Origin of the sequence: uncultured Campylobacter sp. (assembly GCF_938015785.1) — a bacterium.
GTDB lineage: Bacteria > Campylobacterota > Campylobacteria > Campylobacterales > Campylobacteraceae > Campylobacter_B.
The window spans coordinates 1-56655 of the sequence record NZ_CALLWC010000037.1; the positions used below are offsets into that span (position 1 = coordinate 1).

59 protein-coding genes (1 of these 59 only partly in view) are annotated in these 56655 nt (G+C 46.6%); 39 read left to right on the forward strand and 20 right to left on the reverse strand.

The window, feature by feature from the left end; all coding sequences use genetic code 11:
- Positions 1–585: 585 nt before the first annotated feature.
- Positions 586–1008, reverse strand: coding sequence for an EamA family transporter (locus Q0393_RS05290; RefSeq protein WP_298978457.1), 423 nt, complete (start codon positions 1006–1008; stop codon positions 586–588).
- Between the two features lie 468 nt (positions 1009–1476).
- Between Q0393_RS05290 and Q0393_RS05295 the strand changes: the two genes are divergently transcribed.
- Both Q0393_RS05295 and Q0393_RS05300 read left to right on the forward strand, forming a co-directional pair.
- Entirely contained in the window at positions 1477–1860 is a 384-nt protein-coding gene (locus tag Q0393_RS05295; protein ID WP_298978459.1) for a DUF4878 domain-containing protein, read from the forward strand.
- Positions 1842–2453 carry a YiiX/YebB-like N1pC/P60 family cysteine hydrolase gene (locus Q0393_RS05300; RefSeq protein ID WP_298978461.1) on the forward strand — a complete coding sequence of 204 codons (612 nt, stop codon included), beginning with the start codon at positions 1842–1844 and terminating at the stop codon, positions 2451–2453. Before Q0393_RS05295 ends, Q0393_RS05300 begins: the two co-directional genes overlap by 19 nt.
- 455 nt (positions 2454–2908) lie before the next feature.
- Here Q0393_RS05300 and nusA read toward each other — a convergent pair whose 3' ends face one another.
- Complete coding sequence (gene nusA, locus Q0393_RS05305; protein ID WP_298978463.1) at positions 2909–4036, reverse strand: transcription termination factor NusA; 1128 nt, start codon at positions 4034–4036, stop codon at positions 2909–2911.
- Positions 4037–4193: 157 nt separating this feature from the next.
- On the opposite strand from nusA, the gene Q0393_RS05310 reads away from it, so the two are divergent.
- From Q0393_RS05310 to Q0393_RS05325, 4 genes are read left to right on the forward strand one after another with little or no spacing between them, the layout of a single operon-like run.
- Positions 4194–4436, forward strand: a complete 243-nt coding sequence (locus Q0393_RS05310; RefSeq protein WP_298978465.1) for an HP0268 family nuclease — start codon at positions 4194–4196, stop codon at positions 4434–4436.
- Complete coding sequence (gene miaB, locus Q0393_RS05315) at positions 4433–5728, forward strand: tRNA (N6-isopentenyl adenosine(37)-C2)-methylthiotransferase MiaB (RefSeq protein WP_298978467.1); 1296 nt, start codon at positions 4433–4435, stop codon at positions 5726–5728. The genes Q0393_RS05310 and miaB overlap by 4 nt, the downstream gene beginning before the upstream one ends.
- Positions 5709–6362: a lysophospholipid acyltransferase family protein gene (locus Q0393_RS05320; RefSeq protein ID WP_298978469.1), complete on the forward strand. Its 654-nt coding sequence runs from the start codon at positions 5709–5711 to the stop codon at positions 6360–6362. Before miaB ends, Q0393_RS05320 begins: the two co-directional genes overlap by 20 nt.
- 46 nt (positions 6363–6408) lie before the next feature.
- A complete protein-coding gene (locus Q0393_RS05325) occupies positions 6409–7164 on the forward strand; it encodes a hypothetical protein (RefSeq protein ID WP_298978470.1) in 756 nt (251 codons plus the stop codon).
- Positions 7165–7394: 230 nt separating this feature from the next.
- On the opposite strand, the gene Q0393_RS05330 is transcribed toward Q0393_RS05325, so the two are convergent.
- Genes Q0393_RS05330 through panC form a run of 4 tightly spaced genes read right to left on the reverse strand, consistent with a single transcriptional unit; the run spans position 7395 to position 11380 of the window.
- On the reverse strand, positions 7395–8051 hold the full coding sequence (locus Q0393_RS05330) for a metallophosphoesterase (protein ID WP_298978472.1): 657 nt from the start codon (positions 8049–8051) through the stop codon (positions 7395–7397).
- Positions 8048–9049, reverse strand: a complete 1002-nt coding sequence (gene tilS, locus Q0393_RS05335) for a tRNA lysidine(34) synthetase TilS (protein ID WP_298978474.1) — start codon at positions 9047–9049, stop codon at positions 8048–8050. The genes Q0393_RS05330 and tilS overlap by 4 nt, the downstream gene beginning before the upstream one ends.
- Entirely contained in the window at positions 9046–10557 is a 1512-nt protein-coding gene (locus tag Q0393_RS05340; RefSeq protein WP_298978476.1) for a MiaB/RimO family radical SAM methylthiotransferase, read from the reverse strand. Before Q0393_RS05340 ends, tilS begins: the two co-directional genes overlap by 4 nt.
- Before the next feature lies 1 nt (position 10558).
- A complete protein-coding gene (panC, locus tag Q0393_RS05345; RefSeq protein WP_298978478.1) occupies positions 10559–11380 on the reverse strand; it encodes a pantoate--beta-alanine ligase in 822 nt (273 codons plus the stop codon).
- A 164-nt stretch (positions 11381–11544) separates the two neighbouring features.
- Between panC and Q0393_RS05350 the strand changes: the two genes are divergently transcribed.
- From Q0393_RS05350 to Q0393_RS05370, 5 genes are all read left to right on the forward strand, one after another.
- Positions 11545–11844, forward strand: a complete 300-nt coding sequence (locus Q0393_RS05350; RefSeq protein WP_297944964.1) for a DUF883 domain-containing protein — start codon at positions 11545–11547, stop codon at positions 11842–11844.
- Between the two features lie 259 nt (positions 11845–12103).
- Positions 12104–12340: a hypothetical protein gene (locus Q0393_RS05355; protein WP_291935601.1), complete on the forward strand. Its 237-nt coding sequence runs from the start codon at positions 12104–12106 to the stop codon at positions 12338–12340.
- A gap of 59 nt (positions 12341–12399) precedes the next feature.
- Positions 12400–13497 (forward strand): peptide chain release factor 2, encoded by a 1098-nt coding sequence (prfB, locus tag Q0393_RS05360; protein WP_298978480.1) that lies wholly within the window; start codon positions 12400–12402, stop codon positions 13495–13497.
- A 20-nt stretch (positions 13498–13517) separates the two neighbouring features.
- The gene (locus Q0393_RS05365; protein ID WP_005870061.1) at positions 13518–13853 is read left to right on the forward strand and encodes a hypothetical protein; all 336 of its coding nucleotides are present in this window, start codon (positions 13518–13520) and stop codon (positions 13851–13853) included.
- 10 nt (positions 13854–13863) lie between these two features.
- Positions 13864–14301: a hypothetical protein gene (locus tag Q0393_RS05370; RefSeq protein WP_297881919.1), complete on the forward strand. Its 438-nt coding sequence runs from the start codon at positions 13864–13866 to the stop codon at positions 14299–14301.
- A 134-nt stretch (positions 14302–14435) separates the two neighbouring features.
- Here the strand turns inward: Q0393_RS05370 and Q0393_RS05375 are convergent, their stop codons facing one another.
- On the reverse strand, positions 14436–15542 hold the full coding sequence (locus Q0393_RS05375) for a hypothetical protein (RefSeq protein ID WP_298978481.1): 1107 nt from the start codon (positions 15540–15542) through the stop codon (positions 14436–14438).
- A gap of 21 nt (positions 15543–15563) precedes the next feature.
- Complete coding sequence (gene uvrA, locus Q0393_RS05380; RefSeq protein WP_298978483.1) at positions 15564–18410, reverse strand: excinuclease ABC subunit UvrA; 2847 nt, start codon at positions 18408–18410, stop codon at positions 15564–15566.
- Positions 18411–18484: 74 nt separating this feature from the next.
- Between uvrA and Q0393_RS05385 the strand changes: the two genes are divergently transcribed.
- From Q0393_RS05385 to Q0393_RS05425, 9 genes are all read left to right on the forward strand, one after another.
- Positions 18485–19549 (forward strand): hypothetical protein, encoded by a 1065-nt coding sequence (locus tag Q0393_RS05385; protein ID WP_298978485.1) that lies wholly within the window; start codon positions 18485–18487, stop codon positions 19547–19549.
- Between the two features lie 103 nt (positions 19550–19652).
- Positions 19653–20132 (forward strand): hypothetical protein, encoded by a 480-nt coding sequence (locus tag Q0393_RS05390; RefSeq protein ID WP_298978486.1) that lies wholly within the window; start codon positions 19653–19655, stop codon positions 20130–20132.
- 73 nt (positions 20133–20205) lie between these two features.
- Entirely contained in the window at positions 20206–21480 is a 1275-nt protein-coding gene (locus Q0393_RS05395) for a spore photoproduct lyase family protein (RefSeq protein ID WP_298978488.1), read from the forward strand.
- 363 nt (positions 21481–21843) lie between these two features.
- A complete protein-coding gene (locus Q0393_RS05400; protein WP_298978490.1) occupies positions 21844–22512 on the forward strand; it encodes an SDR family oxidoreductase in 669 nt (222 codons plus the stop codon).
- On the forward strand, positions 22499–23020 hold the full coding sequence (locus Q0393_RS05405) for a hypothetical protein (RefSeq protein ID WP_298978492.1): 522 nt from the start codon (positions 22499–22501) through the stop codon (positions 23018–23020). Before Q0393_RS05400 ends, Q0393_RS05405 begins: the two co-directional genes overlap by 14 nt.
- 88 nt (positions 23021–23108) lie before the next feature.
- Entirely contained in the window at positions 23109–23609 is a 501-nt protein-coding gene (locus tag Q0393_RS05410; RefSeq protein WP_298978494.1) for a hypothetical protein, read from the forward strand.
- Position 23610: 1 nt separating this feature from the next.
- Positions 23611–24618: a hypothetical protein gene (locus Q0393_RS05415; RefSeq protein ID WP_298978496.1), complete on the forward strand. Its 1008-nt coding sequence runs from the start codon at positions 23611–23613 to the stop codon at positions 24616–24618.
- A gap of 100 nt (positions 24619–24718) precedes the next feature.
- A complete protein-coding gene (locus Q0393_RS05420; protein ID WP_298978498.1) occupies positions 24719–25816 on the forward strand; it encodes a hypothetical protein in 1098 nt (365 codons plus the stop codon).
- An 11-nt stretch (positions 25817–25827) separates the two neighbouring features.
- Positions 25828–26541 carry a hypothetical protein gene (locus tag Q0393_RS05425; RefSeq protein WP_298978500.1) on the forward strand — a complete coding sequence of 238 codons (714 nt, stop codon included), beginning with the start codon at positions 25828–25830 and terminating at the stop codon, positions 26539–26541.
- Between the two features lie 36 nt (positions 26542–26577).
- On the opposite strand, the gene Q0393_RS05430 is transcribed toward Q0393_RS05425, so the two are convergent.
- The 3 genes from Q0393_RS05430 to galU form a co-directional block, all read right to left on the reverse strand.
- Positions 26578–26970 carry a VOC family protein gene (locus Q0393_RS05430; RefSeq protein ID WP_298978501.1) on the reverse strand — a complete coding sequence of 131 codons (393 nt, stop codon included), beginning with the start codon at positions 26968–26970 and terminating at the stop codon, positions 26578–26580.
- Between the two features lie 234 nt (positions 26971–27204).
- Complete coding sequence (locus Q0393_RS05435; RefSeq protein WP_298978503.1) at positions 27205–28467, reverse strand: glucose-6-phosphate isomerase; 1263 nt, start codon at positions 28465–28467, stop codon at positions 27205–27207.
- The gene (gene galU, locus Q0393_RS05440; RefSeq protein WP_298978505.1) at positions 28454–29290 is read right to left on the reverse strand and encodes a UTP--glucose-1-phosphate uridylyltransferase GalU; all 837 of its coding nucleotides are present in this window, start codon (positions 29288–29290) and stop codon (positions 28454–28456) included. Before galU ends, Q0393_RS05435 begins: the two co-directional genes overlap by 14 nt.
- Positions 29291–29360: 70 nt before the next feature.
- On the opposite strand from galU, the gene Q0393_RS05445 reads away from it, so the two are divergent.
- Entirely contained in the window at positions 29361–29969 is a 609-nt protein-coding gene (locus Q0393_RS05445) for a YigZ family protein (RefSeq protein ID WP_298978507.1), read from the forward strand.
- Positions 29970–30190: 221 nt separating this feature from the next.
- Here the strand turns inward: Q0393_RS05445 and Q0393_RS05450 are convergent, their stop codons facing one another.
- Entirely contained in the window at positions 30191–31399 is a 1209-nt protein-coding gene (locus tag Q0393_RS05450) for an MFS transporter (protein WP_298978510.1), read from the reverse strand.
- A 163-nt stretch (positions 31400–31562) separates the two neighbouring features.
- Between Q0393_RS05450 and Q0393_RS05455 the strand changes: the two genes are divergently transcribed.
- From Q0393_RS05455 to Q0393_RS05465, 3 genes are all read left to right on the forward strand, one after another.
- Positions 31563–31934: an HIT family protein gene (locus Q0393_RS05455; protein WP_298978512.1), complete on the forward strand. Its 372-nt coding sequence runs from the start codon at positions 31563–31565 to the stop codon at positions 31932–31934.
- Positions 31931–32749, forward strand: coding sequence for a cache domain-containing protein (locus tag Q0393_RS05460; protein ID WP_298978514.1), 819 nt, complete (start codon positions 31931–31933; stop codon positions 32747–32749). The genes Q0393_RS05455 and Q0393_RS05460 overlap by 4 nt, the downstream gene beginning before the upstream one ends.
- 139 nt (positions 32750–32888) lie before the next feature.
- On the forward strand, positions 32889–33608 hold the full coding sequence (locus tag Q0393_RS05465; RefSeq protein ID WP_298978515.1) for a hypothetical protein: 720 nt from the start codon (positions 32889–32891) through the stop codon (positions 33606–33608).
- Positions 33609–33700: 92 nt separating this feature from the next.
- Here the strand turns inward: Q0393_RS05465 and Q0393_RS05470 are convergent, their stop codons facing one another.
- The 6 genes from Q0393_RS05470 to Q0393_RS05495 form a co-directional block, all read right to left on the reverse strand.
- A complete protein-coding gene (locus tag Q0393_RS05470) occupies positions 33701–34819 on the reverse strand; it encodes an ATP-binding protein (RefSeq protein ID WP_298978516.1) in 1119 nt (372 codons plus the stop codon).
- A complete protein-coding gene (locus Q0393_RS05475; protein ID WP_298978517.1) occupies positions 34812–35465 on the reverse strand; it encodes a response regulator transcription factor in 654 nt (217 codons plus the stop codon). The genes Q0393_RS05470 and Q0393_RS05475 overlap by 8 nt, the downstream gene beginning before the upstream one ends.
- 26 nt (positions 35466–35491) lie before the next feature.
- On the reverse strand, positions 35492–36463 hold the full coding sequence (gene nrfD, locus Q0393_RS05480; RefSeq protein ID WP_298978519.1) for an NrfD/PsrC family molybdoenzyme membrane anchor subunit: 972 nt from the start codon (positions 36461–36463) through the stop codon (positions 35492–35494).
- Positions 36456–37022: a 4Fe-4S dicluster domain-containing protein gene (locus Q0393_RS05485; RefSeq protein WP_298978520.1), complete on the reverse strand. Its 567-nt coding sequence runs from the start codon at positions 37020–37022 to the stop codon at positions 36456–36458. The genes nrfD and Q0393_RS05485 overlap by 8 nt, the downstream gene beginning before the upstream one ends.
- Before the next feature lie 11 nt (positions 37023–37033).
- Positions 37034–39298, reverse strand: coding sequence for a thiosulfate reductase PhsA (gene phsA / locus Q0393_RS05490; RefSeq protein ID WP_298978522.1), 2265 nt, complete (start codon positions 39296–39298; stop codon positions 37034–37036).
- 85 nt (positions 39299–39383) lie between these two features.
- A complete protein-coding gene (locus Q0393_RS05495; RefSeq protein ID WP_298978523.1) occupies positions 39384–40616 on the reverse strand; it encodes an MFS transporter in 1233 nt (410 codons plus the stop codon).
- A gap of 156 nt (positions 40617–40772) precedes the next feature.
- Here Q0393_RS05495 and Q0393_RS05500 point away from each other — a divergent pair, with 156 nt between their 5' ends.
- A complete protein-coding gene (locus Q0393_RS05500; RefSeq protein WP_005870765.1) occupies positions 40773–41339 on the forward strand; it encodes a PAS domain-containing protein in 567 nt (188 codons plus the stop codon).
- Positions 41340–41507: 168 nt separating this feature from the next.
- Here the strand turns inward: Q0393_RS05500 and recO are convergent, their stop codons facing one another.
- Positions 41508–42122, reverse strand: a complete 615-nt coding sequence (gene recO / locus Q0393_RS05505) for a recombination protein RecO (protein WP_298978525.1) — start codon at positions 42120–42122, stop codon at positions 41508–41510.
- A gap of 93 nt (positions 42123–42215) precedes the next feature.
- Between recO and accD the strand changes: the two genes are divergently transcribed.
- From accD to Q0393_RS05540, 7 genes are all read left to right on the forward strand, one after another.
- Entirely contained in the window at positions 42216–43115 is a 900-nt protein-coding gene (gene accD / locus Q0393_RS05510) for an acetyl-CoA carboxylase, carboxyltransferase subunit beta (RefSeq protein ID WP_298978527.1), read from the forward strand.
- Positions 43115–43567: a 23S rRNA (pseudouridine(1915)-N(3))-methyltransferase RlmH gene (locus tag Q0393_RS05515; RefSeq protein ID WP_298978530.1), complete on the forward strand. Its 453-nt coding sequence runs from the start codon at positions 43115–43117 to the stop codon at positions 43565–43567. Before accD ends, Q0393_RS05515 begins: the two co-directional genes overlap by 1 nt.
- A 9-nt stretch (positions 43568–43576) precedes the next feature.
- Complete coding sequence (gene dksA, locus Q0393_RS05520; RefSeq protein ID WP_005872423.1) at positions 43577–43933, forward strand: RNA polymerase-binding protein DksA; 357 nt, start codon at positions 43577–43579, stop codon at positions 43931–43933.
- A 2-nt stretch (positions 43934–43935) separates the two neighbouring features.
- Entirely contained in the window at positions 43936–44937 is a 1002-nt protein-coding gene (locus tag Q0393_RS05525; RefSeq protein ID WP_298978531.1) for a LapA family protein, read from the forward strand.
- Positions 44938–45475: 538 nt separating this feature from the next.
- Positions 45476–46402 carry a tRNA-dihydrouridine synthase gene (locus Q0393_RS05530; RefSeq protein ID WP_298978534.1) on the forward strand — a complete coding sequence of 309 codons (927 nt, stop codon included), beginning with the start codon at positions 45476–45478 and terminating at the stop codon, positions 46400–46402.
- Between the two features lie 22 nt (positions 46403–46424).
- Positions 46425–46862 (forward strand): hypothetical protein, encoded by a 438-nt coding sequence (locus Q0393_RS05535; RefSeq protein ID WP_298978536.1) that lies wholly within the window; start codon positions 46425–46427, stop codon positions 46860–46862.
- A 112-nt stretch (positions 46863–46974) separates the two neighbouring features.
- A complete protein-coding gene (locus tag Q0393_RS05540; RefSeq protein WP_298978538.1) occupies positions 46975–47706 on the forward strand; it encodes a metallophosphoesterase in 732 nt (243 codons plus the stop codon).
- Between the two features lie 123 nt (positions 47707–47829).
- On the opposite strand, the gene Q0393_RS05545 is transcribed toward Q0393_RS05540, so the two are convergent.
- Complete coding sequence (locus Q0393_RS05545) at positions 47830–48660, reverse strand: prephenate dehydrogenase (RefSeq protein ID WP_298061050.1); 831 nt, start codon at positions 48658–48660, stop codon at positions 47830–47832.
- An 81-nt stretch (positions 48661–48741) separates the two neighbouring features.
- Between Q0393_RS05545 and bamA the strand changes: the two genes are divergently transcribed.
- From bamA to infB, 7 genes are all read left to right on the forward strand, one after another.
- Positions 48742–50997, forward strand: a complete 2256-nt coding sequence (bamA, locus tag Q0393_RS05550) for an outer membrane protein assembly factor BamA (protein WP_298978540.1) — start codon at positions 48742–48744, stop codon at positions 50995–50997.
- Between the two features lie 564 nt (positions 50998–51561).
- Positions 51562–52941 carry a M23 family metallopeptidase gene (locus tag Q0393_RS05555; protein ID WP_298978543.1) on the forward strand — a complete coding sequence of 460 codons (1380 nt, stop codon included), beginning with the start codon at positions 51562–51564 and terminating at the stop codon, positions 52939–52941.
- A 50-nt stretch (positions 52942–52991) separates the two neighbouring features.
- Positions 52992–53876 (forward strand): UDP-3-O-acyl-N-acetylglucosamine deacetylase, encoded by an 885-nt coding sequence (gene lpxC, locus Q0393_RS05560; protein WP_298978545.1) that lies wholly within the window; start codon positions 52992–52994, stop codon positions 53874–53876.
- A gap of 63 nt (positions 53877–53939) precedes the next feature.
- Positions 53940–54338 (forward strand): glycoprotease, encoded by a 399-nt coding sequence (locus Q0393_RS05565; RefSeq protein ID WP_298978547.1) that lies wholly within the window; start codon positions 53940–53942, stop codon positions 54336–54338.
- 8 nt (positions 54339–54346) lie between these two features.
- Complete coding sequence (gene thrB / locus Q0393_RS05570) at positions 54347–55228, forward strand: homoserine kinase (protein WP_298978548.1); 882 nt, start codon at positions 54347–54349, stop codon at positions 55226–55228.
- Positions 55229–55249: 21 nt separating this feature from the next.
- The gene (locus Q0393_RS05575; protein ID WP_297882510.1) at positions 55250–55477 is read left to right on the forward strand and encodes a hypothetical protein; all 228 of its coding nucleotides are present in this window, start codon (positions 55250–55252) and stop codon (positions 55475–55477) included.
- On the forward strand, positions 55461–56655 hold the beginning of the coding sequence (gene infB / locus Q0393_RS05580) for a translation initiation factor IF-2 (RefSeq protein WP_298978551.1). It continues 1511 nt past the right edge of the window; 1195 of the gene's 2706 nt are visible here — the first part of the coding sequence; its start codon is at positions 55461–55463; the stop codon falls past the right edge of the window. Before Q0393_RS05575 ends, infB begins: the two co-directional genes overlap by 17 nt.

A 56655-nucleotide genomic window follows, 5' to 3' on the forward strand; every position in this document is an offset into this window, starting at 1 on the left:
AGAGGGACCATCTAAAGCTAAAGGTAAGAGGGGCAAAAAGGGTAAGGGAGAGTAAAATTTCTCCCGACCTTACTTATTATTCTACAAGTCTAGCGCTTGCGGCGATTGCAAGGGTTAGATAGCAAGCGTATAAATTTAGGCGGGAGCTATGGAAGTGTGCAAGATTTCAATTCGAATCTTGCGTAATTAGCTTACTCGACTATACTGTAGATTTAGAAGTTTACAATTCGATTTAAACTTGCGGATGCAATTTTATTTTATGGTACGGCGAGCCGATATTTTTTGGAATTTTAAGGTGTGAATCCCTGATTTCTCATAAATTTCAATCTCACTACTTTTAAGCAGAACTAAAATTACCTTAAAGACCGCCTAACTACAGCAAGGTATCGGCAAATCGATTACCGGCGCGTTTCAAATAATGCCTAGAAAGTGTAGGCTAAAGTCAAGCCATAATAAATCATAATGGTTTAGGGCGGCAATTTTGCAGAAACCGGCAGTGTGTTTATCTGATGACAAAGCGTATAGTATAGCGCGAGCGTGGCGGTTAAAAAGACCACAAGAGATAGATTTAAAGCAAATTTCACCCTATTTAAATGCTAGTATTATCACGCCTGCGCCGATTAGTGCTAGCGCGAGCCATTCGCGAAGACTCGGGCGCTCGCCTAAAAAGATCACTGCAATTATTACAACGAGCACTACGCTTAGTTTATCGATCGGTGCTACTTGATAGGCTTTGCCGATTTGCAGAGCTTTGAAATATGCTAGCCATGATGCGCCCGTAGCTAATCCGCTTAGTATCAAAAATACCCAGTTGCGAGGGCTCAGACTAGATAGCGGCTGCCAGGCTTTAGCGTAGCGTAGGAACACGGCGAGGCAAAAGGCTATGATGATCGTGCGGATAAAAGTCGCAAAGTGAGAGTTGATCCCTTCAAGCCCGATTTTTGCAAATATCGCAGTCAGCGCCGCAAAGAGTGCTGATGCAAGCGCCCAAGCCACCCATGTCTCCATGATATTCCTTTATGAAATGAATTATTGGATTATAGCCCTATTTGGGTAAAATTTGTTTATAATTTCGCGAGCGTCGCAGCAAAAAGCTAAATCGCGAGCGAGCAATCCCACGAAGGCGACATTTAAATTTTAAAATTTTAGCCGCAAAATACGGCTAAATTTCAGTTCCGACAAGCAAAGCTTGCCTCACGCGCTACCGAATGAGTTTGGGCGCCGTTTGAGTGGTGTGTCGCAAGACACGGTTCGCAGAAACTGTTATAAAATTTTGCTTTGGCAAGATAAAATTTTACCAAGGCAAGACGAGCTTTCCTTCGAATGCAAAATTCTATTTTAATTCAGCAAAAGCACGACCGAATACCCTTTTTGCAAATCCAAACGCGATATAAATTCCCCCGAGCAGAAAGGTTAAAATTTAAAAAATATTCACCGCTCGTATATAAAATTTCAAAATTTCTACGAGGAGAGCTTATGAAAAAATTTCTACTTGCACTCATTGCGATATTCGTTTTAGCGGGCTGCGGCAGCGATCCAAAAGGCGTTGCCGAAGACTTCGTAAGAGCCCTATATGAGGGAGATTCCAAGATTTTGGTAGATCTTGTTTATATACCGGACAAGGATAGGTCCGACGACGGTGCGATGCAGATAATAAACGGCAAACTGATGCAAATGGCGGGCGCCGGCAAGGAGGAGGCCTCTAAGCGCGGCGGGCTAAAGAGTATCTCGGGCGAGCTGCAAAATAGCGACGAGAAATCGGCGCTCGTGAAAGTCGCCGTGTCTTTTAAAAACGGCACGAACCGCACCGAGAGCGTTAAACTCGTCAAAAAAGACGGCAAGTGGAAAGTCTCGCTTTAGCGAAAAAGTTTCTTATCTGCTTGATATTTGTCACAGGTGGGCTTGGCGAGCTTTGGACGCTAACGCGCGCGCCTACGGCAAAAGAGCCGCTACGGGTACCGGATGAAATTTTATCAAACCTACGCACGGGCGATCTCGTCTTTCGCCTAGGCGACGTCACCGACAGCCGCATAATCGCGACCGCGACGGATTTTAAATACTCGCACGTAGGCATGATCGTGCGCGAGCACCCGCTTTTGGTGGTGCATGCCGTAACGGGCGAGGGCGAGCGAGACGGCGTCGCGGCCGTTTCGATGCAGGAGTTCTTGGCGCATGCGCGAGACTTCGGCGCGGTGCGGATGAAATTTTTAAGCGAGGAGCAAAAGGCGCGCCTCGCCGCTTCTTTACTTAAGCGCCTCGGCGAGGGTTTTACGCTAAGACCTCGCGGCGAAGCGAACCTATACTGCACGACGCTACTTGAGCAGGAAATCTCTAAAATCACAGAATTCTCGCCGCAGTATTTTAAGCTAAGCTTAGCTGTCCTGGGCGGAGAATACCTCGCGCCGAAGGCATTTTGGCACTACGGCGGCATCGAAATTTTATACGAGCGCTAGGCGCAGCTTATCTTGGGGCGGAATTTTGCGCGCTGTGTAAATTTAAATATAGCATCAATTCAAATCCGCGCATGAATAAAATTTAAGCTTAGAATTCTGCGCCGTAAAATTTCGGTCAAAATTTCGCTTTGACTTTAAATTTTGAAATTCCGTACTCCGTAAAATTTCGTATTAGAATTCTGCAGCAAAAATCCAAACGTGCGTGCGCGCGAAATTTCTTCCGTAAAATTTCGTATTAGAATTCTGCAGAGCATTAAATTTTATAAATTTCGCTAGCTACCGAATTCGCAAAATTACCGCTCGCTTCAAATTTTGCACATTCTACACGCAAAACAAAATTCCGCCTTGCTGCAGAATTTTCAAAACACGAAATTTACAATTCGTAAAATCCCAAAAGAATAAAATTTTATAAAAAGCGTAACTTACAAAATTTCAAAAAGCAAAGCGCGTGAGCTTTACAGCTCGCCGAAAAGCGCTTCGAGATTTTTAAGACCTTCTTCCTTGGAGACCTTTTTCTCGCTCGCTGAGCCGGTTTCGATAAGCTCAATCTCGCAGCCGCACAGCATCGAGGCGAGGCGGATGTTTAGACCGTTTTTACCGATCGCTTTGCTTTTTTGATCGGGGTTTACGTAGACGATCGCCTTGCCGTCCTCGGCTATTTTGACTGAATTTACGATCGCGGGCGCCATCGCGCGAGTGATTAAAATTTCGGGGCTTGCGGAGTATTCAAACGCGTCGATGCTCTCGCCGCCGCTTCCGTCTTGCAAATTTTTGCTTAAAAATCTACTCACCGCGTCGATGCGAGCGCCTCCTTTGCCGACGGTAGCGCCTACCGGATCGACATTTGGCGAGACGGCGCTAAGTGCGATCTTGGCTCGCCTGCCGGGGATTCTGGCGCAGGCTTGGATGATGACGCTGCCGTCTTTGATCTCTGGGACTTCGGCAGCGAGTAGGGCTTCTAGGAATTTCGGGCTGGTGCGCGAAAGTTCCAGCCTGATGCCGTGAGATTTGTCGATGGCTACGTTTTTGATGACGGCTTGCAGCACGTCGCCGATTTTGAAATTCTCGCCCTTGATGCGGTTTTTAAGCGGCATAAAGGCTTTCGTATCCTCGATCTCTACGTAGGTCGTGCCGTCGTGATCGATCTTGGTGACCGTGCCGTGGGTGAGGGTGCCCACTTTGCTTTTATAGTTTTCAAAAATTTTCTCTTCAAGCAGCCTTTGGATGTGAAAATTTAGCTCTCTGGCCAGTATACCGGAAGCCGTGCGGCCGAGGCTTTCGATATTTATTTCGTAGCTTAGCTCATCACCGATCTCCGCGTTTTCGCCTATTTTTTTGGCTTCGCTTAGCGCGATGAAGTTGTGATCGCCGAGCCGCTCATCATCATCCGCGACGACGTGGACCTTTTGGTAGAGCTTAACGCGTTTAGTCTGCGGATCGACTTCGCTGTCGTAGAGATACTCCTCGCCGAAAAGTCTTTTTGCGGTCTGGATGAACGCCGTTTTGACGCGCTCTTTAACGTCCGCGGGCTCAAGCCCCTTTTCGTTTGCAATCGACTCGATGATGTCGGTGATTTTTTCCATAAATTTTCCTTAAGATTTGATTTCGTGCTACTAAATTTGGATTTTAAATTTTGAAGTGCGGTATTATATGGAATTTTGACTTTATTTTTATTTAAACGAATTATTATCTAAATTTCGCTAAACTCGCGGGTTTAAAACATAAATGAAAGGATAGATCATGCAGCTAAAACTTGCCAGAACGGAGCTCGCCTCTAAGCCAAAAAGCGTTAAGATCGAGGATTTGCAAGCCCAAGTAGAAAAGAGCGGACAGAAAATATTTTATCTGGATAGAGAAAATTCTCAAAAAGATTTAGTCGCTTTGGTGGATTTTTTCGATACTAAGGGTTTTAGCGTGTATCAGCGCATAGTGCGATACGGGCTGAACGAAAACGAGTATATGTACGAGGTGCATATCCTTTGAGTAAACTCCTCTTCATCCAGACCCTAGGTTGCGCGATGAACGTGCGCGATAGCGAGCATATTATCGCGCAGCTAAAAGAGCAAGATTACGAGATTACCGACGACGTAAATATTGCGGATCTGATCTTAATAAACACCTGCTCCGTGCGCGAAAAGCCCGTGCATAAGCTCTTTAGCGAGATCGGAGCATTCGATAAAGCTAGAAAAAAGGGCTCCAAAATCGGCGTTTGCGGCTGCACCGCAAGTCATCTGGGCGGAGAAATTTTTAAGCGCGCGCCATTCGTGGATTTCGTACTTGGCGCCAGAAACGTATCTAAAATTTCACAAGCCGTACGTACGCCTAAATTTATCAGCACGGACATAAACTACGACGAGAGCGAGTTTGCTTTCGGCGATTTTGCGAGCTCGCCATATAAATCCTTCATAAATATAATGATCGGCTGCGACAAAAAGTGCTCCTACTGCATCGTACCGCAAACTAGAGGCGATGAAATTTCGATCCCCGCTCAAATCATCTTGCGCGAAGCCGAAAGATCCGCCGCTCGCGGCGCCAAAGAGATATTTTTGCTCGGACAAAACGTCAATAATTATGGCAAGCGCTTCTCTAACGCACACGAAAAAATCGACTTCAGCGACCTGCTCGTGCGGCTTAGCGAGATAGAGGGCATCGAGCGCATCCGCTTTACAAGCCCGCATCCGCTGCATATGGATGATAAATTTTTGGACGTTTTTTGCAATAATCCTAAAATTTGCAAATCGATGCACATGCCGCTGCAAAGCGGCTCCAGCAAGGTTTTGCGCGATATGAAGCGTGGATATACCAAGCAGTGGTATCTAGACCGCGCGCTTAAACTGCGCCAAAGCTGCCCGAGCGCGGCGATTAGCACCGATATTATCGTGGGCTATCCGAGCGAGAGCGAGGAGGATTTTGCCGAGACGATGGAAGTGTTAGAAGCGGTGAGATTCGAGCAGGTTTTTTCCTTTAAATTTAGCCCGCGACCGCTCACGCCTGCGGCAAGCTTAAAGCCGCTTGATGATGAAATTTCAAGCGAAAGATTAAGCAGGCTGCAAAGCGCTCACGCTAAAATTTTAGACGAGATCGCAGGAGCGCAAAAAGATAAAATTTTCGACGTGTATTTCGAGGAGCTGCGAGAGAGCGGCACTGCGTGCGGTAGAAGCTTTTCAAATTTTTTAATCTGCGCGCAAGGTGGCGAAGAGCTGCTAGGCAAAACGCGCAGAGTGCGTATCGAAAAGACCGCCAGAATGGCGCTTTATGGACAAGTTATCGCTTAAAAAGCGGTTGTTTTTCCGCGTCGCCGAATATCTCATTTTTATCCTGATTTGGTGTATTTTTTTAACGTGTAGGGTTAAATTTACCCCCACGAAGCTGCCCGGAAAGCCCTGCGTCGTCGTATTTTGGCATGGAAGGCTAGCGATGATGAGCTTTGCATATAGGCGCTGGTGGTTGCGGGATTTCGGCGGCAAGAGGCGCGCTAAGGTCATCATCTCAGATCACAAAGACGGCGAGATAATTACGCGCGTGATCTCGCATTTCGGCATCGGTGCGATCCGCGGCAGCAGTTTCAAAGGCGGTGCGCGCGCACTTATGGGCGCGATCAAAGAGATAAAAAGCGGCACCGACGTCATCATCACTCCCGACGGTCCGCGCGGTCCCCTTCACAGCGTCGCCGACGGTGCCGTGATCCTTGCGCAGCGGCTAAACTTAGACATTTACGCGCTAAATTACGAAGCGAGCAGTTTTTGGAAATTTCGCAGCTGGGACGAGATGGTCTTGCCAAAGCCGTTTTCGCGCATAAATTATAGCCTCAGCGCGCCGTTAAATTTAACTGGGCTTAGCCTCGATGCGGGCAAAGAGGCGATCAGGCAACTGCTTTTTGCAAGCGCCGAGCAGGACGTTAAATTTTAGTTTGAAATAATAGTGTTTCGGTATAATTGCAATTTTAGGAGAAAAAATGGCACTATTTAAAGCAAAATCATTCCTCGGCGTCGCTAAAAGTGCCGACGCATGCGAGTTTTTTTATAGAAAATTGGGTTTTGGCAAAAGAATTTTGGATGAGAAATCCGATCGCTTTTCTATAGCGCAAGAAAACGATCTGGCTGCCTCGCTAGCGGGCTTTGCGGATCTGAGTGATAAAAATTTAATCTCCTGCGTGCTGATTGACGACGAAAATCAAAGAGTGCATTTTAACGAGGATTATATGATTAAAGAAAATAGCATTTATCAAAAAGTCGATGATAGCTTCATAGTGGAATTTCCTCGCGCAAGTGCACAGGCGGCGGATGAGACTTTTGGAATAGAATTTAGCTCGCACGCTAGTTTATTTAAAATTTTATACTTCTTGCTAAAAAATCAAAGCGATTTTGAAAACATGGCGATGTTCGCACTGAAATTTAATAACCGCGCATGTTTCGTCGTTGCCAACCAAGAGCGCGTGCTCTACGCCGATATAATGCGTATCGACGAGGAGATGCAGGCGGCGATGAGCGACGCGGACGAGCTTTTTTACGAGCTTTTAAATTTTCAGATCGAGACCTTCTACAAATCCGAAAATAGCGAGTTTCTCACCAACGTTTTCATCTACTCCGACGGCACGCTTAGCAACGAGATCGGTTATGTGATTTTCACGCGCATCTTCATCAAAACAAATTTGATAAATCTAAATTTCGCCGATTACATCAACAAAATCGCGATGCTGGAAGCCCGCTAGATCAAATTTTTCGCTCCGTACCTAGGCAGAATTTTAAAATTTTATCTTTGCAGTATTGCGCTTGCTTGATACGATTTAGTTGCTTGTTCGCGGTTGCGTTTTGTTAAATTTATCTCGCGTTACATAATGGAATTTTGACTAGGTAAAATTATCCGTATTTAACGGCTCGCTTTTAAATTTAAACTTATTTGCCGCAAAGGGTCCGTCTTGCGCCGTAAATTTTATCTTTTTCACAAATCCCGATTAATTTTGCTTAAAAAATTTTCTATCAGAATCCGCCTTTGTTCCATGTCGTCGCTATCGCTAATGCCTTCTAGCTCGCTTGCGTGATGCGCTTTGGGAGGGATATCTTTCAGATACGACCACACCTCGTCCTCGCTTAAAATTTTGCCGTGCAGATCAAAACCTACGTTTAGCGCTCTGCCTGAAACCTCGGCGATATCTGCATGCAGGTGACCGTAGAGCATCAGCGCGCCATAATGGCAGTTTGCCCACTCGATCATCGGGTAGTGAGACAGAGCCGCTCTCTTATGCGATAGACGCACAAAGGCATATCCCACGATCTGCTCAAACATAAAATTACCGTCCGCCTTGCGTCCGCTTAGCAGTTCGTTTTTCATTGCGGCGATACGCCCATCGTGGTTGCCGAGCACCAAAAAATGTCGCCCGTTTAGTCTGCGAAGTAACTCGCAAGTGTGCGCAAAATCCTTGTGAAAGGACACGTCGCCGAGATTATAGACGAGATCCTCGGGTGTAACAAGCGCGTTCCAAGCGGCGATGAGATTTTCATCCATCTCGGCTACGTTTGCGCCTTTTCTAAAATTTGGATATTTTTTCAGCACCAGCTCGTGGCCGAAGTGTAGATCGGAGGTAAAATAAACGCTCATAAAAGCTCCTCAAATAGCGCAAGATCCGCGCCTGCGGCAAATAAAAATCCGCGGTTTATCGGTGGGATGGCGAGCTGTCTGCACGCTTCTTTAAATTTCTTGTCCATCGTCGCTTTGATATATGGCGTTACTAGAATAAAATTTGCGCCCGCTCCGACGGCTACCTTTCCGCCTAGCACGCAGTCGGCGCCGTTTTCTAGGCAGCGCGCGCATTCGTTTCGCTGCGCCGAGCTTAGCACGAGTCCTAGCCTCTTGCAGGCAAGATCCACGCCGCGAATCTCGCCCCGGCCGCGTTTTATGAGATAAATTTTAGGCGCGGGATTAGAAATTTCGGGAGTTAAGCTTAACGCGTCAGCCGCCAAAAACTCAAAGCTCTTTTTCACGCCGCTAGAGCACTCGTTTAAAAACGGCTCGCTAAATTTAGCGCGAATAAAGCCACGCTTAAACTGCTCCGTTAAATTTGTCTCGTCGGTGAAGTATTTTAGGTTTTGCTCACGTAAAAACCGCTCCAGCTCGCACTTTCGCACGCCTAAAAGCGGACGAGCGATCACGTAGTCATCGCGGGGCTCAAGCTCTTGCATGCCAAGTAGCTCGCTAAGCCCTGCACCGCGCCCAAGCTGCATCAAAAACCACTCGAATTTATCGTCAAACTGATGCGCCAAAATCAAATTTTCATAACCCTGCTCGCGGCAAATTTGGCCAAAAAACTCATATCTGGCCGCGCGTGCCTCGTGCTCGAAATTTGACGTGCCCAGTCGTACGCTTTTTACGTAAATTTGTTTGTTAAATTTGACCGCCAAATACCTTGCCGAAGCGACTTCGTCTTTGCTCTGCGCGCGGACATTATAATCCACGATCGCAAGGTCGAATTTCACGCCCGCCTCGTTTAAAAGGTAAAAAAGCGCCGTGCTATCGACGCCGTGCGAAAAAGCAAGCAGATTTTTGCCAGCCCGCAGCAAGGCTAGAATTTTGCTTGGAATTTCGGGCGAGTTTTTCATCGTCCTTGCGAGCTTTTTAGCACTCGCGCAAGCAGCCTATCGCCCGCAAATTCCGTGATTTCGCACTCGTATAGACCGCCTACTTTTAGATTTTGCACGCAGCTTTCGTTGATTAAAATTTCGCCGTCGATGTCCTTGTCCCATGAAAGAGGCTTGGCGCCGTAAAAAAACTCGCCCTCGCTGCTGGCACCTTCGATTATTAGGGGCATCTTTTTGCCTACGAGCGCGTGCATGCTGCTATCTATCGCTTCGCGCGTGATTTTTTCGATTTTATTCAGACGGCGACTAATTGTCCGTGCGGGGATCTGCGGCATCGCAAAGCTCACCGTATCCTCCTCCTTGCTGTAGGCAAAAGCTGAAATTCTATCAAATTTAAACTCCTGCAAAAAGTCGCAAAGCTCGTCAAATTCTACGTCTGTTTCGCCTGGGTGTCCGACGATGACGCCCGTTCGTAAAAATGCGCCCGGCGCACTTCGCATTAAATTTAAAAGCTCTTTGATCCGCGCCGCGCTCGCGCCGCGCTTCATCAGGCTTAGCATTTTGTCGTTTATGTGCTGAATCGGCATGTCGAAGTAATTTGCGAAAACGGGTGAGCCCACGATCGTGCGGATGAGTCGCTCGTCGGTGCTGGTGGGGTAGAGATATAGCACGCGCGCGACCTTTACGCCCTTTATTTTTTCGATGCGTTTTATCAGCGCGACTAGGTCGGCGCCCCACTCATCAGCTATTTCATCGCTCGCGCTCTCCTCGCTAGAGCCCTTGCCGCGGGTGAGCCTGCCTTGAGCGGAAATTTTATCTGCCGCGCCGCCGTTTGAGTCATCGGAATTCTGCCCGTCGCGAAAGCCCGCAAAATTTAACTCGCCTTCGGAGCCTTTAAAATTTGATCCGCCCTTGTTACTGCGTCTTAGATCGCGACCGAAGCTGCTGGAATCCTGCGCTATAAAGCTAAAATCGTAAAATCCGCGCGCTACCAAACTGCGTACCTCCGCTTCGATGTCCTCGATACTGCGGCTTTTTAGGCGACCTTTGAAGCTCGGAATGGCGCAGAAAGAGCATTTTTGATTACAGCCCTCTGAAATTTTAACGTAAGCGTGGTAGTTTGAGCCCGTTATCACACGCGAAGAGGTAGGCGCGGGACTTTGCAGATAGGTTTGCGGGCTGAATAAATTCTGCTTTTTTAAAATCATCTCATCGATTTTATCGTAGTCGCCAACGCCGCTGAAAATATCGACCTCGGGCAGCTCGCGCATGAGCTCATCCTTGTAGCGCTGCATCAGACAGCCCGTGACGACCAGCAGCGCGCCGCTTTTTTTCTGCTCGCTAAGCTTCAAAATCGTGCGGATACTCTCCTGCTTGGCACTTGCTATGAAGCCGCAGGTATTTACGATCATCACGTCCGCGCTAGCAGGCTCATCCGTGAGCTCATAGTTTTGCAGACGCCCGAGCATGATCTCGGAGTCGACTAAATTTTTATTGCAGCCTAGAGAAACGAGATGGAGTTTTGCCATTTTACAGCCAGATATTATCGATCAGGCGGGTTGTGCCGACCTTTGCGGCAAGCAGGATTATCGTATCGCCTTGCTTGATCTGCGAAATTTCATTAAATTTATAATCCACGAACGCTATGTAATCGACCGCTAGCGGCTCAAGCACGCTAAGCATCTTTTCGCGGACGATGTTTAGGCTGATCTCGCCTTTTTTAATAAGCGAGCTGGCATTTAGCAAGGAGCGCGAAAGCTTAAGCGCCATAAGTTTTCCCTCCTCATCCAAATAGGTGTTGCGCGAGCTAAGCGCCAAGCCGTCGCTCTCGCGTACGATCTCACAGGGCACGATGTTTATATCCATAAAAAAGCTCTTTACCATATTTTGCACGATGAAAAGCTGTTGGGTGTCCTTTTTGCCCATATATACGTTGAGCGGACGCACGAGATTAAAAAACTTATTTAGCACCTTAAGCACCCCGTTGAAGTGCCCCGGGCGCGTTTTGCCTTCTAAAATTTCACTTATTGGCTTAGGTGCTATGATTGCTGGCTCCTCCGTGCCGTAAATTTCATCCGCGCTTGGGATAAAAAGCGCGTTCACATCGAGGCTTTCGCAAATTTTAATATCGCTCGCTTCGTTTTTTGGGTAGCTGTTTAGATCCTCGCCGGGCAAAAACTGCGCCGGATTGAGGAATGCGGAGACGATTACGATGTCGTTTTCGTTCCGCGCTCTTTTTATGAGGCTCGCATGCCCCGCGTGCAAGGCCCCCATAGTAGGCACGAAGCCCACGCTGCCGCTTGCCGCTGCTCTGAAGCTTTTTAGCTCCTCTACGCTTCTAATGATCTGCATTGTTCTCTCTTTTCAATATAAAATATTAGGCTGGCAATTATATCAAAAAATATTAAAGGTATAAATTAAGCGCGAAAGGGCGGTCTATTTAGCGAGCGTTAATCAATAAGTACTAAAATCTACCATGAGCTTTAGCTCTAAAATAAACTTCAAAAGGAGCGAAAATGGCTACTCAAGAGACAAATTTAGATTCTTTGAAAAAAGATATCGACTCTTTAAAAGCGGATTTTAAAGAGATTATGAAGTCTATCAAAAACATAGGCGTAGAGCGTGCGGAGTCTGCTAAAGATAAAATTCTAGATCAGCTAAATAGCAATGAGATCAAAAAATATATAGATGATCTAAGGCTCAAAGGCAAAGACGGCATAGAAAGCGTAAATGACACGATAAAACAAGACCCGATAAAAAGCGTCGCTATCGCTGCGGGCGTCGGGTTTTTGCTCGCTTGGTTGCTGAAAAAATAATGGCCGGCATATCTGAATTTATAGTTTCGGTAGTAGAGCTCGTAGACGCTCAAGCTAGCGATATCAGGCGCTCTTTTTTAAAGAGCGCCAACTCGGTTTTACTAAATATAATTACGGGCGTGATTTGCATTATAGGCTTGGTTTTCTTTTTGCTAGGACTGCACGCGCTTCTTGAAAAAACTATCGGAGAAATTTGGGCGTATTTTGCATGCTCCATTGCAGCTTTTCTGTGTTCTATTATCGTATATAAGGTACTTTCGTGCAAAGCGAAATGACAAAAGAAAAGCTAAGACTAGTGGTGTCTATGCTTGAAGACAAAAAAGCCGATTGTAAAAAGTTGAAGCTAGAAGAAGCAAAGCTAAAACTGCTACTAAATGACCCTTTGCCCGATCTTTCGACGGAGCTTAAACTGATTAATCGCGGAAATATTAAGCAAGTTTTGATATCCCTAATAGATAAATGCTTCATAATGCCTGCCTTAAATAAAATTTTATAAACAACCTTAATCCAAAATATGTTATAATCACGCCAAAAGCATAAAAAAGGTCTTAAATTTTGGATAATTACGAATACACGGAACTTTTAAAAGCCCTAAGTACTAAAGTCGAAAATATTGCAGGCGTCGTAAAACCGGAGAACATTAAAGCGCGCCTAAAAGAGATCGAGGAGCTTGAAAACGATCAAAATCTCTGGCAGGACGTCGCAAAAGCAGGCGCCATCGGCAAAGAAAAAACTAAAATTTCAAATATCTTAAATAAATTTCTAAACGCTAAAAACGCCGTAGATGACGCGAAGGGCTTATATGAGCTGGCAAACTCGGAAAACGACGAGGAGACGATAAACTCGCTTTTTGCCGAAGCGGGTGAGTTAGAGGACAAAATCATAAATTTAGAAATTTCTATGATGCTTAGCGGCGAAAACGACGATAAAAACGCTATAGTAAGCATTCATCCGGGCGCGGGCGGTACGGAGAGCAACGACTGGGCGAGTATGCTATACCGCATGTATCTGCGCTTTTGCGAGAGAGAGGGCTTTAAGATCGAGGTTTTGGACTTTCAAGAGGGCGAGGAAGCGGGTCTTAAAGACGTTAGCTTCATCGTGCGCGGAGAGAACGCCTACGGATATCTGAAAGCCGAAAACGGTATCCACCGCCTGGTGCGCGTAAGCCCATTTGATAGTGCAGGGCGCAGACACACGAGCTTTTCAAGCGTGATGGTAAGCCCCGAACTAAATGATGATATCGAGATAAATATCGAAGAGAAGGATATCCGCATCGATGTGTTTCGCGCAAGCGGCGCAGGCGGGCAGCATATCAATAAAACCGAAAGTGCCGTGCGTATCACGCACATCCCGACGGGCATCGTAGTAAACTGCCAAAACGACAGAAGCCAGCACAAAAACAAAGAAACGGCGATGAAGGTGCTAAAATCTCGCCTTTACGAGCTTGAGCTGATGAAGCAGCGCGAAAAGGACGAGAACACGCCTAAAAGCGAGATTGGCTGGGGGCATCAGATCCGCTCCTACGTACTTTTCCCGTATCAGCAGGTTAAGGATAATCGCAGCGGCGAGGCGTATAGCCAAACCGATGCGATTTTAGACGGCGATATAAAAAGCATAATCGAAGGCGTTTTGATTTCACAAGCGAACAGATAAATTTTTTTGAAAGGATGAGAATGAGTGAAGATGGAATTTTGCTAGCGCTAGGATATAGCGTAAACGACGCGACGGTCGCGCAGCTGCGAGGAATTTTATCGAAGTGCGATTTTGAGGATAATGAACTTGATCGCATCGTGGGGCTGAACGATAAGCTTAAAATTTACGGCGCGCATGTGGCGATGTCTAATTCAAACCCGTATTTTAAGATCAAAAACGACGCTACAAATGAGGAGCGCAAGACCGCTGCGGAGGAGATTATCCGCTCTTGGTCGGAAAAATTTAAGCTCAAGCTACAAAAGGTCGCGGGCAAAGAGACCTATTACGTTTTGGGTCGCCAAATTTCAAAAAATTAAGGAGCAAAATATGAAAAAAATTCTAGCTTTGATCGCCGCCGGGGTATTTTTGGCAGGCTGCGTTAGCAACGCACCAAAGAGCGCAGTCGATGCGCCAAAGAGCGGCAAATATTCCTTTGCCGACGTTCAAGACGGTATCCGTGCGATGAACCTACAAGGCGGCGTCGTGCAAAGCGATGCGTGCAAAAACGGCAATGGCGCAATGTGTCTAAATTTTGCGGATTCTATGTATTCCAAGCGCGACTATGCTTCCGCCGCCAATGCCTACAACGCCGCATGCACGCTCTCTCAAAACTTCCCTGCTTGCCAGAAGCTCGCAGCTATGTTTGAAAAAGGTGAAGGCGTGGAGCAAAATAAATTCAACGCCATTGATCTATACCGCATCTCGTGCTATTACGGCTACAAGGACGCGTGCGCAAATATGCGCCGCTTAGGATATAACGGCTAGTGCTTTTAAATTTAAATTTTAAAATTCCATTCCGCCGTATCGCGGGATGGAATTTGTTGGGTGAAATTCTATTATCTAACCGCAATGGCTAAAATTTTCCTTGCCTTTTCAATTTGCTCCATAACATACGCTTTTTAAAATTTAAACTTTCTAAATTCTATCTTTTCGTTGAAAATCGACATCGTACGCTGCAGGTTGCTTATATCTTTTTGCATCGTCTGCATAAAATAATCTCTCAGCTGCAGATATTCCTCTTTATTTGCCATCAAGATATTTAGTATCTCGACCTCAGCGTTTTCCTTATAAAGCACAAGCTGATCGTGAATACCGAAAAAGCCGAGGCTACCGTTGCGCAGGTGTACAATAGCCTTTGCTCCGAAAATTCCTGATGCGGCTAAAACAAAAATACACAATATATCAGTTATGCTTTCGCCGATTGTCATATCGTATGCATCGGCGGCAAAAATTAATAAAATCCAAAGAAGTAGTGCTATTTTTATAAACCAATTTATCCTTTGCCGCATACTGTGCCTGCAATCAAAGCTAATTATCATCGCACCTATACTATTTAATTCGAAAATTTTACGGATCTTGTTTTTGTAATAATACAGAATTTTATCGTTTTTAAACTCAAAATACATGCCGTCTTTATCCCTAATTGCGGTCAACAATGAAACCAATATAGACGGAAGCATTCGAAAAGTCTTAATACTAACGGGATTTACTATGGTAGCAAAAGTCAAAAATATAATAAAACCTATCAGTAGCGCCGGAAATTGATAAATCATAAATTCATAATAAGTATGATCTTTTATTACTATCGGCTCTTTGTCGTAATCTCTAGCCTTGGAATTCTGCGGTAAGACGCCGCTGTCATCGGATATAAAATTTTGCTGCTCTATGTTGTTTGCACAGGCGGAATTCTGATCCGCTTCGGCTTCTAAATTTAAAGCGTCAGGAGCGGAATTCGGTGCTTTAGAATTCAGAGATTCGAAATTCGGAGGTTCAGAATTCAGGATTTCAAAATTCGAGGCTTCGAAATTTAAGGTTCTAAAATTAGAAGCTTCAAAATTTGAGACTTCGGAATTCGAGATTTCGGAATTTTGAGCTTTGAAATTCGAGACTCCAAAATTCGATGTTCCAGAATTTTCGCCGTTAGAATTTTGTTCTAAGCCTTGCTTAGGCTCTTGATGCCGCTTTTGTAGTAGCTTTCTTAATTCATCTAGCCTGCTTTGATCCATTCTTGCCCCCGATAAGGCGTTTTAACCTCGCTTGTTTTTCCTCGTGCTTTTAATCTGTGCTAGCTCCTGCGCCAAAAATTCCCCCGTGTAGCTACCGGTCTTTTTGAAATCTTTCGCAAGCTTTTCTGGGGTGCCGCAAGCGACGATCTGTCCGCCGCCCTCGCCGCCCTCGGGTCCCATATCGATGATGTAATCGCAATTTTTGATGACGTCCAAATTGTGCTCGATCACAAAGACGGAATTTCCCAGATCGACCAAATGATGCAGCACCGCTACCAGGCGATCTACGTCTGCAAAATGTAGCCCCGTCGTGGGCTCGTCTAGGATATAGAGCGTGTTGCCCGTGTCGGTGCGGCTTAGCTCCTTGGCGAGCTTGACGCGCTGTGCTTCGCCGCCGCTAAGCGTAGTGGCGGGCTGGCCTAGCGAAACGTAGCCGAGCCCGACGTCCGCGAGCGTCTTTAGCTTTTGATAAATTTTAGGCACGGCTTTGAAAAACTCGAGCGCCTCGTCGATACTCATCGCCAAAACGTCGGCTATGCTTTTGTTTTTGTATAAAATTTCAAGCGTCTGCGCATTGTATCTCGTGCCGTGACACACGTCGCAAACGACGCTGATATCGGGCAGGAAGTGCATCTCGATCGTGATCTCGCCCTCGCCCGCGCATTTTTCGCAGCGCCCGCCCTTGACGTTGAAGCTGAAGCGGCCGATCTTGTATCCGCGCAGCTGCGCTTCCTTCGTCGCGGCAAAAAGCGCGCGGATCTCGTCCATCACCCCCGTGTAGGTCGCGGGGTTGCTGCGCGGGGTGCGTCCGATCGGGGTTTGATCCAGGTAGATCACTTTATCCAGGCTATCAAGCCCCGAAATTTTAGCGTCCTTTACCGCGTGCACTTTCCTCGCGCGATTTAGCTCCTCAAGTGCCGTCGGCAGGATGGTTTGCAGCACCAAGGAGCTCTTGCCGCTGCCGCTAACGCCCGTGATGCCGACTAAATTTCGCAGCGGAAATTTTGCGCAAAGGCCGTGGATGTTATTGATATTTACGTTTTTGATACTTAGCCAAAGCTCTTGTTTGCGGTGCTTTTGGTAGTTTATCTCCTTTTGGTTATTCAAATACAGCGCGGTTTGCGTATTACTTTTAAGCAGATGCGCGACGTCTCCTGCGAATACGACCTCGCCGCCTAGATTGCCCGCTCCGGGGCCGATATCCACGACGAAGTCTGCCGCCTCGATCGTCTTTTTATCGTGCTCTACGACGATTACGGAATTTCCCTTTTCTTGCAAGCTTCGCAGCGTCTTGATGAGCTTTTGCGTATCGCGCTCGTGAAGCCCGATGCTAGGCTCGTCGAGTACATACATCACGCCGCTAAGACCAGAGCCGATCTGGCTTGCGATACGGATACGCTGTGCCTCGCCGCCGCTGATGGTGCGCGCATCACGCCCCAGCGTGAGGTATCCAAGCCCCACATCCTTTAAGAAAAACAGCCGCTCGTTGATCTCTTTTAGGATTGGCGCAGCGATCTGCGCGTCCTTTTCGCTTAAATTTGAAAACCGCTTCTCGTCGCTGAAAAATTCCACGCAGTCTGCAATACTCATATTTATCACGTCGCCGATGCCTTTCCCCGCGACCTTTACGGCTAGGCTTTCCGGGCGCAGGCGCAGCCCGCTGCAGTCTGGGCAGATTTTTTCGCTCATATACTCGTCCAGATCGCTTTCGTTTTTGAGCAGATCGTAGGCGTATTTGATCGCGCCCTCAAATTTACGCACGAGCTTATGTTTTTTCCAGTAAAAATCGATCTCTTTGACGCTGCCGTAAAGAATCAGCTTTTTTTGCTCCTCGCTTAAATTTGCATACGGGATTTTTACGTTTATGCCGTTTGCCTCGCAAAATCCGAGCAGAAATTTATAATAATAGCTCTTGTTAAATCCCGACATCACTTTAATCGCGCCGCCCTCGATCGAGGCGTTTTCGTTGATGATCTTACCTAGATCGAGGCTAAATTTTATCCCTAGCCCGTCGCAGCTCTCGCACGCGCCCTTTGGGGAGTTGAAGCTAAACGCGAGCGGTTCGAGCGGCTTGAATGAAATTTTACAATCAAAGCACGCCATATGCTCGCTGTAGTGGATCAGGCTCTGAGTGAGCCCAAGCTCGGCGGCGTTTGCGATCTCCACCTCAAGCTCGCCGAAGCTGAGCTTGAGCGCTTTTTCGACGTCGCTTGCGATACGGATGGAATTTTCCTCGTCGATGGTCGTGCGGTCGATGATGACCTTGATCGAGTGCTTTTTCGTCTTGCTTAGCTCGATCTCCTCGTCCAGTCGCACCAGCACGCCGTCGATCTGAGCGCGCACGTAGCCCTGCTCGCGCAAGCTTTGCAACATATCGGCGAAGCTGCCCTTTTTCTCGCGCACCAAAGGCGCGCCTAAGATCACTTTAGCGCCGCGCGGCAGTTTCATAATCTCGGCGATGATGTCGCTGGAGCTCATCTTTGAGATCGGCTTGCCGCATTTGTGGCAGTGCTGTACCCCCACGCGCGCATAAAGCAGTCTCAGATAGTCGTAAATTTCGGTGATCGTGCCCACCGTCGAGCGCGGATTTTTCGACGTCGTTTTTTGATCGATCGCGATCGCAGGCGTCAGACCGTCGATCTTATCGACGTCGGGCTTGCCTACGCGGTCCAAAAACTGCCTAGCGTAGCTGCTTAGGCTCTCGACGTATCTGCGCTGCCCCTCGGCATATAGCGTATCAAACGCCAGCGTGCTCTTGCCGCTGCCGCTGAGACCTGTAAAAACGACGAGTTTATCCTTTGGAATTTGCAAATTTATATTTTTCAGATTGTGTTCGCGTGCGCCTGTGATGGTGATGAGATCGTTCATTTTCGCCCTTTTGTGCAAATTAATCTTACATTATAGCTCAAATTGTTAAAATTGCGCTTTTGGAAGGGGCGGCGATGATACTAATCTGCACGGCTTTGCGCTGCGAAGCCCAAGCGATAATCGAGAGTTTTAAACTTACGCGTAGCGGCGATCTATTCGCAGGCGAGCAGATGCTTTTATATATCTGCGGCGTGAGATTCGGAGCTAAATTTAAAGCGGGCGCTGCAGGCGGCATAGAAATAGAATTTAAGAGCGAACCCGGCGCGGAATTTATTTGCCGTGCCGATACAGACGCAGAATTCGGGCGTAAGCTTCGCAGGGATCGGCGCGGCGCGGGCGCAAAATTTGAGCATTCTTCGGACGCGGGCGCACTCTGCGGCGTCGATGCAGAAACTGGCTTCGCGCAAAATGCAGCTAAAAATTTTAAAATTTCATATTTTAGCTCCACGAAAAATTCAGAGCGCTTAGGCGAAATTTTATTTTCGCGGCGCGTGGACTTTGCGCTAAACATAGGCGTCTGCGGCTGCGAGGATAAAGGCGTGCAAATCGGCGAGGCATTTTACTTTGACGGCACGGCAGCGCAGGAATTTTGCGGCGAGGACGGATCGGAGCTTTACGGCTTGCAGTCAATGGGGCGCGGCGTGCAGGCTCAAAAAATTCAAAATTTCCGCTCGCAGACATTTTGCGGCGCGAGTTTGGACTGCAAGCTACGGGCAAATTTAATCTGCGTGAACGAGTCTAAAATTTTAAACGCAGCGGAGCAGACCGATGTGGAAAATTTCGCAGCGATCAATGTATGCGGCGAGATAAACGCACAAGCCGTAACGCAAAGGGCGAACGATGCAGCAGATACAAAAAATTTCACGCACGACGCGGTGTGGACCGCAGCGCGCGCAACACAAAATACGCCGTGCACGGCAAAAGATGCTACCCGCGGGCGCGCAAATCGCGATATCAGGCTTTACGATATGGAGAGCGCGCTTTTCGTGAGCGCTTGCGAGTGCGCGCGCGTGCCGTGGGCGATGATGAAGATCGTAAGCGATCATCTGCGCGGCGAGAGGCTTAGCAAAGGCTTCGTCTATGAGCTCGTAAAGGCGAGCCTACCGCAAATCCGCGCCGCGATAAAGGGTAAAATTTAACTATGGATGCGTGCGCAAAAAACCGAGCCGAGAGATAAATTTCGGCTTCATATGCCGAATACGACGCGGAATTTGAAGGCATTGCGGAGGCGTAGGAGAAACGATGAAAATAAAAGACTCTTATCTGTATTTTGCCCTCTTGGCGTGCGCATGCATCGCGGCTTGCGCGTATGCCGTAGCGGATCTGTTCGCAGATCCGCCCTCGCTAGTCTTTTTAGCCCTTTTGCTCGCATTTGCCTGTATCGGGCTATGGCTGAAAGACGCTCTAATAGGCGCGCGCTACCTATTTTACTGCGTCTGCGTGCAACTACTCTTTGCAGCGGCCATTTTCGCCGCCCTTAAATTCCCCGCCATGGCGCAGTTTGTGCGCAGTATTGAGATAGGCACCGGCGGCACCGGCATACCGCTAGGCATCATTCTACTCGTGCTGCCCGCGTTTTTCTGCGCCCTGCCGTATTACTACCGAACGGGCGTCAAAAAAATCCCGCAAAAGCTCATACTCGGCGGAATTTTGATCCTAAACGTCGCTATTACGCTAGCTTACGCCTTCTATTTCGAGCGACTATTCTGCGGCGCGATCTGAAATTTCAACGATTTTCAGTGACGACGCGCGAAATTTAAGTATAATTTGCAAAATTTAAACGAAGCGGAGCAAGATGACGGAGGCGAAAAAGGAGTTAGGCACGCAGTTTGGCGTGAATCTGAGCGAGCGATCAAGCGCGTTTTTGGGCACGCTATTTGATAAATTTCACTTTTCATTTCAGCAAAAAAAGCAGCTAGCGGAGTTTGCGAGCGATTTTGAGGCGTGGGACGAGGCGCCAATTTATGAGCTACTTACAAGCGAGCAGTGCGGGCTAAATTTTAATAAAGCCAAATTTAATAAAGCAGGGAAAGTTCCAAGCGGCGAGCAAATTTTTAATTTCGTGCGCGAGGCTCGGCTGGAGCTTAAGTCGCGCCCGCACTCGTATGCGAGCTTCAAAAGCGACTACGAGCCGAAAAAATTTGAAATTTCCTCCTTTCGCGCAGAGCGCATCGCTCTAGGTCGCTGTCCGGTGGCGAGCGAAAACACGCGCTGCTGCAATCTGCTGACGCTCGATGCAGTTAATTCGTGCGGCTTTGACTGCTCGTATTGCGCGATCGGCTCCTTTTACAAGCACGGGAAAATCGGCTTTGACGAAAATTTCGCGGCAAATTTAGCGCGGCTGCGACTCGATCCCGCGCGCAGCTACCACATCGGCACGGGTCAGAGCTCCGACTCGCTTATGTGGGGCGATCGCTTCGGCATTTTAAGCGCGCTAACGGACTTTGCGGCGCGGCATCAAAACGTGATTTTGGAGCTTAAAAGCAAGTCGAACAATATTAAGTTTTTCCTGCAGCGCGAGATCCCACGCAATCTCATCGTTACATTTTCGTTAAATACGCCCGCGATCATTGCGAACGAGGAGCATCTAAGCGCGAGCCTGGATGCGCGGCTCGCGGCAGCCGAAGCGCTTGCGGCACGCGGCATTTTGGTGGGTTTTCACCTCCACCCGATGGTTTGGTACGAGGGGTGGCGGAGTGATTACGGCGCGCTTTTTGAGCAGCTGCTGCGCCGCTTCGATCCAAGCGGCGTCGCGATGGTCTCGCTCGGCACGCTTACTTTCATCAAGCCCGTCGTCAAGAAGCTGCGCTCTCGCGGGCTGCGGAGCAAAATTTTACAGATGCCCCTTGCGGACGCGAACGGCAAGCTGTCCTACCCGCCGCAGATCAAGCGCGAGCTTTTTAAATTTGCCGCGGACGCGCTTTTGCCGTGGCGCGAGCGGGTGTTTTTCTACCTCTGCATGGAGGATGCGAGCCTGTGGCGCGAGGTCTTGGGCTGCGAGTACGAAAGCAACGACGCGTTTGAGGAGGCGATGAAGGCGGCGTATTTCGCAAAGATACGGCGGCGCTAGACACGCTGTTTGTCGCAGATGTCGCGGCCTGTGCCGGCTCGTATGTGGCGTCAAGGCACAGCGCGAAATTTGCGGCGAGCTAGCGGTTAAAATTTAGCGGCGCGCCGAGTTTTATAAAATTAAATTTTATAAATCGTGCGGGACGGACACGGCGAGCAGCGATAAAATTTTACAAAGCGGCGGCGCAGCAAAACGCCCGCGGGCTAAATTTAAAATTTTACCCGGCAAAGTCGCGGCGCGGTTTAAATAATCCGCGTAAATTTAGCGGCGGACACAATGAGCAAAGAAAATTTAGCGCAGCGAAATTTACGTGACGCGCTAAATTTAACGCGCCGAAGCGGCATAAAATTTAAAGGAGAAAAGATGAAAGCATTGGTCACGGGCGCAAGCGGCGGTATCGGTAGCGCGGTTGCGGAGCTTTTGCGACAAAACGGCTATGAAATTTTAACGCTAAGCTCGCGCTTCGAGGATACGGACGCGCTGGCGAAGGAGTGCCGGACGCTGGCTGCGGCGCAAGGTATTGACGCGCTGATTTTGTGCGCAGGTACGGCGAAATTTGCGCCGCTTGAAGCGATGAACGAGAGCGAAATTTTAAAAATTTTAAACGTAAATCTTGCCGCAAACATCATAATCACGCGGGCGCTTTTGCCGAATTTAAAGCGCAACTGCGCCCATATCATCGGCATTGGCTCGATCGAGGCGCTGCGGGCGAGCCGCTTTAGCGCGGTTTATAGCGCGAGCAAGGCGGGGCTGAGGGCGTTTCTGCTCTGTCTTTTTGAGGAAGCGCGCAAGCAGATCAGAGTAAGCTGTATCAACCCGGACATCACCAAAACGCCCTTTTACGAGGATTTGAGCTTTGAGCCCGCAGATGATGAGGCGAGCTTCGTGGATGCGGGGGAGATCGCAAATTTCACGCTGCAAATTCTGCGCACGAAGTCCAACGTAAGCGAGTTTACGATCCGTCCGCAAATCGTAAATCTGCGGAAAAAATCAAAATTTAATCGCGAAGGAGGCGAGCTTGAAAATCGGTAAAAGTCATGTTTTTGTGCTAGCTGTGGCGCTTCTTATTATTTATGCCGTGTTTGTAAGCGGTAGCGGCGGGTATTGTAGCGCGAGAGAATTTTTTTCAGGCAGGCACGACGAAGAGGATGACGCTTGCATTGCTAAGCTGATAAAGCGCGCAGATGATGGAAATAGTTTTGCAGAAAGTAGGCTTAGATACCCAACTATGGAATATATCAAGCGAGTGTGCGAAAAGGGAGTGGAAAGCTTGGGTGAGCGAGAAAGATTTTATTTCGAGCGTTATAGTAAAGATCGTTGTAGCGCTTGGAGCTTTAAAACGCCCAAATCAAAGGGCAGCGAAGCAAATACGACAAGTAGCGGCGGTAATTTAGTGCGAGGTGATATGAACGCGACGGACGGCGAGAGAAATTTAACTCGCGCCGAGGCAAACAACGGCGAAGTTGGCACCGCGAGCAGCAAGGCGGACACTACGAAGCGCGAAGGAAATTATACGGAAGAGCAAAATGCTGGGCGATAAGATTAGCTTTGAGGGCGATATCGTAAATTTTATGTCGTTGGTCAAATTTGTGAAAAAATGAGTTAAAATTTATTACTCAAGGAAAAACATGGTAAAAAAGAGATCTTTAAAAATAAAAGGAAGCATATCGATTGCCATAATCCTGCTTTGGGCTTATTTTTTGATTACGACGCTGGGCGGTGATAGATACTGTGGCGTATGGAATTATATCGCAAATAGTGAAGAGGATGACGCCTGCATCGCCAAGCTGATAAAGCGTGCAGACGCGGGTAGTGAATTGGCGCTCAATCGGCTTAGATACCCTAGCAAGGCGTATATCAAGCGCGTATGCGAAAGAGGAGTAGAAAACTTAGGCGAGCGAGAGAGATATTATTTCGAGCGTTTAGGTGTAGATCGTTGCGAAGCTTCAAATTTTAAAGATAACGAAGCAAACACGACGAGCAGCGGCGGTAATTTAGCGCGAGGCAATGCAAACGCAACGGACGGCGAAGGAAATTTAACGCGCGCCGAGGCAAACAACGGCGAAGCCGACACTACGGACAGCAAAGCAAACATCGCGAAGCGCGAAGGAAATTCTACGGAAGAGTAAAATGCTGGGCGATGAAAATTTAGAAAAATTTTTCTCAAAAATCAACCCGGCGGAGTTTGGAATTTCGGCGGGCTCAAAGCTCGCTTCAAAAAATCATAAACTTGCAGGAAGCGCGAGAGACGGGAGCGACGGCGAGCTTTTAAAATCAAAAAATGGCGCGGAATTTTGCGGCAAACAGTCATATTCTAGCGGCGCGCAGCAAGCTGAAATTTTAAAATTTAATGCCGAGCTGCTGTTTAATGCCGAGCAAGCACACTTAAAATTTAACGTCCACCCATCACAAGCAGGGCTAGGTGCCCATCCGCCGCAGGCGCCGTTTGGCGCCGAGCGAGCGCAGGCAAAGATCGAAAATTTCATGCGCGATCTGCTGCAAAACTATGTGCTTTGCGTAAGCGGCGCGGAATTCGCCTTCGCGGAGATCGAGGCGTATTTCACGGGCGCGGATCGCAACACCTACAAGCGCACGTCGCGGGCGGGCGAGATATTTTTTCACAATTTCGGCTTTGACATTTCGTTTCGCAGCGTCCCGCAAAGCGGCGGCGGGATTTTGGTGCGAAGCCTGCGCGTCCTAAGCGGCGCAGAGCTTTTGGCGGGCGGATTACCTGGTTTCGCAGGCCGCTTATCTGGCTCGGAGGGCGACTTGAGCGGCTCCGCGGGCAACGGTCCGCTCGGCTCTACCGTCGCCACGCTTATACAAAATGGCGATTTTATCGCGGGTCCGCGCAAATGCATGGGTAAAATTTTAAATCTACAAACGCAAAATTTAAACTTCTCTTTAAAGCGTGCGCCGCAAATAGCGCATGCAGCGGGCTTTAGCAACCGAATCCGACGAGGCGAGATCGTAAATGAAGCGAATCTGGACGCAAATATGCCAAGCGGCGCGGCGGGCGCGGCGAAGCTTGCGAATGAGCCGCGCAGGCTTACTAGCGAGGAGTTTGAGGCATATCTGAGCGTGGGCTGCGCTGCGGCGAAAACATATAAAAAATCTCTGCAAAGATATGGCGGCTAAATTTTGATTGGACTGCGCGCAGCGGACGCGCGGTGAAATTTACTGAGCTTTAAGCGGCGGCGCTATAAAATGGCGCGTCCATCAAATTTAAAGGCGACAAATGGATCAAAGCAGGCTAGATGAATTAAAAAAGCCACTACAGAAGCGACATCAAGAGCCGAAGCGGGGCTTGGAACAAAATTCTAACGGCGAAAATTTTAAAGTCCCAAATTCTGAAATCCAGAATTTCGAAGCCTCTAATTTTGAAGTTTCGAATTTTGAATTCCTGAATTTTGAACCTCCGAATTTCGAAATCTTGAATTCTGAATTCCTGAATTTTGAATCTTTGAATTCCAAAGCACCGAATTCCGCTACTGATGCTTTAAATTTAGAAGGCAATTTAGAAGCCGAAGCGGATCAGAATTCTGCCTGTGAAAACAACGCAAAGCAGCAAAATTTTATCTCGGATGATAGCGGCTTTTTGCAGCATAATCCCAAAGCTAGGGATTACGATAACGAGCCGATAATAATCAAAAATTATGAGAGGCTATTGATATCTACAATTACGTTTTTATATATGCCTATGATTTTAGGTGGATATATTCTAAACATATGGGATTTAATTTTTTCAAAACACCATATATCGATGATGGAAATAGGCTCTAGTATTATATTCGGAATTTTTATAGCGATAGTATTGAGACTTATTTATAACAGCTGTGTAAGCAATAATAATTGCAAAATCTACTTTATGAATAATTCTATAGATTTCTATAACAACGGCGAGCTTGAGAGAAGGACCAACAATCTTCATTTAAATTATGTGATAGGCAAACCATTTTGGGGATATTGCAACGATGATAAAGTTCGTCGCTTCATTTATAATATTATTATAATTTTTTCTATTGCAGCCCTATCGTTTCTATCATCGCAAATTTTATTATTCTTCATTTTTTCAATACTTTCTGCAATCTTTTTGAAAATATTTTTTCACTTTTTGATCGTAGGCAATTTTAAGAATTTTTCATTCTTTTCTGCAATCGTAGTGGATTATCCGTACTATGAGCAGGAAAATACTTATTATTTAAGCTCTATTTTATCGGCAAAAAATTATTTAGTTTGCGTATATGATACGAAAAGGCTAAACGAAATAAAAGAATGGTTTTTAGTTCGAAAAAATATTAATATTGATAAAATAGAAAAATATTATCTTAGCTAAAGCGGGCGGTTATGGATACAAGAAACAAAGAGGTTGAGTTTAGAGATTACGACAAAGAGCCGATAATAATAAAAGACTATGCTTTTTACGATTATATGAAATATTCCACGATTGCTACGCTTATAGGATGCTTATTCTTCATCTCGGTCGTTACCGTAGTAAACCCCATTGAGCCCAAAAATTTTAGACTACTCCCTTTCGCTTTGGTAATGTTTTTTATCAGGCGAAAGCAACAAAAGGGCGTCTATTTCGTATTTAACGATTCGGATATCAAATATTACAAAGAAGATAAAGCTTATAAATCTTTGAAGCTTGAACAAATCGGCGCCGTTGCGATCAGTTTTGATCCGCGCTGGGACCGGCGGCAGAGGATAAGCATACCTGAAATGCTATTTTTGTCGCTTTGGCCTTTGGGCGCATACGTTATGCGCGGAATGCATGCGATGATCGCGCTAATTTCGATGATAGCAATTAGCCTATTCGGAGCGGGTATATTGATGCATCTTAAAAATGGCAGTTTCAGATGCTTGGGCATCTATGACCGACTTGTGGTATATGGCGAAACGGGCGATCTTAGAATTATAAATGTTTTGATTTATAGCGAAAAAGAGTATCTGGAATTAAGAGAGTATTTTATGCGCAAAACGCATATAGATTTGGATAGCGTCCCGCGCACCTTGTCGGTATTTAGCAAAAAGGTGAAATTTAGAAAATTTAAATTCTAACACTTCGCTTGGAATTTTGCCTTTAAAATTTACGCGCTAATCATCGCCGCTTTTATATACGCCGAGCTCTACGAGATTGCCGTCAGGATCGCGCAGATAGATACTTTGCATGGCGCCGCGCGCGCCGTTGCGAGGCACGACGCCAAGCTCTATTTGCACTCCTTTGCTTTCCAGCTCCGTTTTGAGCTGCTGCGCGCTTTGATCTTCGCAGATGAGGCAAAAATCCGCCGAGCCCGCGCTAGGACGCGCCGCAAACGGCGCGAACTCGCCCGCGCGGGTGTGGATATTGATCTTTGAGGAGCCGAAACGCAGGCTGTGTTTGTCGCCCTCGCAAACATGCTCTAAGCCCAAAACCCCTTCGTAAAATTCCACGCATTTTTGCAGATCGTCCGTAACTAGGACGAAGTGATCGATCTTCGTGATTTTCATCTCATCTCCTTGCGCGCTCACAAATCGCAAAATTTTTACGCCTCGCGGTGTAATTTTGGAATTTTACCGCGAAATTTTGTGACAAAATTCCAAATGCTCGTAGCGCGAAATCAAAATTTCGCGACGTAAATTTTAAAATTCTAAAATTTTGCCTAAGCAAAATAGGGTGCGAGTAGAGCCTGACTTTAGTAAAATTTAGACCGACGAAATTCCGTCTAGCTAGCGCCGCAAATTCTAATATCGCGATTTCAAAACTAGCGATTTTAAAATTCTCTTGCCTACCTCGACGCCCGGCTGATCGTAAGTGCTGACGCCCAGTATCGCTCCGGTAGCGCTGGTTAGCAGCTCGAAGTAGTAAAATAGCTCGCCCACGCTCTGTTCGCAAAGCCGCGAAACCTCGATTAGATCGACGCTGATGCCCTCGTTTAGCACGGCTTGCAGCGTAGCATCGCACTGAAGATTTAGCACCTCATCCAGTCGCATGCCGTTTACGAAGTCGCAGCCCTCAAGACCTTGCAGACTGATACCGGGCACCACGTCCGTAGTGCCGTTGTCCGTGAGCTTTAAGAAGGTCACGGTCTTATCCTTTACGCCGTCCATTATGAGCTGAAGGAAGCTGTGCTGATCGCGTGAGCCTACAAGCCCCACAGGAGTAAGCCCCTCGCGGCTAAAGCCGATCTTTTTACCTAGGCTTTCCGCCCAGAGCTGCACATACCACTCACCCAATGCGCGCAGCGCGTCGCCATAGCTAAAAAGGACGTTGATTTTCGCACTTTTGTGCGTGGCGTAGTGATGGGCTTTTCGTAGAATTTTATTCTCCGCGATTTTAGCGGGATCGCCTGCTAAAATTTCATCCAGATACCGCTCTTTTGCGGCGGCAGCTCCGCGTAGCATCGCGCTTGCATCAAGGCCTAGCCCAACTGCGGGCACTAGCCCTACCGCACTTAACACGCTAAAACGGCCGCCTACGTTAGCGGGCATATTTATCACGCAGGCGCCGTGCTCACGCGCGAAGATATCAAGCGGCGAGCCTGCATCGGTGATAAAGATGAAATTTTTAGCTAGCGCTTTTAAATTTGAAATTCCAAAACGCTGCAAAACCACTTTAAAAAGCGAGATTGTCTCGATTGTGCCGCCCGATTTGGAGGATACTATGAAGATAGTGCGAGCAAAATTTAGTCCTTCAAGCGCGCGGTTTACACTGTGCCCGTCGAGATTATCCAAAATTTCAAAGCGCAAATTCTTTCTTACGCGCGGACGCAGCATCTCATAAAGCGCTCGCACGCCTACGCTGGAGCCACCGATGCCCAAAAGCACGACCCCGTCGTAGCTTCGTGCGCTAAAAAATTCCTGCGCCCGCGCTATTACGCCCGCGCCTTGCTGCGGCAGGCGGTAGTAGCCTATCTCGCCGCTTTCGTATTCGGCGCGGATCTTTGCCGCTACTTCTTCTAGCGCGCCCTCTTTTGCCAGCGGGAAAAACAGCTCATTTTTTACCATCGCCGAATTCTCGCTCGTAGAAATATTTGATTGCCTCCACGTAGCCTTTTACTGAGCCGCAGTCGAAGCGAGTGCCTTTAAATTTATACGCGATCACCACGCCGTTTTGAGCCTGCTTCAAAAGCGCGTCGGTGATCTGTACTTCGCCGTTTTTACCGGGCGCCGTCTGCTCGATGAGATCGAAAATATTAGGTGTTAGGATGTAGCGCCCGATGATGGCTAAGCTCGACGGAGCCTCGCCGGGCTCCGGTTTTTCGATCATATCCGAGACCATTATCAGATCGTCGCTGATGCTCTTTCCCGCGATGATGCCGTATTTGTTTACGTCCTGCGGCGGCACCTCCATAACCGCAACGACGCTGCAGCGGTATTTTTCGTAAATTTTAACCATCTGCGAAAGCACGCCCTCGCCGTTTTCGTTCACGCACAGATCGTCTGCGAGCACCACGCCGAAAGGTTCGTCGCGGATTAAAATTTTACCCGTATAAATTGCGTTGCCGAGCCCCTTCATCTGCTCTTGGCGCGTGAAAGAGAAGGTGCAGCGCTTCATAAGTGCTCTGATCTCGTCGAGCAGATACTCTTTGCTGCTGCCTGAAATTTGATCCTCCAGCTCGTAGCTGCGGTCGAAATAATCCTCCAGAGCGCGCTTGCCGCGACCCGTGACGAAGGCCATATTATCCATGCCCGCTTCCAGCGCCTCGTCCACGCCGTAGTGAATCAGCGGCTTGGTAAGGATCGGAAGCATCTCTTTAGGTAGCGATTTGGTCGCGGGCAAAAAGCGCGTGCCGTAGCCCGCCGCGGGAAATAAACAGGTCTGGATCATGAAGCTCCTTTGATCTTTTTTTGAACTTTTATTATAATGCAAAAAAGATAAAATTCCGCAAAGGAAAGCCTTGAAAACGATTGAAAAAGAGATCAGCGCCGCGCAGGAGATCAAAAAATCAAGCTTCATCGCCTATTTAGCGCCGCTAGCGAGCTTCGAGGCGCTGCGTGCGCAGTTGCGGCAGCAGCATCCCAAGGCGCGCCATATCGTCTGGGCGTATCGCGCGCTGAACGAGCCCGGGCAGATCGTAGAAAACTCGAGCGACGACGGCGAGCCCAAATCGACTGCGGGCGCGCCGTGTCTAAACGCGCTTCGCGGCGCCGAACTAATTAATGCCGCAGTGCTCGTGGTGCGCTACTTCGGCGGCATCAAGCTAGGTACCGGCGGGCTGGTGAGAGCATACGCTAGTAGCGCAAATGCCGCGATAGACGCGGCTACGGACGCCGCAGAGTTAGTGGAATTCGTGCTGCGTAAGAAGTGCGCGTTTTTCGTGCCGTTTGCGGCGGTGGCTAAATTTGAACATTTTTTAAAAAAATCGGGCTTTGTTTATGAGGCGAGCTTCGGCGCTGCGGGAGCGGAGTTTAGCGCAGAGCTTAGCGCGGAGGAATTTGAAAAATTTAAAGGCTTTGCAGATGCTCTCGCGCCAGCTCTTAAAATGCTGCGCGAGCCGAAATTTTAAAATTTCAAAATTCTATAAAATTTAAAAGCTCGTCTCGGCTAAATTTGAAAGCATAAGCGGATTTTGCATTTTATCACAGCGAAATTTCAAAACTAAAGTGAAATTTCATCGTGCGAAACATAAAATCCGATAAATTTTAAAATTTTCAAAATTCTGTCGTAATTTAGCTTGCAAAATTTCGCGAAAATTCCGTCCGTAAATTTCAAAATCCCATAAAATTTTTAAAATTTTACGTGCTTCATCTTAGCTTCACGCACAGGTAGGCTTAGCAGAGCTGCAATAGCCGCTAGCGTCATATCCAAATACCACATATAATCATACGCGCCGTATGCCCGTACCGCAAGACCTCCGATATATGCGCCAAAAAATCCGCCGATTTGATGCGAAAGCATCGTAAATCCAAATAGGCTTGCTAAATATCGCGTCCCTAATAGCTTACCTACGGCAGCTGCAGTAGGCGGTACGGTCGCTAGCCAGGTAAATCCTAATCCCACGCTGAAGATATAAAACGTAAGGCTATCTTTGGGCGAGAGCACATAAGTACCAATAAGAGCGATACGCAGGGCATATATGCAAAACAAAATGACTTTACATCGCACTTTGGAAACACACCAGCCTACGAATAAGCTGCCTACGATGTTTGCGATACCAATCAGTGCGAGCGAAAAGGACGCTACCTGCGCGCCATGCCCGCTTAGCGCTACTTCGCTAGGCAAGTGCGTCACTAAAAACGCTACGTGAAAACCACACGTAGCAAAGCTTAAATTTATCAAAATATAGCTTTTATCGCGCAGTGCCAAACGCAGAACTTCGCCTAAGCTGCGCTTATCTTCTTCATGCAGGCTGGTTTGTTCGCCAAATAGAATTTTACCGCCTGCTAAAAGTCTTGCAAGCGGCAGAATTAGCAAGCTAAGCCCTGCGAGCGTAAAAAATGCGCCGCCGTATCCCAAAGTAGGCGTTGCGATACAAAACCCTATCATCGGTGCAAATAAAAACTGCCCGAACGAGCCGCCTGCATTTAACATTCCGCTAGCAACCGAGCGGATAGAAAATGGCAGGCGCTTTGCCATTAGGCTCATTAGAATCGGAAAACTACCCGCGCCAAGCCCCAGTGCAAGCCCAAAACCCATCGTTAATACAAGCGCGCTTTCACTACTAAATAACGGCACAAGAGTGCAACTAATCGCCAAAAGCACGCTGCCCCAAAACAGCACGACGTAGGCACCGAGCTTGTCTGCAAGTATCCCGCTAAGCGGTTGCGAAAAGCCCCATACCAGCTGCGTAGTTGCCATCGCAAAGCTTACTTGCGCGATGGATAGGGAATTTGCTTGCATTATAGGTTGCACGAAAAGACCTAATGACATACGAATGCCCATCGTAACCATCAAAATCGCCGCGGCGCATAGGATCATTACCCAAACTGATTTCATATATATTCCTTTTAAAAGGCAGAATTATAACATAAAAATTACGAATATATCGAGATTTTATAGATATATTTAATTAATGTGTTTTAGTATATTATTTATGTAAGAGGAATTTACCGAGCTTTAATGGGCTTTGCATTAAAATTCCGTTTTCAAGGAGAACGCGATGATTTACGAAGATGAGATGATTTACGTACAGCGCGAGGAGCACGAAGTGCCGTGGGTGAAGGTCTTTACGAAAGCGAAATTTAAGGAGCTTAGCGATTGCGACGAGGCGACGCTGGCGCATCTGTGGCGCGCCGTGCTTCAGTGCGAAAAGAGCCTGCGGGAGTTTTACGCGCCCGATAAGATCAACATCGCAAGCTTCGCCAACTACGTGCCGCGCGTGCATTTTCACGTCCAAGCGCGCTTTAAAAACGACAGCTTTTTCCCGGAGTCCGTCTGGGGAAAAAAGATGCGAAACGGCAAGCTAAATCTGCCAGAATTTAGCGAATTCGCAGAAATTTTAGCGGCAAATTTAAAGATGGAATTCAGATGATAGGCGCGCGCTCAAAAAAATACCTAAGCCTTTTCGCGCTTGCTTGCTGCGGCATCGCGCTTGCGTTTTATCTGCGCTTTAAAAGCGAGGAAAACGAGATAAAAATCAAGCAGCAGTTCGATTTTAGCGCGAGCCTGTTTGAAAAGATCGTCGATGAGGAGAAGCTAAACGCCTTTGCGATCTCGCTGATTTTATCGCAGAACAGCGACGTGGTGCGCTGCTTCGAGAGCGGCAAACACGGCGAGTGCATGGACGTGACGAAAAAATACAAAGACATTTTGAGTGCAGTGCCCTTCTATACGGGCGTGAAGATACATTTTCATACGCAAAACATCAGAAGCCTGGCCAGAAGCTGGAGCGACGAATTTTACAACGACGATCTGAGCTCCTTTCGCCATTCGCTTTTGCAGATCCGCCATAGCCTGCTTCCCAAAGCGCTTGTGGAGATGGGGCGGTGTGGGGTTTTTATGCGCGGAATTTCGCCGGTTTTTAGCGACGGCAAATTTATCGGAAGCGCCGAGATAATGCTCGATTTCGAGCACGTCATCGCGCAGATCAACCGTATGGGAAACGATATTTTTATCCTCGTAGATAAGAGGTTTGAAACCGATTGCTTTTACGATAAAATAGGCGTTATCAAGGACTTTATCGTCGTAAACAGCGCGCCGGATTACGACGTTTTGTCGATTTTGGCGACGCTTGATTTTGGGGCGCAGAGCTTTATCAAAAAGGACGGGCATTATTTTTACGTGAGGGCATTTTCGGACGAAAACGGCACGAAGCTGGGCTATATAATTTTGCACCGCGAAGGCTAGCGGCGGGATTTAAATTTAGGCGCCTATCGCTTGTTTATTTCGTAGCGGCGGCGGCAGCGCGGCGAGCGAGCGTTTTAAATTTAATCGCAAGATCGCGGAAATTTACGCTGGAATTTTAAATTTTAAAAGGAGCGTCGGTATGAAATTTTATAAATCTCTTAAATTTAAAGTGCTAGCTGGCGTGCTGCTTCTTATAATAATACTCTGCGCCGTATTTATCCGCATAATCCCCGATTATTCCACTTCGCGAGGCTTCGCCGTAGTTACTATTTTTGGCTACAACAAATACAAGCAAGGATACTGCCTTAAAGAGGATAGAATTTTACCCAAAGAGGAGTTGTATAAAAGAGCTATTACTGAGTATTTGGAAAAAGAATTAGAAGCTACTATTTTAATTAATAATTTTCGTTGCAAAAAATATGGAAGATCTTGGTGCAAAATGAATAAAGTTTCATATTATAAAGCCAAAAATCGTAACTTAAATGAAATTTTGCGAATTTTAGAGACTGAAAAAAATGATATAGAATATGTTGTTTTAAATAAAATAGAAGTTGTAAGTATAAATCCAAGCAAATATATTAAAATAAATTTAAATAAGATGAGTGCCGGTTTTAATGAGCCGATATTTTTTGAAAATTTATTATTTTTAGATTATAGTTTTCTTTTATATGACAATTTTATAGCTTTAAATCATAGTGTATTTATAAGTAATTTTACAACAGCCAAAAAATTCTTGTCAGAATATTATATCGATAAAAAAAATCAACCGGTTGTAAAAAATCAATTTGACAATTGTGGTAACTTAAATTTTGATGTACAAGAATATTATTTAGAATCAAGAGAGGCAAAAGGCGGCTGAAAATTCCCTTCAAAAGGAAATTTTAAAAAGCCCTAGCCGCATAAATTTTACTTTTAAAATTTTAAAATTTGCGTCTAAATTTACGCGGCGTTTTAATCCAAAAGCTTCTGCTTAAACAGCGGGATTTTGTAGCAAAAGGTGCTGCCTTCGCCGAGCTTCGAGCTGACGCTTTTTGCGATTCCGTAGCGCTTGCAAATTTTATCGATTATGTTTAGCCCGAGGCCAAATCCGCCAAGAGCCGCGTTTTCGCGCGAGTATCTATCCCAGATCGCGCTCGTATCCTTTATGCCGATACCGAAATCCTGCACGCTAAATACCGCTATGCTCACCCCTTTTTCCAGCCCGATGATGATCTTGCCGCCGGGGCGCGAGTATTTTATGGCGTTGCTTAGGGTGTTGTCGATGAGGCGCATTAGCGAGGTTTCGTCCATAAAGACGCTCACATCGGGCGTTATTCGCGATTGCAGACTTATGTTTTTGCTTTTTGCGACCAGATAGATGAAATTTATCCTAGCGCTCAAAAACTCGCTCATATCGATGCGGCGGCTTTTGAAGCTCATCTTGCCGCTTTTGATGAAGTACTCCACGTCCTCGTAAGTAATTACCATCTGCTTGAGCGCGGATTTTATTCGCGCCGTGTGTTTGTCGCGCAGCCCAAGCATCTCGGTGTTGATGAGCGCGACGCCTAAAGGGGTCTTTAGCTCGTGCATCGCGTCGTTGAAAAACGCCTTGATGAGGTTGCTTTGCTGTGCGTAGAAATTTTTTATGATTTTGTAGTTAAACAGCGCGATGATGAGCGCTACGAAAATCGTGATAAAGATCGTAGAGATCGCGATAAATTCTATCTTTGCGTAGCTTATCTTTTTTGAGATGACGAAAAAATGCAGCTTGCCCTCATGCAGAAAGTGGCGCTTAAAAAATACCCGCCCGCCGAATTTCAGCGTGATAAACGCAAAATCCGGCGGTTGGACGCTGAGGTTTGATCTTAAAATTTCGCCGTTTGCGTTTAGGATCGCGTAGTCGTAGATGAGCTCGTCTTTTAGATTCAGATCCGCACCGGCTAGGGCTTCGCCGCTTTTTTGTATCAGCTCGGCGACGTCGGCGCTCTCCTCGATTTTGGAATTTAAATAGATTATATAAAGACTCTCGCTTATAAAGGCGCCTATGATGAAGATCGCGCTAAAAAGCGTAAATTTAAACCCCTTAAGCATTGATTTTATATCCGAGTCCGCGGCTGGAGAGGATGAAGTCGTTGCTCGTTTTGGAGCGGAGGTTGCTGATATGCACGCGCACATCGACGCTGCCCGCCTCGCCGTCCCATACGTCGGCGATGAGTTCATCTACGCTTACGAATCTTTTGATATTGACGAGCAGAAATTCTATAATCTTGATCTCTTTGGCGCTTAGCGATATCTCTTCGTCCGCGCGTTTTAAAATTTTTAAATTTGCAAAGTAGTGAAATTTATCCGCGATCTTGACGGCACCCTTTTCGTCGCCGAAATACTTTCGCATCAGCTCGCTTACTCTAAATTTAAGCTCAGCTAGGTGGAAAGGCTTTTTTAGATATTCATTGCAACCTAGCTCGTAGCACTGGCTCAAATCGTCGATGTCGCCGAGCGAGGTCATCATCATCACGGGGGTGTTGAGGCCGAGGCTTCGCACATATCTAAGCACCTCTTCTCCCGAAACCTCCGGCACTTTGATGTCTAAAATCAGCAAGTGGTATGCATTCGCGGCGATCTTATCGCAGGCTACGTCGCCGCTTTCGCATTCGTCCACCTCGTAGCCGAGCTCCTGCAGATACTCACTTACGCTGCTTCTGTATTCAAAATCGTCTTCTAAAAGTAAAATTTTCAAACTCGTTCCCTAAATCGGGAGCGAGACTACGCTCCCGTGCAAATTTGCCCCGCATATACAACGAAGTAGCGAAGCAGAATGACGCCGCAAAGCACGACGAAAGAATTTAAAACTATAAACGCAGGCTTGTAGGCGTGGTTTTTCAACGCCGTAAAGGCGATGATGATCGGAGCGATGAGCCCCGTGCCTAAAACGCCGATCCAGAAAATTTTACCGTAAACCTCGTGCGTCAAAGCCTGCTGTGCCGCAAGCGCGCTAGTACCACCCTCGAAATACATCCCGACAAATAGAATGAACAAAAGCGGAATCTCAAAGAGTATCGCGCGCAGATCAAGCACCAAAAGGTATTTTATGCTATCTTTGTTTAACGAGCCTTTAAAAAACAGAAGCCCCACTAAAATGCTCGCCGCGATGCCGCTGGAAAAGCCCGACAGCAAAAATAAAATCGGCAGCACCGGAGTATTCCAAAGCGGAATTTTCATCACCGCGCTTAATAAAAAGCCCGTGTATGCGCCCACGCAAAGAGCAAGGATAAACAAAATTCGCTCGAAGAGTTTGGAAGCTTTGGCAAACGAGCTTAGCAAATTTACGATAGGTCGCAGGAACGCAAGTAGTTTAAATTTGCAAATTTCCTCGCCGAATACGCATAGCGCAAATACAAAGCTAAACGGCACGTAGATCAAAAGCGCCGCCACGCCGAGACTCATCACCGAGCCGAAGTTAAATTTGATCAGCAAAAGATAAAAGCTAAATGGCTTGCCCAGATCAAAGATTAAAAGCAAAAGCCCCGCGCAGATCGTAAGCGGCGCCGTGATCGCACCCGCTCTAATCATCGCATCCCAGATGGAATTTTGCTCGCTTTCGTGGCGATTCCATTTAACTAAAAGCGCCACCATCGTCGCTCCCGCGCTAAGACCCGCCAAAAATAGATAGATCGCAATCGGCCAAGGCCAGTAAATTTCAGAGTATTGGCTCATATCGCCCCACATATTATTCATAGCGTCCTCCTTTTTTGTTTTTGATATTCGCTAGACGCGGCTTGGTGTTTAGATATGCTTTTGGATATTCTACGCTTGTTTTGGCTAGCAGCTTATTTACCCCAGAGCCTGCGTCGTTTACGTCGCCGAAAACTAAAGCGTCGGTCGGGCACACGCTTACGCAGGCAGGCTGCAAGCCTTTGCTAGTGCGGTTAGTGTAGCAAAAGGTGCATTTACCGATAGCGTGAGTGATAGGATCGACAAATCTAGCGTCGTAAGGACAGGCCAGGATGCAGTATTTGCAGCTGACGCAAAGCCTCTCATCTATGAGCGTTACGCCGTCTTTGGTTTTAAAGCTCGCTCCCGTAGGGCAGACGTCCACGCAGGGGCTATCCTCGCACATAACGCAGCTGGCGCGCGAATAATCTAGCTTTAAGCTTGGAAAAACGCCGCTTGTTTTGCCGTGCACCTGCAGCCTATAAACGCCGCTCGGTACGCCGTTTTCGTTCCTGCACGCAACCGAACAGGCTTGGCAACCTATACATAAATTTTCGTCGTGAATCATTATGAGTTTCTTCATAACCGCCCCTTTCAAATTTTAACTATATCGACGCCGACGTTGGTTACCATCGTGCTTACCACAGGACCCGCAGCCGGATCGAGAAGGACGCTTTGGTTCGTGCCTATACCGTTCGTGCGCTTTAGCCCCGGGCTTACGTGCCCAAAGCCGTGGTATAAAAATAGGCAGTCGTCTCTGATGCCTTGCGTGACGAAAATTTTAGCTTTTTGCTCGCCGAATTTATTTTTAAGCTTCACGATATCGCCCGTCTTTAGCCCCTCTGCTTTTGCAGAAGCGGGGCTGATCCAAACCGGCGATTCGCTCATCATATCGTTTAAAATTTTGACATTTTGAGTGTGTCCGTTGGTGTGAAACGCGGTCTTGCCGGTCATTAGGCAGTATTTGTGTCCGCCAAATACGTCCATACCCTCGGTGTTTAAGCAGCCGTATCCCGCGAAAAGCTCCTCCACTTTCGGCGCGAAAAGCTCGATCTTGCCGCTCGGGGTTTTAAATTTCATCTGTGAGCTCATCTCGCCGTTTTCGTCCACGAACTCCGCCGCAGCAGGATATTTATCGATAAATTTAGCCACGAGCTTCGGCTCTCGGTAATACAGCTTCGGTACCTTGTAGCTTACGTAGCCGTTTTTGATTAAATTTGCGATCAGCTCGGCGTTGCCTTTGGCTTGCTGCATGCGGTATTCGTCGATGTTGTTCCAGGTGTAATCTTTATCGATCTTCATCACCCTCGCAAGCTCTCTAAAAATTTCATAGCCGCACTTCGTATCGCCCACCGGCTCAACGGCCTTGTTTCGCATCACAAATCCCGGCGCGGTGCCGCCTTTGTTTTGAATCGACTCGTCGCGCTCCAAATACGTGGATTCGGGCAAGATCACGTCGGCTAGGCACGCAAAGTCGCTCATATACACGTCGATTGCGAGCACGAAGTCTAGCTTTTTGATCGCCTCTACGCTCTTATCCACACCCGCAACGTTGATGAGGTGGTTAAAGCGCGTGCTGACCCAGCCTTTTACGGGGTAAGGCTTTTCGCTTAAAATCGTAGGCGCGATCTGCATTAAAACGCCGTGTTTGCGCGGCACGAAGAAATTTTCGCTACCTTCCTCGCCGCAGCCGTCGATGCGCGCGGTCTTTGGAATTTTAAAATTTTTATCCGGGTTTGAGATAGTAGGGAATAGATCCTCTTTGCAAAGCGCGTTGAAGGTTTTGGAGTCTTTAGAAAAGTAAATTCCGCCCTTTTTCTCGACGTTTCCCATCAGCGCGTTTGCGATCGCGATGGCGCGCGTGCGGATATATTCGGCCTTAGCGGTCGTGGTTTTATGACCCCAGTCGATTACGACTGCGGGAGCTGCGGCGTAAATTTCATTTGCGATGCGCTCTACCTTGTCCGCTTTGATCCCCGTGATGGCCTCCTGCCAAAGCGGCGTCGTATCCTTCACCGATTGCCTTAGCTCCTCTAGCCCTACGGCGTATTGTTCGATAAATTTTTTGTCGTATTTGTTATCGCGCAGCCAGACGTGGATTAGCGCCATCAAAAACGCCGCGTCGGTTCCCGGTTTTATCGGCAGCCACTCGTCAGCTTTGGAAGCTACGACGCTAAAGCGCGGATCGAGAACCAAAAGCTTTACGTCCTCTCTGCTTGCGGCTTTTGCGAGCTTTTTAGTTTTTGAGATGTCGATGCCCTCAAAGAGATTGTGACCGAAATTTACGATATATTTTGCATCGCCGTAGTCTCTTTGCATGTTGGTGCCGAAGGTGTGCGGTACGGCGATATTGTAGGTGACCGGGCAACAGGACCAGTGCGAGTAGATGTTCGGACTGCCGTATGCACAGGCGAAATTCATCATCTGGGTGTGGTGTTCGCCCGTTTTAGAGGTAAAAACTACGCTTTGCGGGCCGTATTTTTGCGAAATCTCGCCAAGCTTCTGCGCGCAAATTTTAAGCGCCTCGTCCCAGCTCGCCTCTTTAAATTTGCCCTCGCCGCGCTCGCCTACGCGAATGAGCGGCTTAATGAGCCTCTGATCGTCGTAGAGCTGATTTATGCCCGCGCCTCCGCGAGCGCAGACCGAGGTTTTGTTTGAAAAGCGATGGTTGCCCTCGATGAGAGCGCCGCGACCGTTTTTGACGGTCACCTCGATAGGACAGCGCGAGGAGCACATCTCGCAGACGCTGGCGACTTTCTTTTCCGTCCCGCCTGTAACCGCGCTAGCGTTTAAATTTAGATTTAGCGTCGCTAGCGTGCCGATTGCGGCGGTGCTTTTTAAGAAATTTCGTCTATTCATAAAAACTCCTTACCTTTAAATTTCGGTAGGAATTCTAAGGCTTCATCGTAAAAATAAGGTTAATTTTGATAATGCAGCTTTTGGCTTAGACTTTATCTCGAAAGATAAAATGCATCCTGCGCCGTATTCTAAAGCCGTAAAATAGCGCCAGCAGTAGCAAAATGCTAATTGCACCGCAGATTGCAAGGGCTACGCGAGCGCCTAATAACTCGGTAAAAAAGCCCGATATGAGCGCTCCAAATGGCGTACTACCTATTAAAAATAGCGCGTATAAGCTAAGTACGCGCCCGCGGAATTCGTTGCTTACGTGCATTTGCACGGTGGAGTTGATGCTTGAGTTTGTGATTACGAAAAGAAATCCAGTTACGGCAAGCCCTGCCGCAGCCCATGCGAAGGAATTTGCAGCCCCAGTAAGAGCTAAGCTCACTCCCATAGCGATCGCGCACGATCTGATTTTGCGGATGCCAAGTTTATCAAAAACTGCTACGAAAAGCGCGCCGCAAAAGGCTCCCACGCCTAGAGCCGACATCAAATATCCAAAGCTTCGCTCATCCGCGTCTAGGCTAAGCTTAACAAGTGCCGAGATCGTTACATTATAATTTGGCACCAGCGTCGCTACGATAAGCACTATTATCATTAGCTCGCTTAGAATTTTTTTGTGCGATACATACGAAATTCCAGCACCGATCGAGGCAAAAACGCCTCCGCTTCTGCTAGATAGCGTAGTAACGGATGGCGGAATTTTTATGAAAAACAGCGAAACGATGATGCCTAAAAAGCTAAGTGCATTGAATAAAAAGCAAAAGCCCACGCCCCACAGCGCCATCACGATCCCTGCAAGTGCGGGCCCTGCGATACGAGCGACGTTGAAGGACATAGAATTTAACGCTATGGCGTTGGCTAGATCGCGGGGCGAGTCGATGAGGTCTTTTACCATCGACTGACGGCTCGGGGCATCCATGCTGGTAAAGATGCCGCTTGCAAAAGCGCAAAATAAAATTTTGCCGAAAGAATATAGCTCGCAAAAGCTCATAACCGCGAAAATTGAGGCAGTCACCGCCATGCCTATTTGAGCAAGTAGAAGGATCTTTTTGCGATTAAACTTATCTAGCAGTACACCGGAAAACGGCGTGAAAAGTAGCGCGGGCAAGAACCTCGCCGCAGCTACGAGGCTGACCTTAAAAGCATCTGCGGTTATGCTTAGCACTAGCCACGGCAGCGCGACGCTTTGCATCCAAGAACCGATCAGCGAGAGGTTCATCCCGATCCAATAAATTCTAAAATTTGAGTATTTAAGCGATAGGAAGGGATTTTTCAACGCGCTGCCTTTTGAAATTTTGATTTGAGATTATACATTAAATTTTAAAAATTCACTTAAAGATTTAACATTTATAAAAATTTAACGAAAATTTAATATTTCTGAAAAGAAAAATTTTATATACTCTGCAATAAATTTTTAAGCAAAGGATTAAAAATGCAAAGACCGACTCCGATTAATCAGGAAATCAAACTCGATGAGAAGCGCTATATAGTTTCCAAAACCGATCCGAAGGGCATTATCACGTTTGCAAATCCGTATTTTTGTATGATTTGTGGCTATAGTGAGCTTGAGCTTTTGGGGCAGCCGCATAACATCATACGACATCCAGACATGCCGCGCATAGCGTTTAAGCTCATGTGGGATACGATACAACAAGGCAAGGATTTTACCGCCGTGGTTAAAAATTTAGCCAAAGACGGGCGCTTTTATTGGGTCATTACGGAATTTACTTCTAAAAAAGACCCTGTAACAGGGCAGATCACCGAATACACGGCATTTCGCAAGGCTCCACCAAGATCCGCGATTGAAACTATAGAGCCAATTTATAGGGCGTTGCTGGATGCTGAAAGAAACGGCGGTATGCAGGCTAGCCAAAAGGCGCTCGTGGACTTTTTAAAAAGCAAAGGCGAGACCTATGAGAGCTGGATCGCAAAGGTCTCAGGCAAATCAAATCCGCTCACCGCAATGTTTTTTAAGGCGATGAAAAAGCTTTTTAGCTAGTCCAGTTAAAATTTAATGCAAACCCCGCGCAATGCGATTGTTTGGCTTTGCGCGAGAAAAGGCAGATAAAGTACAAAACCGCCCGTTTATGAAATTTTGAAATTCTACGAAATTTTAAAATTTAGCTTGAGTTTTGAAATTTCACGTCTTCATCAAGTGCGTTACAGATCAAAGCCCCTCAAGTGTTATATCATAGAGCCTCTCGACTGTTTCGTCGTTTAAATTTAGCGTCTTTTTGCTTTGTAAAAATTCTAAAATTTCATCCTGCGCAAAGCTCGCTCTTTGCGCGCAATGCTCGTGCGCGGGCAAAAAGCCGCGGCATAGCGCGATATTTTCTAAAATTTCTTCGTCGCATAAAAAACAATATGGCTCGTCGTGCAACCGCCCCTCAAATTTTAAAATTTCGGCGTAGCTTTCTACGATTATGCGGCGCGGATTTTGTTTGCCAAAGCGCACAGCGGCTCGGTTTAGCAGCTCGTAATAGAATTTATCCAGATGCTCGGCATCTTTTAGATGCGCGTGTAAAAGCCGCATAAATTGCTGCCAAAACAAGAGCTTCTCGCGGTTTCCGAGCCACGCGTATCCCAGATGCATCACGCCGCTAAGACGAGGGAGGAAGTTTTGATTTTGCGAGAGTTCGAAGTCGATTTTATAGCCCTGGATGATGTTTGAATGGCGCGCGCCGTAAAAGCGATACGCACGCACGAGCGCACTTTCGCTTAGCACGTCTACGATGCAGTCCTCATCCCTAACTTTGGTCGTTTTTAATATAAATCCTTGCATTTTCCTATTTTAGCGAAATTCACATATAAATTTAAATAAAGAATTTTAGGTTATAATCAGAAGTTTCATTTCATAGAATTTAAAGGAAATCATATGAATTTTGGAGATCTATTTTCAAAAATACGTAGAGCCCGTCCCGCACCGAGCGAAGCGCCTACGCATTGGATCAAGTGCCCAGGATGCGGCGCGCTGATGTATAGCAAAGAGGTCGAGCAAAATCATAGCGTTTGCCCCAAGTGTAACTATCACCTTCGTTTTGACGCGCAGGCTCGCATCGATCTGATCTGCGACGAGGGCTCGTTCGTGGAGTTCGATAAAAATTTGCAGCCCGTCGATCCGCTAAAATTCGTCGATAAAAAATCTTACAAAAAGCGCATCTCCGAGAGCAAAGAAAAAACGGGCAGGCTTAGCGCAGTGATCGCGGGCGAGGGCGCCATAAGTCGCCAAAAAATTCAGCTCGTGGTGTTTGATTTTAACTTCATGGGCGGAAGCCTGGGTTCCGTGGAGGGCGAAAAGATCGTGCGTGCCGTAAAGCGCAGCCTCGATAAAAACGAGCCGCTAATCATCGTAAGCGCAAGCGGCGGCGCAAGGATGCAGGAAAGCACCTTTTCGCTGATGCAAATGAGCAAAACTTCCGCCGCGCTTAAAATTTTATCCGAGCATAAAATTCCTTTCATCTCCGTTCTTACCGATCCTACGATGGGCGGCGTAAGCGCGTCGTTTGCATGGCTGGGAGATATCATCATCGCAGAGCCCGGCGCTCTCATCGGCTTTGCCGGGCAGCGCGTCATCAAGCAAACTATAGGCGCAGATTTGCCCGAGGGCTTTCAGAGATCGGAATTTCTGCTCGAGCATGGATTAATTGATGCGATCGTGCCTAGAGCCGAGATGAGGCAGTATTTAAGCGATATAATCAACGTGCTTAGCAAAAACGCCGTGCAGATCGATGACACGAGCGATAAGTCGCTGCACGAAGAGGGAAGCGAAGAGTAGTGCAGATAACGGTAAATTCCATCCAAAAGGGCACGGACGAGTTCGCAGGCGCGATAAGTGATTATAAAAAAATGGCGGCTAAATTTGCCGCGGTGCGAGATGATATATTTTTTAACGCTAATATCGCTCGCGCACAAAGCACATCTGCTGAGCTAGCGCTTAAGGCGTATGATGAAGCTTATCTACCGCGCCTTAGCGGATACGTCGTAGCTTTGGATGAGCGCGGGCAGGAGCTAGATAGTGTGGAATTTGCGAGTATGCTAAAGGACAAAAGCGCCGTATCGTTTTTTATCGGCGGCGCTTTTGGGCTTAGCGAAAACTTTAAGGCAAAAGCCGATAAAATAATCAGTCTTAGCAGGCTTACGTTAGCGCATAAAATCGCTAAACTTTTGCTCTTTGAGCAAATTTTTCGTGCATTGTGCATTAACGCAAACCATCCATATCACAAATAAAGGGAAGTAATGAAGAAAAACGAGTTGAAATTTTACAAGAAAATTTTAGAAGAAAAAAGAGAGCAACTCATCGCCAATATTAATAGCTCTGTAAATGAAATTTCGGAATTGCGCGAAAATAAAGCTGCGGATGATTTTGACGTAGCGAGCATGAATACTGATCTTAGTATCGAATACTCGCTAAATGTTAATCAACAAAAGGCGTTTTTAGAGATCGAAAGCGCGCTTAAGCGCATCGAAAACGGCACTTATGGGCTTTGCGAGAGCTGCGGCGAGCAGATAAGCTTAGAGCGTCTTAAGGTAAATCCGGAGGCGAGATTGTGCATTTCGTGCAAGGAACAGGCGGAAAAGCAAAATAGGAGTTAGCTATGAAAACCAAGCAATTCTTTTTATATTCGATCATCTATATCGCAATCGTCGCGATTTTAGTTTTTACGCAGCAAAGCAGTAGCTATACGCTGGGGCTTTTCGGTTTTACGTTTACGCTTCCTGTGGCAGTATGGATCGTACTGCCGTTAATTTTATATATGATTTTGGCAATTTTTCATATCGTTTTTCATAGCTTTGCTTTTTACCGCACAAAAAGGGCGATCGCAAAGGATCTAAGCGCATACGATGCGATGAGTAAAGAGGTTTTGCTGGGTCTTGATACCAATAAAGACTTTAAAACCGAGTATTTTAAAGACCCGAGCGAGCTTACTAAAATTTTATCTCCGTGGTACAATAGCACCGGCATAGATGTCAAAAATGAGGATCTAAAGGAGGTCATAGGTGTTATTGAGAAGGTTAAAAACGGCGAAGTGGCGGATTTGCGAAAATATAAACTTCCTAAAGATAACGGACTATTTTTACAAAACGAGCTCAATCGCCTCGACGCCGAGCCTGCGTATGCATATGAAATTTTAAAAACTAAGGGAGTTTATAGCGAAAATATCACTAAAAAAGCCTATGCCGTAGCGCTTGCCAAAGGAAGCTACGATAAGATCAAGGCCTATAAAATTCCTCAAGATATAGCCGAGGTAACTATTTTAGTGAATCGCGCGGTAAATGACACGAGCTTTGAGATCAGCAGCGAGGAGCTTTTCGATCTCGTAAATAATGAAGAATTTAGCGAGCAGGATTTTATCGGCTTTGCCAAAAAGCTAAAAAATCATCTTGCTCCAGAGCAATACAAAGCCTTTTTCGAGCGGCTCAAAAACGAGAATCAAGAAGCGACCGAGGCATATCTGTACGCGCTATATGAGCTTGGCATGATCGACGAGTTTAGAGAGCAGCTAAGTCTTGCCGACGGCGACGAGTTTGAGAAGTTTAAAATTCTGCTATTTTTGCGCGACAACGGCAAAAACGTCCCTGCGTCGCTGTTATTTTAGCTCGGTAATTTTATGAGTTCGTTTTATGCGGGTAAGAGAGACTGCTTTTACGCTCTTTGCGGCTATTAAACACAGCCTGCGCGATAAAATTTAAAGTGCGGGTAAAATTCTAACTCGCGCAAATTTTAAATTTCAAAATTTATCGAAAAATCAATGCGCGTAAGCGGTAAAATTTAAAAGATTTGTTTGCGTAGTGCGCGTGTAAACGGGTTTTGCATTTATGCTATGAAATTTAGAATTTAAACATAAAGCGCAAGACTTGCTAGCCAAATAAAGTGCTGAAATTTTAAAATCCGTGCGGCGTTTTGCAAGCTACTTGCTGGGTTTGCCGTGCAAATAAAATTTAGTGGCGATCATCCTTGCTGCCGTTTTGCCACCACTCAAATTAGCTAAGCTTAAAAATAAAATTCGCGCCTAAATGCGAATACGTAGCCTATGAAATTTAAAATTTTAAAGCTCGTTGTAGAAGCCGCTGCAAGCGTTGCGGTATTAAATTTAAAGGTTTAAATTCAAACGAAATCAAAATGAGAAATTTAAAATGACGAAAGATTTTTTTAAAAGGGGCCCTTTATTTTTGGCGCCTTTGGCGGGCTTTTCAGATCCACCGCTGCGGGGCGTAGTGAAAAAATTCGGCTGCGACGCGACCGTAAGCGAGATGATAAGCGCAAACGCCCTTGTTTTCGAGGGCGAAAAGACGCTAAAGATGCTCGAAAAAAACGCCGCCGAAACCCCTTTTTTCGTGCAGATTGCGGGTAGCGACGCTGAAATTATCAAAAAGGCGGTTTTGCTCATCAACAAATTTGATGGCATCGACGGCATCGATCTAAACTGTGGCTGCCCCGTTCCCAAAGTCGTAAAACAGGGCGCCGGCTCGGCACTGCTGATTGATCTGCCCCGCCTATCGCGCCTGGTTGGGACTATCAAAAAGTATTCGAATAAAAAATTTACGAGCGCGAAAGTGCGGCTGGGCTTCGGCGCCGTGGATATCGAAAATATCGCTCGCGCCGCACAAGGCGCAGGAGCCGATTTTATCGCGATTCACGGCCGCACCAGAGCGGGCGGATACAGCGCGGCAGTGGATTACGGCGCGATTGCGAGAGCCAAACGCGCGCTGCAAATCCCCGTGATCGCAAACGGCGACATAAACTCCGCCAATGCGCCTGCGGTGCGAGATCTTAGCGGCGCAGACGCGCTGATGATCGGTCGCGCGGTAATCGGCAGACCCTGGATCTTTCGCGAGATCAAAACGGGCGAACGCGCAAGCGACGCGCTAAAAAGGGAAGTCGTGCTCTATCATTTCGCTCAAATGCTAAGCCATTACGGTAGCCACGGCGTAGCGATATTTCGCAAGCATCTGCACGAATACTCCAAAGGGCGCGAAAATGCCGCGAGCTTTCGCGAGCAGATCAATCACGTCGCCGCCGATAGTGAGATGGCGCGGCTGATCGAGGAATTTTTTAGTTAAATTTAGAATTTTAGGAACTCTGATGATTATTTTAAAAATTATAGCCTGCGCGTTTTCGATGGGTTTTTGCTTGATGTGCATTTCAAGTTTGATGGGTTTTTTGACAGGGCAGATTTTTGACACGTCTAGCGTCCGGTTTGACGACCCTCTAGAATGGCTGCAGAACAAATTCGCATATTTCCTATTTTTGTGGATATTTTCCTGCGGGATTTGCGCGATACTTGCCGCAAAGCTAAAGGATTTTGGTAAGCTCACGGATTTTTTCGTAAATTTATTTTTGCCTACAGCAGCGGTTTGGATACTATCGCCATTTTTAGGGATGGTGATTGTAGCGCTGATTGTTTCAGATTTGCATCTTGCCACGTTTTATTCCTCATTACTTAGCGCATTAATATTTATCGTTCTTTTTATGATCGTCGTAGCCGAGGTCCTAAAGCAGATTTATCCGTCCAAGTCCTAGCGCGCGAAATTTTAAAATTTAGCGCAGAGCTCTGCCGCGAAATTCTCGCCTGCCGCCTATAATCACAGCCCGCGCGTTAAAAGGCGAGGGCGTTAAAATTTAAGGAGAAATTATGCAAAATATCTACATCATAGGCGATGTGCACGGCTGCTACAAGTCGCTTTTAGCTTTGATAGAGCAGCTTCCGCGTAAATTTGATAGTAAAATTTGCTTCGTGGGCGATCTGATCGACCGAGGTCCTGCGAGCTCGGATGTAGTTGAATTTGTGCGCGCTCGCGGATATGACGCAGTGATGGGCAATCACGAAAGGCGCTTTGTAAGCAACGCAAAAACCGCCCTAACGTGTGCAAAAACCGGCAAATTTACGAGTTCAAACGACCCTTACGCATTTTTTAGCCTGGACGAAAGCTGGCTGTTTAATAACGGCGGTAAAGCGACGCTAGCGTCGTATTATCGTCACGGAGGCGTGAAGCAATGCAAGGAGCATCTGCGATTTATCTCGCGGCTGCCGATTTACCTCGAGTATGATTTGCGCGATGAAAGCGGTCGCGCGCTCGTCGTATCGCACTCTGCAGTGGGTCGCGCGTGGGGGATCAGGCACGATGCAGAGCGCGCGAAAAGCTTCGCAGCTCACGTGCTAAGCGGGCGCGGAGACGATAGCGCAAATGATGGAATTTTTAACGTCTACGGGCACACGCCGGTGAAAAAGCCCGTCATTACGGAATTTAGCGCAAATATCGATCTGGGCTGTGTTTATAAAAAGCACTGGGGCGAGAAGGCGAGGCTTTGCGCGTTGGAGTTTCCCTCAAAGAAAATTTTCACGCAGGAGTGCATAGATTTTTAAGTTTGTATCCGGGCTCGCACGTATTAAAATTTAAATTTACTCGGGCTGTTTGAAGGCGAAATTTTTAGAATTTAAAGGCGTACTCTTGCAGCGTCCGTCGCGCAGTCAGGTCGCGCTGAAATTTTAAATAATATCCCTTAGCTTGCGCGCTTCATACATCCACGCCTCAAGCTCGTCCCAGCGCTCGCCCTCAATCATCTGTACGCAAATTTCAAGTTCGTTTTTAAAAGCGTCGATCGCGCCTAGGAGGTTTGTGCGGTTTTGCTTGAAAATATCGACCCACATCTGCGGCGAGCTCTTGGCGATACGGCTCATGCCCGAAAAGCTACCGCCGGCTAAATTTATGATGTTGCGGCGATTTTCCTCTTTTAGTACGCTGTTTACGAGCGAGTAGCTGATTGCATGCGGCAGGTGCGAGATGAGCGCTACGTGGTGATCGTGGCTTTTTGCGTCCATAAATACGATCTTCATCCCTGCAAATGAAAAAATTTCGACCGCTCGTTTGATATGCACTTCATCCGCGCCGTGATCGTCGCAGATAACGACTACTGCGCCGTTTAAAAGCTCTTTAAATGCCGCTTGCGGGCCGGAGTTTTCGGTACCAGCCATTGGGTGAGCTGCGATGAAATTTCGTCTGATCTGCGGAGGGCAGTTTTGCAAAATTTTAAATTTCGTGCTTCCCAGATCGATGATTGTCGTCTCGCTTCTGCAGTCGCTTAGTTTTTGCAACGTCTCAATAATTGCCTCCACGGGGATCGCGAGAAAGATCGCGTCGCAGCTTTGCTTCATCTGCTCCAGGCTTAAAATTTCATGCACGAGCCCGAGTCGCAGAGCTTCTTTTTCATTTTCGCGGCTGATGTCGCAGCCATAGACGGCGCTAATTATTTTGGTGCTTTTTAGACATAGCCCCAGCGAGCCGCCGATGAGACCCAGACCGATAATTCCTATCTTCATAAAATTCCTTTTTGATATATGCAAGTTTTAATTTTAATGTGGTATTATACGCAAATTATTTTCGTTTTTAGGTAAAATTTTATGAAAAAAAGCGTTTTTTTACTCTTAGTAGGCGGGATTTCCGTGACGTGCGCCGCACAGATCAAATCCATTAAATTTGAAGGTCTTAGACATCTTTCTCCACAGGTCGCACAGCAAATTTCAGGACTTAAAGTAGGCGATGAGCTTAACGGCGAAAACACCAATGCTGCGATCTCGAAGCTATTTGAGCAGGGCTATTTCAGCGACGTTTATATCAGCGAACAAGGCGGCGCGGTCACTATCAACGTAACCGAAAAACCGACCATCGCCAAGGTCGAGATCAAAAACGTAGTTACCAACGACCGCGATAAGATCAATGAGCTCATCGGCTTGCGTCCGGGTCAGGTTTACGATGAGGTGGCTGCTAAAAAAGCGGAGACCCGCATCAAGCAATACTACGAAGTCAAGGGCTTTTTTGACACCGTGGTGGAATTTTATCCAAAGCCGATCAACGACGATAAATCGGTCATCTTGCTAACGATCGAGGTAAATCGCGGCGAAAATATCATCATCGATAAGGTAAATTTAGTAGGCGCGGACAAGCTAGACTATGACGATATAGAGCCATCCGTTGCCAATAAAGAACGCGAGATGCTGGGCTGGATGTGGGGCTTTAACGATGGCAAGGTAAAAACCGCCGAGCTTCCTAACGACGCAAATAGAATTCAAGAAGAATATTATAAAAAAGGCTACTTAGACGCGCAGGTTTCGGCGCCGCTACTTAATGCCGATATGGATAATTACACTGCTGATCTTACCTACTATATCAGCGAGGGCGAGCAATACACCGTAAGCTCTGTAGATATCGAGTATCCTGCAGATATAATCAAGATTGATAAAGAAAAAGTTTTGGACGATTTCAAGCTTCAAAAGGGCGATACAATGAATTCCGAGCGTTTGCGCCGCGATATGAATACACTAGAGACTTTAGTCGCGGATCAGGGATATGCCTATGTGCGTATCGTGCCTAAGACTAAGCAGGACAAAGAAGCTCGCACGGTCGCTATCACGTATCAAGTCATCCCTGAGGATAAAGTCTATATTAGAAACGTAACGATCTCGGGTAACGATAAGACCGAGGATAAGGTCATTCGCCGCGAGATGTATCTGACCGAGGGAAATTTATATAGCAAAACCGACTACAACGATTCATTAAATTCTTTAAAACGCACGGGGTATTTCGATGAGGTGGAGATTAAAGAAAACCGCGTTTCTGACGATCAGATCGATCTTGAAGTCGCAGTCAAAGAAGCTCCTACAGGCTCTATCACGGGTGGTATCGGATATGGCAGCGAGGATGGAATTTTACTTAGCGGCGGTATCAGTGATCGTAACGTATTCGGCACCGGCCTTCACGGCGCATTTTCGGTCGAAAAGAGCGACGATCAGCTAAGTGGGCGTTTGAGTTTAACCAATCCTAGAGTGTTTGATTCTGAGTATAGCTTGGGCGGATCGATCTTTGCCAACGATTACGACTGGGACGACTACGATGAGAAATCTTACGGATTTTCAATCACGGGCGGTCGCAAGATCGGGCGCAATACCGATGTAAGCCTTACATATTATCTCGAAAAGAGCGAGATTAAGGGCTTAAACGAATATTACGCCAAAGCGGGCTATTTAGATGGCAAGAATTTAAAAAGCTCGATTATCCCGTCTATTACATACAACAGCACCGATGATTATTACTTGCCAAGAAGCGGTATGATCGCAAGTGCTAGCTTGGAATACGCGGGTCTTGGCGGCGATATGGACTACACCAAGGCGCGAGGATCGTTTAACTACTATTTTGGCTTGCGAGATTATATCGATCACGACATTATCTTTAGATACAAAGCTGCAACGGGCTATATGTGGGAAGGTAATAAAAAGATTCCTATCAATGAAAAACTATTCCTGGGCGGAATGAAAAGCATTAGAGGCTATGAAGGTCGCAGTATCCCGAAAAAAGAGATCTGCTTAAATGCAAATAATTGCCGCTATATCGAAACGGGCGGTATGCAGAGCTTCAATAACTCCTTTGAGCTAAGCTTTCCGGTAGTTGATAGGCTTAAAATGCGCTTTGTAACGTTTTTTGACTACGGAATGATCGGCGATCATGACTGGAACGAGGAGGAGCGCTACAGCACGGGTGCTGGTATCGAGTGGATGACGCCGATGGGGCCTTTGCAGCTATACTTCGTCAAGCCACTTAATAAAAAACCGCACGACGATACAAATAGCTTCGAATTTAGCATCGGCGCTAGATTTAATTAAACGCGACGACTTGCGAACGCTGTGGCGTGCGTAGAATTTTCTACCGCACGCCTTAAATTTAATGACGCTCGCGATTCTAGCCTTTCGTGTCGCGCTAATTTGTAGCCGAATTATTTTAGGCGGTTTGAGCTAAATTTTAATTGGAATTCCGCTCGGCTTAGGATGAAATTTAAACGCACAACTTGCTTTGAATTTTTTAGAATTTTAGTTATCAAGATAGTTTAAAATTTCATTCGTATGTAAAATTTTAAGTACAAGAGTTCTAAAAAATCAATACAAGCCATTTGCATACTTTATTTAAAGAAATTCTAATATTGAAATTTAAAGATTACGATATAGACGATAAACGCCGCTTTATTGCGTGCGGAATTTCACTGCATAGGATTTAGCGCGCCACTGAATTTTAAAGCTCATAAATTTTGAGATTATAAAATTGCTAGAATTTAAAATCTGAAATTCGCCTCATAAATTGCTAGACATTTGCGTTAAATTTCGCCTCGCTTTACTGATAATTTAAGTTAAGCTTGTAAAATCGTGCTCTAAAATCATATCAAAGGCTCTTTTATGCGTAGAAATGGCAATGGAACGAAGCTTAAAATTTTAATATTTCTTATTATAATATGCGCTTTAGTTTATGGAATCTTTAGAATTTTTACCTCGCCGAAATTTGAAAAAAATCCTCCGCAAATTGCGCTGGAAAATGAAATTTATTGGAATTTAACCTCGCCTTTAAAGATTAAAATTTCAGACGATACCGGCATTAAGCTCGTTCGCGTTAACTTAAATGACGGAGCCAGCACGATACCACTACTAAATGAGGAGCTGAACGTTCCGCAAACGACGCTAGAGCTTGCCGTGCAATTTCCTAAAAATTTGATGCTTAATAAAGATAAAAACTACAAGCTCGAGGTTTTTGCAAACGACATTAGCTCGTGGAATTTTGCGCAAGGAAATAAGAGCGTAAAAACGGCAAATATAATAATAGACGACAAAAAGCCCGTCATAAATATCATCAATCAATCTTATAAAATCACTAAAGGCGGTAGCGCCGTGGTTGTATTTTCGGCAAAAGACGAGCGCCTAAGCGAAGTCTATGTCAAAACCAACTATGGCAAAATTTTTAAAGCGATTCCTTTTGTAAAAGAGGGCTATTATGCATCTCTCGTAGCGTGGCCTGCAAATTTAGAGGAATTTCGCGCAGAAGCGGTCGCCACTGATCGTGCAGGCAACGAAAGCATTTCGCAGATCAAATATTTTTATCAGGACAAAAAATATAAAGTCTCTACTATCAAGCTAAATCCGGGTTTTATTAACGGTAAGGTAAGCGATCTGGCTAGCCAATACGCGCAGAATTTTAACTCTATGAGCGATTTGGAGAAATTTAAGTTCGTAAACGAGACTCTGCGTAAGAAAAACGGAGATGATCTGCACGCTGCTACTAGCGCGGTGCACGAGGATAAAATAAATGGATTTGAGCTAAAGCCTTTTTATCCGCTTGCTAAAGGCGCAGCGGTAGCAAGCTTTGCCGATCATCGGGTATTTTTTATGAACGACGAACAAGTAAGCGAGTCATGGCATATGGGGCTCGATCTAGCAAGCGTTGCAAACGCCGATATCAAAGAGAGCAACTATGGCAAGGTGGTTTTCGCGCAGGAAAACGGAATTTTCGGATTAAATTTAGGAATTTACTACGGCTTCGGATTATACGGCATATACGGACACTGCTCGGCGACGCAGTTAAGCGTCGGCAGCGACGTAAAGCCGGGCGATATTCTAGCACAGACGGGCTCAAGCGGCTTTGCTTTCGGAGATCATCTGCATTTTGGCATCGTAGTTCAGGGTGTGGACGTAAGACCCGAGGAGTGGATGGATCCTAAGTGGATGAAAGATAACATTACCGACGTCTTAGAATCGTCCAAAAAAGTAATAGAAAAAGGTAAGTAAATTTTAAAATTTTCGCTATAATGCGCGGGTTAATGAAAACGAGGATAGAAATGAGACAGACAACGATAGCTAAGAAAGTCCATAACGTCGGCATCGGGCTGCACAAAGGTGAGCCTATCAGACTTACGTTAGAGCCTTTAGAGGCGGGCAGTGGAATCGTATTTTATAGAAGTGATCTTGGCATTAGTTTTAAAGCCGAGCCGAAAAACGTCATAAATACGCAGATGGCGACCGTCGTAGGAAATGAGAAGGGCTATATATCAACAATAGAGCATCTAATGAGCGCCATTAATGCCTATGGTATCGATAATATCCGTATCATCGTCGATGCTAATGAAATTCCTGTGATGGACGGAAGCTCCGCGAGCTTTTGTATGCTTTTGGACGAAGCGGGAGTAAGAGAGCTTGACGCAAATAAAAAAGCCCTTATCATCAAGCGAGCGGTGGAGGTTCGAGAGGGCGATAAGCTCGTGCGACTAAGCCCGAGCAAGAGCCCTAAATTTGATTATACGATTAAATTTAGCCATCCGCTCATCGGCACTCAGCACTATGTTTTTGAATTTAGCAAGAAATCCTACGTTAAAGAAATTTCGCGCGCACGCACGTTTGGATTTTTGAAAGATGTGCAGGCGCTACGCTCCATGGGGCTAGCTCTAGGCGGCAGCTTAGAAAACGCCGTCGTAATCGATGAAAATAAAATTTTAAACCCCGAGGGTTTGCGCTTTGAAAACGAGTTCGTCCGCCATAAAATTTTAGACGCGATCGGCGATCTTGCGCTGGTGGGCGCTCCGATTTTGGGCGATTATACAGCGTTTGCGGGAAGCCACGATCTAAATCATAAACTAACTTTATCAGTTTTAGCCGATGCTAAAAATTTCGAGCTAGTAGATCTTACCGCCGAGGTTGTGCGCGAATATCAAAAAGTCTTTGCTTAAGGCTGCAAAATCAAAGAGGTTGAAATTCTAATTGCCGCTCTTAGCGCTCCATGCCTGCTCGGTGTGTATGAAAACGGCGCTAAGATAGCGGAATTTACGAGCGCTGAAGGTGAAAAGGCTGATAAATTTCTGATCTGCAAATTTAGCGAAATTCTAAAAACTTATAAAATCAAAGAGCTTATCTACGCAAATACTCCCGGTAGCTTTATGGGCATGAAGGTAAGCTACGTAATATTGCGCACGCTTAGCATCGCTCTTGATGTGCCGCTGCGCGCGATCAGCGGCTTTGAGCTAAGCGGCTTCGGGCCGATCAGAGCAAATAAAAACTTCAGCTACGTTTATGAGCGCGGCGAAATCAGGATGAAAAAATGCACCCCCGCCGCGCTATCTTTGCCGCAGGATTTATCGGTTTTAAATAAAAGCGATGATATACTTCCAAATTACATCATAGAAGCGGTTTAGGAGAAAATTTGATTATAAGAATTCCTGCGACGAGCGCAAATTTAGGCCCCGGTTTCGACGCGCTCGGCCTTAGCCTAGGGCTATTTAACGAAGTAGAGATTACCGAGCAGAAGTTTTTTTGCGTATCGCTTAGCGGCGAGGGCAGCGACAGAGCGTGGCTTAAGAAGGGCAACGCTTTTTTGAATATTTTCAATGAAATTTACAGAAAACTAGGTGGCGGGCAAGAGGCAAATTTTAAATTTGCTTTTCACAATAACATCCCGTTTTCGCGCGGGCTAGGCAGTAGCTCGGCCGTGATCGTAGGCGCCATCGCAAGCGCTTATAAAGTTTGCGGCTTTGAGATCGATCGCGCTAAAATTTTAAACACGGCGCTGGAATATGAAAATCACCCCGATAATATCGCACCCGCGACGCTCGGCGGCTTTGTTAGCAGCGTCGTGGACGGCAAGACGGTTCGCACGCAAAAATGCGAAATTTCGCAAGACCTGCAAGCCGTCGTCGTCATCCCCGATACTCCGATGTCTACAAGCGAATCTCGCGGCAAGCTTCCTAAGAGTTTTTCGATCAAAGATTGCGTTAGCAACCTCTCACACGCGGCGTTTCTGACCGCTTGCTTTATGCGGCGTGACTACGACAGCTTGCGCTACGCCTGTATCGATAAGATGCATGAGCAGGTGCGTATGGGCGTGCTTCCGCAGCTTTTTAAGCTGCGCGAGATCGCCTATGATAACGGCGCGCTTATGAGCTCGCTCTCGGGCAGCGGCTCAAGCTTTTTAAATTTGGTTTATAAAAGCGACGCCGCAAAGCTTAAGGCCTGCCTTAGCGAAAATTTTAAAAACTTCCGCGTCGAAATTTTAGATATCGACAACGGCGGCTTTAATATTGACTAAGAAAAATAAAGATATAATCGCATGAGCGAACCGATTAGGATGTGCGTTATTTGCAGGGGACGCTTCGCCAAGCGCGAACTCCACGCCTTTTTGCAAAATTTTAAAAATATAAGCTCAAACAGACAATTTTATATTTGCGACGGTTGCATAAATCAAAAAGAGAAAATTTCAAAATATCTATCTAAATTTGCGTCTAGCGCAGATTTGGGACATATCAAGGAGAGGGTTTTAAATGGGTGTTCTGATTAAAGATATCGCGGACGAGCTTGGATACGCAAGCAAAGAGATAATCGAAAAAGCGCAGGAGATGGGCTTTAAGAGGGTAAAAACCGCGTCGAATAAAGTAAGCGAGGAAGAAGCTGCCGCTATTTACGATTATATCCAGACGGGAATTTTGCCGGGGAAAAAGTCAAAGCCCGCGAAGAAAAGCTCCGAAAAAGCGCAAGAGGACGAGAATAAGCCCGCTAAAAAACAGAGCGAAACTAAAAAAACCGCTAAAAAAGAGAGCCCTAAAAAGGCGGAAAGCTTAAAAGCTTCCGAATCCAAAGAGCCCGCGCAGAGCGTTAAAGAACCTAGCGATGAAAAAGCTCGGACGCAAGAGCCCGAGGCGAAAACCGAAAAATCTCAAAATCAAAAAGAAGAAATTTCCTCCGCCTCGCAGGATAAAGAGGAGAAGCAAAACGCCGCTTCAAAGCCCGCTCCGGTGCAGATAAACAGCGGCGATAGTATAGCTAGCGAGAGCTTGCAAAAGCGCCGCGGTCTAGTCATCGTCAAAAAGAAGAAAGAAGTTCAAACTCCGACGCAAGAAAGAATCGAGCCTAGGCGCGAAAAGATGAGCGCGAGCTTGGAGGCGATCTTTTCAAACGCCGAACTAAATTTGAAAAAGAAAAAGATCGAAAAGAAAAAAGCCCCCGCCGCTAAAAAAGAGGATGCCCTTAAAATCGACATTATTCCAGATCACGAGATGGCCGATATCGTCATTGAGGATGAAGACGTCGTGGTAATGCCCGATTTCACCGTCAAACCGATCCAGACCGAAAACCGCACCAAAAGTAAAAACCAACCTAATATTTATCGCGCCTCGCAGAATCAAATTTTCAGCAGTGAGGGCGGCATAAGTCGCGGCGGTCGCAAAAAGCATAAAAAAGCCCCTCGCGAGCAGGGTAGCGAAATCGTAAGCTCTGTAAATATCCCAAAAGAGATCCGCGTCTATGAGTTTGCCGATAAGATCAAAAAGCAGCCTAGCGAGATCATCGGCAAGTTATTTGCGCTTGGAATGATGACGACGAAAAACGACTTTTTGGACGAGGACGCGATAGAAATTTTAGCAAGCGAATTCGGCATCGAGGTAAATATCATCGATGAGGCGCAGGAGTTTGATTACATCAAGGCCTACGAGGACAGCGAAGGCGAAGAAAATTTAATCG

What these genes read in the sequence shown, in the direction of transcription:
- recO (WP_298978525.1), bottom strand. Translation starts at nt 42,122, where the DNA reads ATGCAAGGATTTATATTAAAAACGACCAAAGTTAGGGATGAGGACTGC.
- accD (WP_298978527.1), top strand. Translation starts at nt 42,216, where the DNA reads ATGAATTTTGGAGATCTATTTTCAAAAATACGTAGAGCCCGTCCCGCA.
- Q0393_RS05430 (WP_298978501.1), bottom strand. Translation starts at nt 26,970, where the DNA reads ATGAAAATCACGAAGATCGATCACTTCGTCCTAGTTACGGACGATCTG.
- Q0393_RS05500 (WP_005870765.1), top strand. Translation starts at nt 40,773, where the DNA reads ATGCAAAGACCGACTCCGATTAATCAGGAAATCAAACTCGATGAGAAG.
- Q0393_RS05485 (WP_298978520.1), bottom strand. Translation starts at nt 37,022, where the DNA reads ATGAAGAAACTCATAATGATTCACGACGAAAATTTATGTATAGGTTGC.
- Q0393_RS05525 (WP_298978531.1), top strand. Translation starts at nt 43,936, where the DNA reads ATGAAAACCAAGCAATTCTTTTTATATTCGATCATCTATATCGCAATC.
- Q0393_RS05365 (WP_005870061.1), top strand. Translation starts at nt 13,518, where the DNA reads ATGAGTGAAGATGGAATTTTGCTAGCGCTAGGATATAGCGTAAACGAC.
- Q0393_RS05330 (WP_298978472.1), bottom strand. Translation starts at nt 8,051, where the DNA reads ATGAGCGTTTATTTTACCTCCGATCTACACTTCGGCCACGAGCTGGTG.
- Q0393_RS05470 (WP_298978516.1), bottom strand. Translation starts at nt 34,819, where the DNA reads ATGCTTAAGGGGTTTAAATTTACGCTTTTTAGCGCGATCTTCATCATA.
- Q0393_RS05450 (WP_298978510.1), bottom strand. Translation starts at nt 31,399, where the DNA reads ATGAAATCAGTTTGGGTAATGATCCTATGCGCCGCGGCGATTTTGATG.
- Q0393_RS05295 (WP_298978459.1), top strand. Translation starts at nt 1,477, where the DNA reads ATGAAAAAATTTCTACTTGCACTCATTGCGATATTCGTTTTAGCGGGC.
- nusA (WP_298978463.1), bottom strand. Translation starts at nt 4,036, where the DNA reads ATGGAAAAAATCACCGACATCATCGAGTCGATTGCAAACGAAAAGGGG.
- Q0393_RS05385 (WP_298978485.1), top strand. Translation starts at nt 18,485, where the DNA reads ATGATACTAATCTGCACGGCTTTGCGCTGCGAAGCCCAAGCGATAATC.
- Q0393_RS05420 (WP_298978498.1), top strand. Translation starts at nt 24,719, where the DNA reads ATGGATCAAAGCAGGCTAGATGAATTAAAAAAGCCACTACAGAAGCGA.
- bamA (WP_298978540.1), top strand. Translation starts at nt 48,742, where the DNA reads ATGAAAAAAAGCGTTTTTTTACTCTTAGTAGGCGGGATTTCCGTGACG.
- Q0393_RS05410 (WP_298978494.1), top strand. Translation starts at nt 23,109, where the DNA reads ATGGTAAAAAAGAGATCTTTAAAAATAAAAGGAAGCATATCGATTGCC.
- Q0393_RS05325 (WP_298978470.1), top strand. Translation starts at nt 6,409, where the DNA reads ATGGCACTATTTAAAGCAAAATCATTCCTCGGCGTCGCTAAAAGTGCC.
- Q0393_RS05575 (WP_297882510.1), top strand. Translation starts at nt 55,250, where the DNA reads ATGAGCGAACCGATTAGGATGTGCGTTATTTGCAGGGGACGCTTCGCC.
- Q0393_RS05400 (WP_298978490.1), top strand. Translation starts at nt 21,844, where the DNA reads ATGAAAGCATTGGTCACGGGCGCAAGCGGCGGTATCGGTAGCGCGGTT.
- Q0393_RS05465 (WP_298978515.1), top strand. Translation starts at nt 32,889, where the DNA reads ATGAAATTTTATAAATCTCTTAAATTTAAAGTGCTAGCTGGCGTGCTG.
- Q0393_RS05395 (WP_298978488.1), top strand. Translation starts at nt 20,206, where the DNA reads ATGACGGAGGCGAAAAAGGAGTTAGGCACGCAGTTTGGCGTGAATCTG.
- Q0393_RS05350 (WP_297944964.1), top strand. Translation starts at nt 11,545, where the DNA reads ATGGCTACTCAAGAGACAAATTTAGATTCTTTGAAAAAAGATATCGAC.
- Q0393_RS05370 (WP_297881919.1), top strand. Translation starts at nt 13,864, where the DNA reads ATGAAAAAAATTCTAGCTTTGATCGCCGCCGGGGTATTTTTGGCAGGC.
- Q0393_RS05425 (WP_298978500.1), top strand. Translation starts at nt 25,828, where the DNA reads ATGGATACAAGAAACAAAGAGGTTGAGTTTAGAGATTACGACAAAGAG.
- Q0393_RS05290 (WP_298978457.1), bottom strand. Translation starts at nt 1,008, where the DNA reads ATGGAGACATGGGTGGCTTGGGCGCTTGCATCAGCACTCTTTGCGGCG.
- Q0393_RS05540 (WP_298978538.1), top strand. Translation starts at nt 46,975, where the DNA reads ATGCAAAATATCTACATCATAGGCGATGTGCACGGCTGCTACAAGTCG.
- Q0393_RS05455 (WP_298978512.1), top strand. Translation starts at nt 31,563, where the DNA reads ATGATTTACGAAGATGAGATGATTTACGTACAGCGCGAGGAGCACGAA.
- nrfD (WP_298978519.1), bottom strand. Translation starts at nt 36,463, where the DNA reads ATGAATAATATGTGGGGCGATATGAGCCAATACTCTGAAATTTACTGG.
- lpxC (WP_298978545.1), top strand. Translation starts at nt 52,992, where the DNA reads ATGAGACAGACAACGATAGCTAAGAAAGTCCATAACGTCGGCATCGGG.
- galU (WP_298978505.1), bottom strand. Translation starts at nt 29,290, where the DNA reads ATGATCCAGACCTGTTTATTTCCCGCGGCGGGCTACGGCACGCGCTTT.
- phsA (WP_298978522.1), bottom strand. Translation starts at nt 39,298, where the DNA reads ATGAATAGACGAAATTTCTTAAAAAGCACCGCCGCAATCGGCACGCTA.
- Q0393_RS05555 (WP_298978543.1), top strand. Translation starts at nt 51,562, where the DNA reads ATGCGTAGAAATGGCAATGGAACGAAGCTTAAAATTTTAATATTTCTT.
- Q0393_RS05535 (WP_298978536.1), top strand. Translation starts at nt 46,425, where the DNA reads ATGATTATTTTAAAAATTATAGCCTGCGCGTTTTCGATGGGTTTTTGC.
- Q0393_RS05310 (WP_298978465.1), top strand. Translation starts at nt 4,194, where the DNA reads ATGCAGCTAAAACTTGCCAGAACGGAGCTCGCCTCTAAGCCAAAAAGC.
- Q0393_RS05320 (WP_298978469.1), top strand. Translation starts at nt 5,709, where the DNA reads ATGGACAAGTTATCGCTTAAAAAGCGGTTGTTTTTCCGCGTCGCCGAA.
- uvrA (WP_298978483.1), bottom strand. Translation starts at nt 18,410, where the DNA reads ATGAACGATCTCATCACCATCACAGGCGCACGCGAACACAATCTGAAA.
- Q0393_RS05390 (WP_298978486.1), top strand. Translation starts at nt 19,653, where the DNA reads ATGAAAATAAAAGACTCTTATCTGTATTTTGCCCTCTTGGCGTGCGCA.
- tilS (WP_298978474.1), bottom strand. Translation starts at nt 9,049, where the DNA reads ATGAAAAACTCGCCCGAAATTCCAAGCAAAATTCTAGCCTTGCTGCGG.
- panC (WP_298978478.1), bottom strand. Translation starts at nt 11,380, where the DNA reads ATGCAGATCATTAGAAGCGTAGAGGAGCTAAAAAGCTTCAGAGCAGCG.
- Q0393_RS05415 (WP_298978496.1), top strand. Translation starts at nt 23,611, where the DNA reads ATGCTGGGCGATGAAAATTTAGAAAAATTTTTCTCAAAAATCAACCCG.
- Q0393_RS05530 (WP_298978534.1), top strand. Translation starts at nt 45,476, where the DNA reads ATGACGAAAGATTTTTTTAAAAGGGGCCCTTTATTTTTGGCGCCTTTG.
- Q0393_RS05435 (WP_298978503.1), bottom strand. Translation starts at nt 28,467, where the DNA reads ATGGTAAAAAATGAGCTGTTTTTCCCGCTGGCAAAAGAGGGCGCGCTA.
- Q0393_RS05545 (WP_298061050.1), bottom strand. Translation starts at nt 48,660, where the DNA reads ATGAAGATAGGAATTATCGGTCTGGGTCTCATCGGCGGCTCGCTGGGG.
- Q0393_RS05375 (WP_298978481.1), bottom strand. Translation starts at nt 15,542, where the DNA reads ATGGATCAAAGCAGGCTAGATGAATTAAGAAAGCTACTACAAAAGCGG.
- Q0393_RS05340 (WP_298978476.1), bottom strand. Translation starts at nt 10,557, where the DNA reads ATGGCAAAACTCCATCTCGTTTCTCTAGGCTGCAATAAAAATTTAGTC.
- Q0393_RS05460 (WP_298978514.1), top strand. Translation starts at nt 31,931, where the DNA reads ATGATAGGCGCGCGCTCAAAAAAATACCTAAGCCTTTTCGCGCTTGCT.
- dksA (WP_005872423.1), top strand. Translation starts at nt 43,577, where the DNA reads ATGAAGAAAAACGAGTTGAAATTTTACAAGAAAATTTTAGAAGAAAAA.